51 protein-coding genes, 3 tRNA genes and 3 pseudogenes (2 of these 57 cut by a window edge) are annotated in these 56,104 nt (G+C 71.6%); 35 read left to right on the plus strand and 22 right to left on the minus strand.

Features of this window, described 5'->3' with window-relative positions; genetic code table 11:
• A protein-coding gene (locus OG866_RS22380) for a PP2C family protein-serine/threonine phosphatase (RefSeq protein WP_329337218.1) crosses the window boundary here: on the minus strand, positions 1–1,156 show its 5' portion. 356 nt of this gene lie to the left of the window's left edge; 1,156 of the gene's 1,512 nt are visible here — the first part of the coding sequence; its start codon is at positions 1,154–1,156; the stop codon falls past the left edge of the window.
• Between the two features lie 492 nt (positions 1,157–1,648).
• Here OG866_RS22380 and OG866_RS22385 point away from each other — a divergent pair, with 492 nt between their 5' ends.
• Positions 1,649–2,314: a bifunctional DNA primase/polymerase gene (locus OG866_RS22385; protein WP_329337220.1), complete on the plus strand. Its 666-nt coding sequence runs from the start codon at positions 1,649–1,651 to the stop codon at positions 2,312–2,314.
• 57 nt (positions 2,315–2,371) lie between these two features.
• On the plus strand, positions 2,372–2,914 hold the full coding sequence (locus OG866_RS22390; protein WP_329337222.1) for a hypothetical protein: 543 nt from the start codon (positions 2,372–2,374) through the stop codon (positions 2,912–2,914).
• A 255-nt stretch (positions 2,915–3,169) separates the two neighbouring features.
• Here OG866_RS22390 and OG866_RS22395 read toward each other — a convergent pair whose 3' ends face one another.
• The 3 genes from OG866_RS22395 to OG866_RS22405 form a co-directional block, all read right to left on the minus strand.
• Positions 3,170–4,135 carry a DUF5926 family protein gene (locus OG866_RS22395; protein WP_329337224.1) on the minus strand — a complete coding sequence of 322 codons (966 nt, stop codon included), beginning with the start codon at positions 4,133–4,135 and terminating at the stop codon, positions 3,170–3,172.
• A 126-nt stretch (positions 4,136–4,261) separates the two neighbouring features.
• Positions 4,262–4,900, minus strand: coding sequence for an ATP-binding protein (locus tag OG866_RS22400; RefSeq protein ID WP_329337225.1), 639 nt, complete (start codon positions 4,898–4,900; stop codon positions 4,262–4,264).
• Positions 4,901–5,062: 162 nt separating this feature from the next.
• Complete coding sequence (locus OG866_RS22405; RefSeq protein WP_329337227.1) at positions 5,063–5,872, minus strand: glycerophosphodiester phosphodiesterase; 810 nt, start codon at positions 5,870–5,872, stop codon at positions 5,063–5,065.
• Between the two features lie 281 nt (positions 5,873–6,153).
• Here OG866_RS22405 and OG866_RS22410 point away from each other — a divergent pair, with 281 nt between their 5' ends.
• The gene (locus tag OG866_RS22410; RefSeq protein WP_329337229.1) at positions 6,154–7,770 is read left to right on the plus strand and encodes a S1C family serine protease; all 1,617 of its coding nucleotides are present in this window, start codon (positions 6,154–6,156) and stop codon (positions 7,768–7,770) included.
• 93 nt (positions 7,771–7,863) lie between these two features.
• Positions 7,864–7,950: transfer RNA gene (locus OG866_RS22415), tRNA-Ser, on the plus strand.
• Positions 7,951–8,030: 80 nt separating this feature from the next.
• On the opposite strand, the gene OG866_RS22420 is transcribed toward OG866_RS22415, so the two are convergent.
• The gene (locus tag OG866_RS22420) at positions 8,031–8,492 is read right to left on the minus strand and encodes a hypothetical protein (RefSeq protein ID WP_329337231.1); all 462 of its coding nucleotides are present in this window, start codon (positions 8,490–8,492) and stop codon (positions 8,031–8,033) included.
• Between the two features lie 73 nt (positions 8,493–8,565).
• The gene (locus OG866_RS22425) at positions 8,566–9,510 is read right to left on the minus strand and encodes a bifunctional DNA primase/polymerase (protein WP_329337232.1); all 945 of its coding nucleotides are present in this window, start codon (positions 9,508–9,510) and stop codon (positions 8,566–8,568) included.
• 348 nt (positions 9,511–9,858) lie between these two features.
• Here OG866_RS22425 and OG866_RS22430 point away from each other — a divergent pair, with 348 nt between their 5' ends.
• The 6 genes and pseudogenes from OG866_RS22430 (at position 9,859) to OG866_RS22455 (ending at position 16,082) form a co-directional block, all read left to right on the plus strand.
• Positions 9,859–10,173 carry a hypothetical protein gene (locus OG866_RS22430; RefSeq protein ID WP_329337234.1) on the plus strand — a complete coding sequence of 105 codons (315 nt, stop codon included), beginning with the start codon at positions 9,859–9,861 and terminating at the stop codon, positions 10,171–10,173.
• A gap of 407 nt (positions 10,174–10,580) precedes the next feature.
• Positions 10,581–11,639 (plus strand): bifunctional MaoC family dehydratase N-terminal/OB-fold nucleic acid binding domain-containing protein, encoded by a 1,059-nt coding sequence (locus tag OG866_RS22435; protein ID WP_329337236.1) that lies wholly within the window; start codon positions 10,581–10,583, stop codon positions 11,637–11,639.
• Positions 11,626–12,016, plus strand: a pseudogene (locus tag OG866_RS22440) (MaoC/PaaZ C-terminal domain-containing protein); the annotation flags it as partial. The gene OG866_RS22435 and the pseudogene OG866_RS22440, both read left to right, overlap by 14 nt.
• A 175-nt stretch (positions 12,017–12,191) precedes the next feature.
• Positions 12,192–13,358, plus strand: a complete 1,167-nt coding sequence (locus OG866_RS22445; RefSeq protein ID WP_329337238.1) for a lipid-transfer protein — start codon at positions 12,192–12,194, stop codon at positions 13,356–13,358.
• A 327-nt stretch (positions 13,359–13,685) separates the two neighbouring features.
• Entirely contained in the window at positions 13,686–14,252 is a 567-nt protein-coding gene (locus tag OG866_RS22450) for a SigE family RNA polymerase sigma factor (RefSeq protein WP_329337240.1), read from the plus strand.
• Between the two features lie 153 nt (positions 14,253–14,405).
• The gene (locus OG866_RS22455; protein ID WP_329337241.1) at positions 14,406–16,082 is read left to right on the plus strand and encodes a long-chain fatty acid--CoA ligase; all 1,677 of its coding nucleotides are present in this window, start codon (positions 14,406–14,408) and stop codon (positions 16,080–16,082) included.
• Between the two features lie 36 nt (positions 16,083–16,118).
• Here the strand turns inward: OG866_RS22455 and OG866_RS22460 are convergent, their stop codons facing one another.
• Positions 16,119–20,486, minus strand: a complete 4,368-nt coding sequence (locus tag OG866_RS22460) for a response regulator (protein WP_329337242.1) — start codon at positions 20,484–20,486, stop codon at positions 16,119–16,121.
• A gap of 305 nt (positions 20,487–20,791) precedes the next feature.
• Positions 20,792–21,265, minus strand: a complete 474-nt coding sequence (locus OG866_RS22465) for an SSI family serine proteinase inhibitor (RefSeq protein WP_329337243.1) — start codon at positions 21,263–21,265, stop codon at positions 20,792–20,794.
• A gap of 171 nt (positions 21,266–21,436) precedes the next feature.
• Between OG866_RS22465 and OG866_RS22470 the strand changes: the two genes are divergently transcribed.
• From OG866_RS22470 to OG866_RS22480, 3 genes are all read left to right on the plus strand, one after another.
• Positions 21,437–21,527 (plus strand) — tRNA-Ser (locus OG866_RS22470).
• A 188-nt stretch (positions 21,528–21,715) separates the two neighbouring features.
• Positions 21,716–21,788, plus strand: a tRNA-Arg gene (locus OG866_RS22475).
• 68 nt (positions 21,789–21,856) lie between these two features.
• Positions 21,857–22,531, plus strand: coding sequence for a signal protein (locus tag OG866_RS22480; RefSeq protein WP_329337244.1), 675 nt, complete (start codon positions 21,857–21,859; stop codon positions 22,529–22,531).
• Positions 22,532–22,551: 20 nt separating this feature from the next.
• Here the strand turns inward: OG866_RS22480 and OG866_RS22485 are convergent, their stop codons facing one another.
• On the minus strand, positions 22,552–22,731 hold the full coding sequence (locus tag OG866_RS22485) for a hypothetical protein (protein WP_329337245.1): 180 nt from the start codon (positions 22,729–22,731) through the stop codon (positions 22,552–22,554).
• Positions 22,732–23,005: 274 nt separating this feature from the next.
• Between OG866_RS22485 and OG866_RS22490 the strand changes: the two genes are divergently transcribed.
• Entirely contained in the window at positions 23,006–24,289 is a 1,284-nt protein-coding gene (locus tag OG866_RS22490; RefSeq protein WP_329337246.1) for a hypothetical protein, read from the plus strand.
• A gap of 10 nt (positions 24,290–24,299) precedes the next feature.
• On the opposite strand, the gene OG866_RS22495 is transcribed toward OG866_RS22490, so the two are convergent.
• On the minus strand, positions 24,300–24,818 hold the full coding sequence (locus OG866_RS22495; protein WP_329337248.1) for a hypothetical protein: 519 nt from the start codon (positions 24,816–24,818) through the stop codon (positions 24,300–24,302).
• A gap of 132 nt (positions 24,819–24,950) precedes the next feature.
• Positions 24,951–25,359: pseudogene (locus OG866_RS22500) on the minus strand (MarR family transcriptional regulator).
• Positions 25,360–25,424: 65 nt separating this feature from the next.
• On the opposite strand from OG866_RS22500, the pseudogene OG866_RS22505 reads away from it, so the two are divergent.
• From OG866_RS22505 to OG866_RS22545, 9 genes and pseudogenes are all read left to right on the plus strand, one after another.
• Positions 25,425–25,789, plus strand: a pseudogene (locus tag OG866_RS22505) (HGxxPAAW family protein).
• Positions 25,790–25,828: 39 nt separating this feature from the next.
• On the plus strand, positions 25,829–26,713 hold the full coding sequence (locus OG866_RS22510) for a DUF2797 domain-containing protein (protein ID WP_329337250.1): 885 nt from the start codon (positions 25,829–25,831) through the stop codon (positions 26,711–26,713).
• Positions 26,714–26,906: 193 nt separating this feature from the next.
• Positions 26,907–27,242 (plus strand): antibiotic biosynthesis monooxygenase family protein, encoded by a 336-nt coding sequence (locus OG866_RS22515; protein ID WP_329337251.1) that lies wholly within the window; start codon positions 26,907–26,909, stop codon positions 27,240–27,242.
• 162 nt (positions 27,243–27,404) lie between these two features.
• Positions 27,405–28,145 (plus strand): response regulator transcription factor, encoded by a 741-nt coding sequence (locus OG866_RS22520; RefSeq protein ID WP_026179246.1) that lies wholly within the window; start codon positions 27,405–27,407, stop codon positions 28,143–28,145.
• On the plus strand, positions 28,142–29,743 hold the full coding sequence (locus tag OG866_RS22525; RefSeq protein WP_329337254.1) for a HAMP domain-containing sensor histidine kinase: 1,602 nt from the start codon (positions 28,142–28,144) through the stop codon (positions 29,741–29,743). Before OG866_RS22520 ends, OG866_RS22525 begins: the two co-directional genes overlap by 4 nt.
• 14 nt (positions 29,744–29,757) lie before the next feature.
• Positions 29,758–31,200 carry a bifunctional glycosyltransferase family 2/GtrA family protein gene (locus OG866_RS22530; RefSeq protein ID WP_329337256.1) on the plus strand — a complete coding sequence of 481 codons (1,443 nt, stop codon included), beginning with the start codon at positions 29,758–29,760 and terminating at the stop codon, positions 31,198–31,200.
• Complete coding sequence (locus tag OG866_RS22535) at positions 31,197–33,356, plus strand: ArnT family glycosyltransferase (protein ID WP_329337257.1); 2,160 nt, start codon at positions 31,197–31,199, stop codon at positions 33,354–33,356. Before OG866_RS22530 ends, OG866_RS22535 begins: the two co-directional genes overlap by 4 nt.
• A gap of 139 nt (positions 33,357–33,495) precedes the next feature.
• Positions 33,496–34,980: an MFS transporter gene (locus OG866_RS22540; RefSeq protein ID WP_329337259.1), complete on the plus strand. Its 1,485-nt coding sequence runs from the start codon at positions 33,496–33,498 to the stop codon at positions 34,978–34,980.
• Positions 34,981–35,097: 117 nt separating this feature from the next.
• Positions 35,098–35,862, plus strand: coding sequence for a TetR/AcrR family transcriptional regulator (locus OG866_RS22545; protein ID WP_329337261.1), 765 nt, complete (start codon positions 35,098–35,100; stop codon positions 35,860–35,862).
• Here the strand turns inward: OG866_RS22545 and OG866_RS22550 are convergent.
• The 4 genes from OG866_RS22550 to OG866_RS22565 all read right to left on the minus strand — a co-directional run bounded on the left by OG866_RS22550 (position 35,859) and on the right by OG866_RS22565 (position 40,280).
• Positions 35,859–36,332, minus strand: a complete 474-nt coding sequence (locus OG866_RS22550) for a PPOX class F420-dependent oxidoreductase (protein ID WP_329337262.1) — start codon at positions 36,330–36,332, stop codon at positions 35,859–35,861. The genes OG866_RS22545 and OG866_RS22550 overlap by 4 nt on opposite strands.
• 9 nt (positions 36,333–36,341) lie before the next feature.
• Positions 36,342–37,166, minus strand: a complete 825-nt coding sequence (locus OG866_RS22555) for a YceI family protein (protein WP_329337264.1) — start codon at positions 37,164–37,166, stop codon at positions 36,342–36,344.
• A gap of 83 nt (positions 37,167–37,249) precedes the next feature.
• Complete coding sequence (locus OG866_RS22560; protein ID WP_329337265.1) at positions 37,250–39,787, minus strand: MFS transporter; 2,538 nt, start codon at positions 39,785–39,787, stop codon at positions 37,250–37,252.
• Positions 39,788–39,800: 13 nt separating this feature from the next.
• On the minus strand, positions 39,801–40,280 hold the full coding sequence (locus OG866_RS22565; RefSeq protein WP_329337266.1) for a MarR family winged helix-turn-helix transcriptional regulator: 480 nt from the start codon (positions 40,278–40,280) through the stop codon (positions 39,801–39,803).
• Between the two features lie 194 nt (positions 40,281–40,474).
• On the opposite strand from OG866_RS22565, the gene OG866_RS22570 reads away from it, so the two are divergent.
• Positions 40,475–40,681 (plus strand): hypothetical protein, encoded by a 207-nt coding sequence (locus OG866_RS22570; RefSeq protein WP_329337267.1) that lies wholly within the window; start codon positions 40,475–40,477, stop codon positions 40,679–40,681.
• 18 nt (positions 40,682–40,699) lie between these two features.
• On the opposite strand, the gene OG866_RS22575 is transcribed toward OG866_RS22570, so the two are convergent.
• From OG866_RS22575 to OG866_RS22600, 6 genes are all read right to left on the minus strand, one after another.
• On the minus strand, positions 40,700–41,389 hold the full coding sequence (locus tag OG866_RS22575) for a hypothetical protein (protein WP_329337268.1): 690 nt from the start codon (positions 41,387–41,389) through the stop codon (positions 40,700–40,702).
• A gap of 39 nt (positions 41,390–41,428) precedes the next feature.
• A complete protein-coding gene (locus tag OG866_RS22580; protein ID WP_329337269.1) occupies positions 41,429–42,322 on the minus strand; it encodes an RNA polymerase sigma factor SigF in 894 nt (297 codons plus the stop codon).
• Between the two features lie 315 nt (positions 42,323–42,637).
• Positions 42,638–43,504 (minus strand): RNA polymerase sigma factor SigF, encoded by an 867-nt coding sequence (locus tag OG866_RS22585; RefSeq protein WP_329337270.1) that lies wholly within the window; start codon positions 43,502–43,504, stop codon positions 42,638–42,640.
• A gap of 185 nt (positions 43,505–43,689) precedes the next feature.
• Positions 43,690–43,983, minus strand: a complete 294-nt coding sequence (locus tag OG866_RS22590; protein WP_329337272.1) for a Dabb family protein — start codon at positions 43,981–43,983, stop codon at positions 43,690–43,692.
• Positions 43,984–44,002: 19 nt separating this feature from the next.
• Positions 44,003–44,179: a hypothetical protein gene (locus OG866_RS22595; RefSeq protein ID WP_329337273.1), complete on the minus strand. Its 177-nt coding sequence runs from the start codon at positions 44,177–44,179 to the stop codon at positions 44,003–44,005.
• 433 nt (positions 44,180–44,612) lie between these two features.
• Entirely contained in the window at positions 44,613–45,212 is a 600-nt protein-coding gene (locus OG866_RS22600; RefSeq protein WP_329337275.1) for a class I SAM-dependent methyltransferase, read from the minus strand.
• Between the two features lie 248 nt (positions 45,213–45,460).
• Between OG866_RS22600 and OG866_RS22605 the strand changes: the two genes are divergently transcribed.
• Genes OG866_RS22605 through OG866_RS22640 form a run of 8 tightly spaced genes read left to right on the plus strand, consistent with a single transcriptional unit; the run spans position 45,461 to position 52,247 of the window.
• Positions 45,461–45,718 (plus strand): acyl carrier protein, encoded by a 258-nt coding sequence (locus tag OG866_RS22605; protein ID WP_329337276.1) that lies wholly within the window; start codon positions 45,461–45,463, stop codon positions 45,716–45,718.
• A 28-nt stretch (positions 45,719–45,746) separates the two neighbouring features.
• Positions 45,747–47,027 carry a beta-ketoacyl-[acyl-carrier-protein] synthase family protein gene (locus tag OG866_RS22610; RefSeq protein WP_329337277.1) on the plus strand — a complete coding sequence of 427 codons (1,281 nt, stop codon included), beginning with the start codon at positions 45,747–45,749 and terminating at the stop codon, positions 47,025–47,027.
• Entirely contained in the window at positions 47,024–48,421 is a 1,398-nt protein-coding gene (locus OG866_RS22615) for a ketosynthase chain-length factor (RefSeq protein WP_329337279.1), read from the plus strand. The genes OG866_RS22610 and OG866_RS22615 overlap by 4 nt, the downstream gene beginning before the upstream one ends.
• Positions 48,422–48,477: 56 nt before the next feature.
• The gene (locus OG866_RS22620) at positions 48,478–48,741 is read left to right on the plus strand and encodes an acyl carrier protein (RefSeq protein WP_329344240.1); all 264 of its coding nucleotides are present in this window, start codon (positions 48,478–48,480) and stop codon (positions 48,739–48,741) included.
• Positions 48,738–49,532 (plus strand): SDR family NAD(P)-dependent oxidoreductase, encoded by a 795-nt coding sequence (locus tag OG866_RS22625; protein WP_329337280.1) that lies wholly within the window; start codon positions 48,738–48,740, stop codon positions 49,530–49,532. The genes OG866_RS22620 and OG866_RS22625 overlap by 4 nt, the downstream gene beginning before the upstream one ends.
• Before the next feature lie 18 nt (positions 49,533–49,550).
• Positions 49,551–50,579, plus strand: a complete 1,029-nt coding sequence (locus OG866_RS22630) for an aromatase/cyclase (RefSeq protein WP_329337281.1) — start codon at positions 49,551–49,553, stop codon at positions 50,577–50,579.
• Positions 50,576–51,520: an MBL fold metallo-hydrolase gene (locus OG866_RS22635; RefSeq protein WP_329337282.1), complete on the plus strand. Its 945-nt coding sequence runs from the start codon at positions 50,576–50,578 to the stop codon at positions 51,518–51,520. The genes OG866_RS22630 and OG866_RS22635 overlap by 4 nt, the downstream gene beginning before the upstream one ends.
• A gap of 34 nt (positions 51,521–51,554) precedes the next feature.
• Entirely contained in the window at positions 51,555–52,247 is a 693-nt protein-coding gene (locus tag OG866_RS22640) for a 4'-phosphopantetheinyl transferase family protein (protein WP_329337283.1), read from the plus strand.
• A 41-nt stretch (positions 52,248–52,288) separates the two neighbouring features.
• On the opposite strand, the gene OG866_RS22645 is transcribed toward OG866_RS22640, so the two are convergent.
• Positions 52,289–53,314, minus strand: coding sequence for an acyltransferase domain-containing protein (locus OG866_RS22645; RefSeq protein WP_329337284.1), 1,026 nt, complete (start codon positions 53,312–53,314; stop codon positions 52,289–52,291).
• Positions 53,315–53,429: 115 nt separating this feature from the next.
• Between OG866_RS22645 and OG866_RS22650 the strand changes: the two genes are divergently transcribed.
• The 3 genes from OG866_RS22650 to OG866_RS22660 all read left to right on the plus strand — a co-directional run.
• Positions 53,430–54,407, plus strand: coding sequence for a DUF6081 family protein (locus OG866_RS22650; protein WP_329337285.1), 978 nt, complete (start codon positions 53,430–53,432; stop codon positions 54,405–54,407).
• Positions 54,408–54,490: 83 nt separating this feature from the next.
• Positions 54,491–55,396: a nitroreductase/quinone reductase family protein gene (locus tag OG866_RS22655; RefSeq protein WP_329337287.1), complete on the plus strand. Its 906-nt coding sequence runs from the start codon at positions 54,491–54,493 to the stop codon at positions 55,394–55,396.
• A gap of 12 nt (positions 55,397–55,408) precedes the next feature.
• On the plus strand, positions 55,409–56,104 hold the 5' portion of the coding sequence (locus tag OG866_RS22660) for an aldo/keto reductase (RefSeq protein WP_329344241.1). It continues 369 nt past the right edge of the window; 696 of the gene's 1,065 nt are visible here — the first part of the coding sequence; its start codon is at positions 55,409–55,411; its stop codon lies off the right edge, out of view.

Here is a 56,104-nt window from a genome sequence, read left to right on the forward strand (position 1 = left end):
CCAGCGTGATCTTGCGCAGTGCGGGCTCGCAGTAGGCGAACAGGGCGGTGGCGGAGCGGGCGGGCTCGGTCAGGCGCAGCAGCAGCTCCAGGTCGGACAGGACCGCGACCGGGTCCTCGCCCTCCATGACGGCGTACGCCCGCAGCGACGCTCTGAGCCGGCCCATCGCGGCGACCGCGCTGGGGCCCGAGCCGGTCACCGAGCCGACGGCCAGGCCGAGGGCCGCGTCGGGCAGCGGCAGTGCGTCGTACCAGTCGCCGCCGCCGCGCGGGCCGGTGCGGTGCCGGGCGGCGAGCTGGACACCGGCGACGCGGGGGAGGCGGGACGGCAGCAGCTCCTCGGCCATCGTCGCCATGCACGCGCGCGTGCGCTCGACCTCGACGACGCGGGCCAGGTGCTCGGTGGCGTAGCGGGCGTACAGGCCGACGAGGTGGCGCTGGCGCTCGGAGGGCTCGGCCGGTTCGTCGTAGAGCCATACGGCGGCGCCCAGCCGGCCTGCCGCGTCCGACGACAGGGGCAGCGCGTAGCTCGCGGCGTAGCCGAGGCGGGCGGCGACCTCGCGGTGGCGGGGGTCGAGGCCGTCCTCGGCGAAGAGGTCCGGTTCGGCGATCTCGCCGTCGCCGTCGGGCAGTCCCTCCAGGATGCGGCCGTACGACATGACGCTGCGCGGCACCGTCTCGATGTGACCGAGGTCGGCTCGGGCGAGGCCCAGGCCGATGGTGGTGTCGGGGCCGAGTCCGTCGCCGGGTTCCAGGACGACGAGACCGCGCCGGGCGCCCACCAGGGCGGCTCCGGCGCGCAGCAGTTCGGTCAGGGCGTCCGCGAGTGTGTCCGTGCGGGCCAGCCGTTCCGTGAGCTCATGGAGGGTCGTGAGGTCGGAGACCCAGCCGGCGAGCCGGTCCTGGAGCAGGGCTCCCGGGGCGCCCGGTGGAGAGGCCGGTGAGGTGTCCGGGGCTACGGGCGCGGGCGCGACAGTGTGTGCGGGCGAGGGAACCGTTGAATCGATTCCGGCCACTTTCGGAGGGTGAGGGGCGTTCATGGCGTCCGGCTTTCCGACCGGTGCGTATTGCTCAAAAGCATCGCAAACCCCCATGTCATTCTGCGCCGCTAGCAGTGTCTCCACATGTACACGCACTCGTGAGGGGATGTCCAGCATTGTCCTGCCGGGATTCCTGGTGTCCGTGGGTCACCGGTGCACCCCTTGCCGAAAAGCGAAGTTGGCTTGAAACTGACTCAGGTAACGCCTTATTGCGGTCGACTGGCCTTGCTCCACAGAGCGTCACAGCGGTCGTGATGGGTACGTACTCGGAGAAGACCAGGGGTGGTTGACAACCACCCGGAACCTGGTGACGGACCCGGGCGTCTTAGCCACCGACGACCGAGCCCCATCCTCCCGTGGCGGAGGCGAAGAGATACACGCGGGACGGCAAACGCCAGACTTCGCCACCCCCACGCCACGCCCATGCTTTTGATAGATGCAGTGTGGGCCCGGCTGCCGCAGACGCAGCCGACGTTCGGCCCATAGGGGTTCCCCTTGTCTCGGACAGGGGTGTGATGCGCCAACAGGTACGCACAGTGCAGTGATCGACACATGGTGTGATGTGGCCCACGGTGTTGCCAGCGGTGCAACGGAAAGGAACGAGCGCTCATGCGCGAGATCCTCGGAAAGGCACGCAGGCTCCTGTCCAAGCGGAACGACGGGGGGCCTGAGTTGATCAGCGCGGCCCTGACCTTCGCGACGGAATGGCAGTGGCCCGTACTCCCGGGTGCGGCCCCGGACCCGCAGGGCCGGGCCCGGTGCTCCTGCCCCGACCCCGAGTGCACGGTGCCCGGGGCGCACCCCTTCGATCCCGGCCTTCTCGCGGCCACGACCGACGAGCGCATGGTGCGCTGGTGGTGGACCAACCGGCCCGCCGCCCCGATCGTCCTGGCCACCGGTGGGCCCGCCCCTTGTGCGGTCTCCCTGCCGGCCCTCGCGGCCTCCCGGGCGCTCACCGCCCTCGACCGCCAGGGCATGCGCCTGGGCCCGGTGATCGCCTCGCACCACCGCTGGGCGATCCTCGTCAAGCCGTACTCCATGGAACAGTTGGGCGAACTGCTGTACGCCAAGGACTTCGTCCCCGGCTCGCTGCGGTTCCACGGCGAGGGCGGCTACCTCGCCCTGCCCCCGTCCGAGACGGGCCACGGCGCCATCCGCTGGGAGCGCGCCCCGCTGCCCGGTTCGGCCTCCCCGTGGGTGCCCGACGTCGAGGCCGTGGTCGACGCGGTGGTCGACGCCCTCACTCGTACGGGTGTGAGCGCGCCCGAGTTGTAAGGGTGTCGGGCGCGCGCGGAACCAGCCGTGCGCGCCCGGTCGTTATCGTCCCCTTTCATGAACCTTCGTCTCCTCGCCCTCTCGGGCGTCGTGGCATGCGCGGTCGCGCTGCCGCTGGCCGTGGCGTCCGCGGGGCAGGTGGGAGACGACGTCCGTGCAGCCGTACGGCCGTCCGGGCAGGAACGGTCTTCTGATGACAAGGCGCAGTCCGCCGCGCCCTCCCGTTCCCCCCTGCTGCTGGGCCTGGGACTGGCCACCGCCGCGCGCTGCGGGCCCGAACTCACCTCCGCGGACGGCATCGAGGCGCAGACCTGTGTGCTGACGCAGGGCGAGGAGACCTGGGCGCGGACCTACTACCGCAATGTCACCGGCGGCGCGCTGGACTCCGTGCTGAGCCTCATGGGCCCGGACGACCGGAGCGTGCAGATTCGCTGTGCCGTGGGCGCGGGGGACGAACCGGGGACCTGTGAGACGCCCCGGGAGCGCAGCCGGGGCGGACCGGACGCCTACACGGCGGTCGCGGAGTTCGCCGGGGAGGCGGGGAGCGGGCCGCTGCTGCTGCGATCCGGAAGCAACTCGTCGGCGCCTGACGGCAGTTGACGTGCCTCGACGGTCCGTGAACGGAGGCGGGCAGACAAAGACCCGGTTGCTGGCGACGGGGGATGCACCAGCAACCGGGCTACTCGAACGGTAACAAGAGATCGGCTGTTCGCAAATTCGATCTCGGAAGTTCGTCGGCTTTCCGGACACCGACTCACTTGTTCCGGACGGGAGTTGTGATCCGTTCCAAGCGCGCCTCGAGTGCCGGAGCAGCTGACCGACCGGTCAGCCGCGTCCCGGACTCGAACCTGTGTGTCAGCTGAGAGTCACCTGTCGGTTGGTCAGGCCGCCACGCGCGCGACGCTCGTCCGCGGTGAGCGGCGCGTCCGAGGCCAGGGCGGCGGTGAGCCGCTCGGCGAACTCGGCCGCCGGCTTCTCCACGTCGTCCGCGGAGACCTCGCTCGGCAGGTCCCAGACCGGCACGGTCAGGCCGTGGGCGCGGAAGGAACCCACCAGCCGGGTGCCCTCGCCGAGGCTGGACCTCCCGGCCGCGTGCAGCCGCGCGAGCGCGTCCAGAAGCTGCTCCTCGCCGTACGGCATGACCCAGCGCAGGTGGTTCTTCTCCGGCGTCTCGCACCAGTAGGCGGCGTCCACACCCTGGAGCTTCGCGGTCGGGATGGCCGCGGCGTTGGCCCGCTCCAGGGAGGCGGTCACCTCCGGGGTGGCGTTCTCCGCGTCCGGGACCCAGAACTCGAAGCCCTCGTGCACGACTGGCTCGAACACGCCTTCGGGGTCGAGGAGATCCTGCAACCGGGGACCGTCGGCGGGGGCGCGGCGGCCCTGGACCGGGGTGCCCGGGTCGGCGGTGAGCGCGCGTTGCAGGGTGTCGGCGAGGTCGCGGCTGATGTCGCCGGACGCCGTGTCGTTCTGGAGGCCCAGCAGGACCGAGCCGTCGTCGCGGCGCAGCGCCGGCCACGCCATCGGCAGCACCGTGGCCAGGGTGACCGACGGGACGCCCTCCGGGAGGCCGCCCTTCAGGGACAGCTCGACCGTCGCGGCCGGCACCAGCTCGCGCAGCGCCACCCAGTCGCCCTCGCCCGCCAGGCCCTCGAACGGGCGCTGCACCAGCTCGGTCACCGCGTGCGCGGCGGCCCGGCCGTGACACGCCTTGTAGCGGCGGCCGCTGCCGCAGGGGCAGGGCTCACGGGCACCGACGACCGGGACCTCCCCGTCGGCGATCTGAGGGCGCTGGGCCTTCGTCTGGGGTCGCTTCTTGGCCATCGTGGGGTCTCCCGGTTACGACTCGTCTCGTACGGCGGGAGCCTAGCCGTTCACGCCATGCGCGACGGGAGCCTGTGGACAACGTGCCGATGCGTCGGGTCGGCCCGGTGCGGCGAGCCCCGGCCCTCAGTCCAGGTCGGTGAAGGCGTCGGCGAAGTCCAGGTCGGGCATGGACGCCACCGAGGGGGCCGTGACGCGCGTAGCGAAATCGTCCCGGCGGTGACCTGCGTCCGGATCATGAACGTCGTCGTGCACGACCACCCACACCGTGACCTCGCCGCGGGCGTCGTCCCGGACGCCCCAGTCGTCGGAGAGCGCGGTGATGATGTTGAGCCCGCGGCCGCCGTGCGCGGTGACCGAGGGCGTGGCCGGAGCGGGGCGGGTGGGCCCACCGCCGTCCGTCACCTCGACCGTGAGTCTGCCGCCCGGCTCCACGCGCCACGCGGCACGGACGTCGCCGTCCCCGGCCAGGGCGTCGCCCAGGGGCCGGCCGTGTTTGCACGCATTGCTCAAGAGTTCGGAAAGGATCAGTACGGCGTCGTCGATGACCGTCTCCGACACACCGCCCGTCCGCAGCTGAGAACGCATCCGGTGTCTTGCTTCCCCCACGCCCGCAGGGCCATGGGGTACGGCCATGCTCGACGACGTGGGCACCTCCTGTGCCACCACCAACGCCACCCCCGAGACCTCCTTTGCCCCACGCCACGGTGTGGATGCCCCATTGGCCTGTACCGGAAACCGGCCAATCCAGGTCCGCCGACGCATTCACAACGATCGAATACGGACCGAACGCGCCGGTGCACTCCCTGTAATCGGATGGCCGGATTTCGGTGATTTGGCCGAGACCGAAGATGCTTCAGTCGACTCGTGGGGTCAAGGTTTCTTCACAGGTCTTTACCAGTGAGTCACCGTCAGGGACCGCACCGGTCATCGGCCCAGTCGGCCCAGCACCGCGCGGGGCCGGTTGGTGATGATGGCGTCGACGCCCAGCTCGACGCAGAGATCGACGTCCTCGGGCTCGTTCACCGTCCACACGTGCACCTGGTGGCCGGCTCGCTTGAGCCGCTCGATGTACGCCGGGTGATTGCGCACGATCCGGATCGAGGGGCCCGCGATCCGCACACCCGCCGGAAGCCGGCCGTCCCTCAGCCGGGGCGAGACGAACTGCATCAGGTAGACCGTCGGCAGCGCCGGCGAGGCGGCACGCACGCGTGCCAGCGACCGGGCGGAGAAGCTCATGATCCGCACCGGGGACTCGGCTGCCGTGGCGGGGGCCTCAAGGCCGAACCGCTTCAGCAGCACCAGCAGCCGCTCCTCCACCTGACCGGCCCACCGGGTGGGGTGCTTGGTCTCGATGGCCAGTTCCACCCGCCTGCCCGCGTCCGCGACGAGTTCGAGGAGCCGCTCCAGGGTGAGTACGGACGTGTCCTCGCGGTCCTCGGGGCGATGCTCCCAGTCCGGCTCCTCGTCCCGGTTCTTCCAGGAGCCGAAGTCTAGGGCGGCCAGCTCGGCCAGCTCCAGGGCGGAGACCGCCCCGCGCCCGTTGGACGTACGGTTGACGCGTCGGTCGTGGACACAGACGAGATGGCCGTCGGCCGTCAGGCGCACATCGCACTCGAGGGCGTCGGCGCCGTCCTCGATCGCCTTCCTGTACGCGGCCAGAGTGTGCTCGGGGGCCTCTTCGGAGGCTCCGCGGTGGGCGACGACCTGAATGCCGTGCTGTCGTGCGTGGGTCACCGCGTCATGGTGCCACCGCTGCGGGGTACGCGTCGCACGAGGTGGGCGACGATCGGACGAGGAGCGAGCGCCGAGATGCGACCGTTTCGTCCAACAGGTCCCATATAAAGGATGGTCGCAGACCCACAGGCACCGCTTATGGTGCTCTGACGTCCTGTGGGAAAAGCTGACGGCATACAAAAGCACATGCACAGCTGCATCGCGCCGGACCGTCGGCAAGCGTGAACGAGTGTGACCGAGTGCGACCTTAGGACAACAGCCGTGGATCGAGGAGAGAAGCTGTGAGCACCGAGAACGAGGGCACTGCCGTACCCCCGGCCCCGTCCGCACCTCCCGTGCCGGTGGATTCCCCCGCAGCCTCCCCGGCCTCCCCGCAGGCGAGCGCGCCGGACAGCGGCGCCCCGACGACCCCGCTCCCCACGACGCCTCCGCACGCCCCCGGCGCGCCGGAGCAGGAGCTGGTGCACGCGGGCCAGACACCGGCCTACGCGTCGGCGGGATCGAGCGGCCCGCAGGGGGCGCCGGGTTCGCAGGCCTCGCCGGGCTCGTCGGGCTCGCCGGGTGAGGGCTCTCCGGGCCAGGCCCCCGGGTACGGCGCGCAGGGCGAGGGCGTTCCGGGCGGGCAGGCGCCCGGCTACGGCGCCCAGAGCCAGGCTCCCCAGGCCGCGGACGGCTCCTGGCCGCCTCCGCCGCCCGCCACCCCGGCGTACGCCGACAGCGGCTCGGGCGGCGCGGGCGCCGGTGGCTGGGGCGCCTCCTACCAGCAGCCCGCCCCCAAGTCGCGCGGACGCGGCGGTCTGATGGCGGCCGTCCTGATCGCGGCCCTGGTCGCGGGCGGCCTGGGCGGCGGCCTCGGCTACACCCTGGCCAAGAACGACGACAACACCTCGTCGACGACCGTCGCCGCCTCCGACAGCGGCGGAGACGTCAAGCGCGACGCGGGCACGGTCGCGGGCGTGGCCGCCTCGGCCCTGCCGAGCACGGTGACCATCGAGGCCGAGTCGAGCAGCGGCGAGGGCGGCACCGGCACCGGCTTCGTCTTCGACCGCGAGGGCCACATCCTCACCAACAACCACGTGGTGGCGGACGCGGTGGACGGCGGCAAGCTGACCGCGACCTTCCCGAACGGCAAGAAGTACGACGCCGAGGTCGTCGGCCACGCACAGGGCTACGACGTCGCGGTGATCAAGCTCAAGAACGCGCCGGGCGACCTGAAGCCGTTGACCCTCGGCGACTCCGACAAGGTGGCGGTCGGCGACTCGACCATCGCGATCGGCGCCCCCTTCGGCCTGTCCAACACGGTCACCACGGGCATCATCAGCGCCAAGAACCGCCCGGTTGCCTCCAGCGACGGGACGGGCTCGAACGCCTCCTACATGAGCGCCCTCCAGACGGACGCCTCGATCAACCCCGGCAACTCGGGCGGCCCGCTGCTGGACGCCCAGGGCAACGTGATCGGCATCAACTCGGCGATCCAGTCGACGAGCAGCGGCGGCCTCGGCGGCAGCAGCCAGTCCGGCTCGATCGGCCTCGGCTTCGCCATCCCGATCAACCAGGCCAAGTACGTCGCCCAGCAGCTCATCAAGACCGGCAAGCCGGTCTACGCCAAGATCGGCGCGTCGGTCTCCCTGGAGGACTCCAGCGGCGGCGCGAAGATCACGGAGCAGGGCGCCAGCGGCGCCGACCCCGTCGAGTCCGGCGGCCCGGCCGCCAAGGCCGGTCTGAAGCCCGGCGACGTCATCACCAAGCTCGACGACAGGGTGATCGACTCCGGTCCGACCCTCATCGGCGAGATCTGGACCCACCAGCCCGGTGACAAGGTCAAGATCACCTACGAGCGGGGCGGCAAGACCAACACCGTGGAGCTCACCCTGGGCTCCCGCGAGGGCGACAGCTGACCTCACGCGCGCGGTCGTAGCGCCGAACCCCACGCGCGCGTGGGCACCGGTTACTCTTGTCCCCGCGCCGCCGGTCGACGAGCGGCGGCGCGGGGTGGGTTGCCCGAGCGGCCTAAGGGAACGGTCTTGAAAACCGTCGTGGCAGCGATGTCACCGTGGGTTCAAATCCCACACCCACCGCACGTGTTCGAAGGGGTGTCTCTCCAGGAGAGGCACCCCTTCGGCGCGCGTGTAGGGGCAGCGTCATGGCCGCGCGTCCGTCACCTTCGTCCTGGCGTGAGCGGCGGGTCCTGGAGCTCGTGGTCCTGGGCCAGTTCGTCCCAGGCCACATCCCTGAGGGCCGCCTCGGCGTCGCAGCCCGAGGGCACGAAGGTCGTCGACTGGAACCAGACGATGGTGAGACGGGAGCGGTACAGGACCGGGTCGCGGGACGGGTCCAGGGCCGTGGAGCGGAAGGCGCCGACACAGGCCACCGACGGGAGGATCTCGACGGGGCCGTGGGCGCCCGCGTACTGGTCGGGGTACTCGCGCGGCGGCGGGACGAGGTGGACGGGAGCGGTCGGGTAGGCGTGCGCGGCCGAGCGCAACAGGCCCTGGATCCTCACCTCGTTGACCGGTCGGCACGGATAGCCCTCGGGCAGTTCGCCGTACGTCGAGGAGAGCCGCAGCTCGGCGAGGACGACACTGCGGCCCGAGGCGAGGGTGAGGCGTGCCAGGGCCATGGTCGGCACTCCGGGACGGTGGCGCATCGTGCTCCCGTGGATGGTGCTGTACGTGGTGCCGCGGCATCCGCCCTCACGGCCGGTGCCCCGTCATGCGTGCCGCCGACGCGATCGTGGCGCGGGCCTCGCGTTCGGACAGGCCGGTGTTGAGGGCCGCCTCGACGAGGGGGTCCACGAGGGCGGGTCCGATGCCGTCCTCGTAAGCACGGCAGGCCGCCCAGAACAGGCGGGTGTTGCGCTGGCCCTCGTGCGCGGCGAGGACGAACTGGACCAGGCCCTGCCCGTGGTCGCCGGTCGACGCGGGCGTGGGGTGGTGGGTGGTGCGGGGCGGCGGGAGCAGGAGGCGCAGCAGAGCCGGCGGACAGGCCGCGGGCGCGAGGTGCGCCGTACCGGGGGCCGTCGCGTACACGCCGTGGTCGGTGCGGGAACCGGGGCCGACGAGATAGCCGCCGGCGCCGCGGATGTCGATGCCGGGCGCCAGCCGCCCCGCGGAGTTGGGGACGACGACGTCCGGCGGGCCGCTCAGCCACAGATGGCGGCCGCCGCTCGGGGTCAGGACGACCACCGTGGCCGGGATCGTGAAGAGGTGACGCAGGGCCAGTTCGCGCAGGGCCGTCGAGGAGTCCGTACCGGACTTCGTGTCGAGGTCGACGCCGATCAGATGGTGGGGCGGGAGGCCGCAGGCGATGCCGTAGCCGGTCGCCCAGGGGGCCGCGGCGAACAGTTCGCGGATGCGGGAGGGGTCGGTGGCGGCGTCGTAGACCCCGTGTCCGAAGCGGCCGCACTCGCCGTGGCAGGGCGGGCCCGACACGGCCTCGGGGGGTGCGGGGGGCGCGGGGGCCGGGGTCTGGGGGGTCGTGGGGGCTGGAGTTTCGGGGCTCGCTGTGCCGTCGCGGTGCGGGGAGCGCAGCGCCGGGAGCTTCGTCCGGGACAGGGGGATGACAGCCAGTCCGCGCTCGGCGGCGGACAGGGCGTGTGCGAGGGCCAGCGTCGTGGCCTGCCGGTCTGTGGTGGCCATGACTCCATTTTCGTACGAGTGTTCGAAAAAGGGAAGGGAGTTCGGGGGCGACTCGCCGGGCGGTGCGGATTGGCCGGAAAGGCGACGGAACGCTTCACCTCTTGCGGCGCTTGGGGCGGAGATGCCCGGAGCAGGGTGATCCGATGCCTTACATCGCGAAAGGGGTTTATCGACTTGTCCTCACGCTTCAGGGGGAATGGTGGCTTCCGGGGTGGTTCGCCGGGGATTCGGTGGGCAACTCTGGTCCTGCGACGTCGTGAACGACACCGGGGTGGTCGGCCAACTGCCTTGGACACAGCCTTACTTGACGTATTTCCGGCTCAAGCAGCCGGGTTCTGGAGGAAGAACATGGCAAGCATCCGTACCGCCCGCGTCATCGCCGCCGTCTCCGCCCTTCCGCTCGCCGCGGCTCTGTTCACCGGCGTCGCGACGGCGGACAACGGCGGCTTCGCGGACGACGGATCGAACGCGGGTGTCGCGAGCGTCGTCGGCAGCGGGGTCGGTGGCGCCAACAACGGCAACTCGTCCACCACGCAGCAGAACGCGGTCGGCTCCGGCGCCTCGAACCAGAGCAACACCGCGCAGGTCAACGGCTCCGCGTTCACGGCCATCAATCAGGGCAACGACAACACGTCCATCAATTTCACGCCGCTGTGGTGGTGAGCCGGGGGTGAACTGAGGGGGTGCGCCGGGGGGTGGCCTGAGGGGTGAGGTGAGGGGGTGAACTGAGGGGAGGGCCGGCGGACCGGGGGGTCGGCCGGCCTGATCCGTCGGGTGTGCTCAGAGGGGTGGTCGTACGGCTGCGCGGTGGTGCTTCGGCGCCGCCGCGCAGCCGTTTTCGCATGACCCTCGACAGCTCGACCCTCGCAGCTTCGGCCCCCACGGCTTCGACCTTGACAGCTCCCACTATCTGACGGACAGTCAGAAATCTTCTCGAAGTTCGTGGGCGGTTGGCGGGAACCCGGGCGGCGGCTGCGGTGTACCAGAAATGACAGAACGCGACGGGCGGGACGACGGGGACGCGGAAGACAGAGCGAGACAGAGGAAGACAGAGGGGGAGGTTGAGGTCCATGGCGCACGAGCCGCAGGTGAGCGACGGGCTGAGCGACGTGTTGGCCGACGAGTTGGGCAGGCGACTGAAGGCGTACGAGGGCCGGACCGCCGCCGTTTCCGCCGTCGGCAAGGACCCTGTCAACGCGCCCATGATCCGGCACTGGTGCGAGGCCATGGGCGACACCAACCCGGCGTACACCGGCCCCGACGCCATAGCGCCCCCCACCATGCTCCAGGCGTGGACGATGGGCGGCCTCTCAGGCCATACCTCCCGCTCCTCGGCGTACGACGAACTGCTCACCCTCCTCGACGAGTCGGGCTGCACCTCGGTCGTCGCCACCGACTGCGAGCAGGAGTACGTCCGCCCCCTGCGCCCAGGTGACGAGATCACGTTCGACGCGGTCATCGAGTCCGTGTCGGACCGCAAGACGACAAAACTCGGCACGGGCTACTTCGTCACGACCCGCATGGACATCCACGTCGGCCCCGACCTGGCCGGCACCCACCGCTTCCGCATCCTCAAGTACGCACCGGCACATCGGAGGGAGGGCCCACCGCGGCAGGAATCCGAGCGGCAGAAACCCGAGCGGCAGGAACCCGAGCGTGCGGCGCCTCGGCAGGAGAAGCCTCCTCACGAGAAGCCCCCGCGTCCACGCCCCGTCGTCAACCGTGACAACGTCGGCTTCTGGGAGGGCGTCCGCGAGCGCCGTCTGCTGATACAGCGCTGCACCGGCTGCTCCACGCTGCGCCACCCCTGGCTGCCCGGTTGCGCCGCGTGCGGACACCCGGGGTGGGACACGGTCGAGGCGAGCGGTACGGGCCAGGTCCACTCGTACGTGGTCATGCATCACCCGCCCTTCCCGGCCTTCGACCCTCCCTACGCGGTCGCGTTGATAGAGCTCACGGAAGGCGTGCGAATGATCAGCAACGTGATCGGGGTGGCGTACGACAAGGTGCGGATCGGTATGCCGGTACGGCTCGAATTCAAGGCGTACGACGAGGAGTTGGTGCTGCCGGTCTTCCGGGCCGAGGAAAGTCGCGCCGCCGTCGGGGGAGGTTCCCGTGCGGCCCGGTGAGCAACTACCGCCGTTGGAGATCCCGGTGACCCGCACTCTCGTCGTCGCCGGGGCCATCGCCTCCCGCGACTACCAGGACGTGCACCACGACGCCGAGCTGGCCCGGCAGAAGGGCTCCCCCGACATCTTCATGAACATCCTGACCACCAACGGCCTGGTCGGCCGCTACATCACCGACCACTTCGGACCGACGGCCGTCCTGCGCCGTGTGGCCATCCGGCTGGGCGCCCCCAACTACCCCGGGGACACGATGGTGTTGAGAGGCACGGTCGAGGAGATCACCGAGGGGGCGGACGGCGACACGGCGACGGTCCGCGTGACCGGGGACAACGCCATCGGCAGACACGTCACGGGGACGGTGACGGTCACGGTCCCTCCGACAGCCGACGTGCCTGTGACGTCCGCGGCGCCCTCGACGGCCGACGTGCCGGTGACGTCCGTGGTGCCCTCGACAGCCGACGTCCCTTCAACAGCCGACGTGTCCTCGGCGGCCCCGGCGCCCTCGGCAACCGCCGTGCCCTCGGAAGTGACCGCCCCCGCAGGAGGTGCCGGATGAGTGTGCGTACGCGGGACTCCCTCGGTGGGCGGGCGGCGATCGTCGGTATCGGGGCCACGGAGTTCTCCAAGGAATCCGGGCGCAGCGAGCTGAGCCTGGCCGCCGAAGCGGTGCGGGCGGCGTTGGAGGACGCCGGGCTGACGCCCGCCGACGTGGACGGGATGGTGACGTTCACGATGGACACCAGCCCTGAGATCACCGTCGCCCAGGCCTGCGGCATCGGTGAGCTGTCGTTCTTCTCCCGCGTCCACTACGGCGGCGGCGCGGCCTGCGCGACCGTGCAGCAGGCGGCGCTGGCGGTGGCGGCGGGTGTCGCGGAGGTGGTGGTCTGCTACCGCGCCTTCAACGAGCGTTCGGGGCGTCGCTTCGGCTCCGGGGTGCAGCACCGGGAGCCGTCGGCGGAGGGGGTGGCGCTCGGCTGGTCCCTGCCGTTCGGGCTGCTCACCCCGGCGTCCTGGGTGGCGATGGCGGCCCAGCGCTATCTGCACACGTACGGCCTGACACCGGGGGCCTTCGGACAGGTGGCCGTCACCGCCCGCAGACACGCGGCGACCAACCCGGCGGCCTACTTCCACGGCCGCCCCATCACCCTCGCCGACCACGCCGCCTCGCGCTGGATCGTGGAGCCGCTCCGCCTCCTCGACTGCTGCCAGGAGACGGACGGCGGCCAGGCCCTGGTCGTTACCTCGCTGGAGCGGGCGCGGGACCTCATGAACCCGCCCGCCGTCGTGGCCGCCGCCGCTCAGGGGGCGGGCCGGGCCCAGGAGCAGATGACCAGCTTCTACCGCGACGACCTGGCCGGCCTGCCGGAGATGGGCGTGGTGGCCCGCCAGCTGTGGCGGACGTCGGGGCTCACCCCGGCCGACATCGACGTGGGGATCCTGTACGACCACTTCACGCCGTTCGTGCTGATGCAGCTGGAGGAGTTCGGGTTCTGCGGGAAGGGGGAGGCGGCGGACTTCGTGGCCGAGGGGCGACTGCCGCTGAACACGCACGGAGGACAACTGGGGGAGGCGTATCTGCACGGGATGAACGGAATGGCGGAGGGCGTGCGTCAGATAAGAGGGACGGCCGTGAACCCCATACCCTCGGCCCGCCGGGTCCTGGTGACGGCGGGGACGGGAGTGCCGACGTCGGGGCTGGTGCTCACGGCGGACGGATGACATCCGAGGAGTCGCCCAGGGAGGCCGTCGAGGAGACAACCAACGGGGCCGCCGAGGAGACCTGCAACGGGCCGCTGAGGAGACCGCCGAGGGACCGTCGCGGAGAGCTTCATGGATGTCACGATGGAGGCCCCCCAGGACGGCCCCCCAGGACGGCCCCCAGGACGGCCCCCAGGACGACCCCCCAGGGGTCATCCCGCAGTAGTTCCCGGGCTCTCGTCCACCCTCAGGAGGTGGAGCCACCCCTACCCCTACAACCTGAGGCGGAGTCGTCTTCGGGACCTGCGGCCGATGAGCGGGAGGCACCCTCGCTCCTAGCGTGGAGCCATGACCACACCCGTCTGCACCAGCGCTTCGGACGCCGCAGTACCGGCGAGGCAGACCCGCCCGCATGCGACGTACCCCTCCTTCTCGTCGTACGTGAAGGCACGCCAGCCGGTGCTGCTGCGTACCGCCCGGTCGCTGACCGCGAACCCGAGCGACGCGGAGGACCTGTTGCAGACCGCGCTCACCAAGACGTACGTCGCCTGGGAGCGGATCGAGGACCACCGGGCGCTGGACGGCTATGTGCGCCGGGCGCTGCTGAACACACGCACCTCTCAGTGGCGCAAGCGCAAGGTGGATGAGTTCGCGACGGACGAGATCCCGGAGCCCGAGCCGCTGCCCGGCGGGGACGACCCGGCCGAACAGCAGGCGCTGCACGACGCGATGTGGCGGGCGATCATGAAGCTGCCGGCCCGGCAGCGGGCGATGGTCGTCCTCAGGTACTACGAGGATCTGAGCGAGGTACAGACGGCGGAGGTGCTCGGGGTGTCGGTGGGCACCGTGAAGTCGGCGGTGTCGCGGGCACTGGGCAAGCTGCGCGAGGACCCGGAACTGGGCCTGGTGCGTTAGGCCGCCCGGCGGGCCTGCGGCGGGCAGTACCGTTCCTCCCCGGTACCCCCCGCCCGCTGTGAACGCAACGTGACGTGATCGATCACCGCGGCCTAGTGACATACCAAGCGGTATGTGAGCAGAATCAGCCCAACCCTTACTACCGCGTAGGCAATGTCGCCCCGGGAGGACGCCGTGCTGAGCACGATGCAGGACGTACCGCTGCTGATCTCGAGGATCCTGACCCACGGGTCGACGATCCACGGCGCATCACAGGTGACCACCTGGACCGGCGAGAGCGAGCCGCACCGTCGCTCGTTCGCCGAGATCGGCACCCGTGCGGCCCAGCTGGCGCATGCTCTCCGTGACGACCTGGGCGTCGCCGCCGACGAGCGGGTCGCGACGCTCGCCTGGAACAACGCCGAGCATGTCGAGGCCTACTTCGCGATCCCCTCCATGGGCGCGATCCTGCACACGCTGAACCTCCGGCTCCCGGCCGAGCAGCTGGTGTGGATCGTCAACCACGCGGCCGACCGGGTGGTGATCGCCAACGGTTCGCTGCTGCCGCTGCTCGCCCCGCTGCTTCCGCACCTGAAGACGGTGGAGCACGTGGTCGTGACCGGCCCCGGCGACCGTTCCCTCCTCGACGGCTCCCACGTGCGCGTGCACGAGTACGAGGAGCTGATCGCCGCCAAGCCGACGGCCTACGACTGGCCGGAGCTGGACGAGCGGCAGGCCGCCGCCATGTGCTACACCTCCGGCACCACGGGCGACCCCAAGGGCGTGGTGTACAGCCACCGTTCGATCTACCTGCACTCCATGCAGGTCAACATGGCCCAGTCGATGGGACTGACGGACCAGGACACCTCGCTCGTCGTGGTGCCCCAGTTCCACGTCAACGCCTGGGGCCTGCCGCACGCCACCTTCATGACCGGCGTGAACATGCTGATGCCGGACCGTTTCCTTCAGCCCGCGCCGCTCGCCGAGATGATCGAGCGAGAGAAGCCGACCCACGCGGCCGCCGTGCCCACCATCTGGCAGGGACTGCTCGCCGAGCTGACCGCCAAGCCGCGGGACGTGTCCTCCCTCGGGCAGGTCACCATCGGCGGCTCCGCCTGTCCGCCCTCCCTCATGGAGGCCTTCGACAAGCTGGGTATGCGGGTCTGCCACGCCTGGGGCATGACGGAGACCTCCCCGCTCGGCACCGTCGCCCGCCCGCCGGCCCAGGCGGTGGGCACACCGGAGGAGTTCGCCTACCGGCTCACCCAGGGCCGTTTCCCGGCCGGCGTCGAGGCCCGCCTCTCCGGCCCCGGCGGCGAGCGCCTGCCCTGGGACGGCGAGTCGGCCGGTGAGCTGGAGGTCCGCGGCAACTGGATCGCGGGCGCGTACTACAACGGCCCGGCCGCCGAACCGCTGCGCCCCGCCGACAAGTTCAGCGAGGACGGCTGGCTGAAGACCGGCGACGTCGGCACCATCTCCCCCGACGGCTTCCTCACCCTCACCGACCGCGCCAAGGACGTCATCAAGTCCGGCGGCGAGTGGATCTCCTCGGTGGAGCTGGAGAACGCGCTGATGTCCCACCCGGACGTCACCGAGGCCGCCGTGGTCGCCGTCCCCGACGAGAAGTGGGGCGAGCGCCCCCTGGCCACCGTCGTCCTGCGCGAGGGCTCCGCCGCGACCTTCGAGACACTGCGCGCCTTCCTCGCCGACGAGGGCCACATCGCCAAGTGGCAGCTCCCGGAGCGCTGGACGATCATCGAGTCGGTCCCGAAGACGAGCGTGGGCAAGTTCGACAAGAAGGTGATCCGCAAGCAGTACGCGGAGGGCACCCTGGACGTCACCAAGCTCTAGCAGACCCCCGTCGGCACCAACTGGCCCGCGAAAGGCTCAGTTGGTGCCGATCCGTGCGAGCAGGTCCACGATCCGCGCCTGCACCTCGGCACTGGTCGACCGCTCCGCCAGGAACAGCACCGTCTCCCCGGACGCCAGCCGCGGCAGGTCCGCCTGGTCGACGGCGGCGGTGTAGACGACGAGCGGGGTGCGGTTGAGCTGCCCGTTCGCCCGCAGCCAGTCCACGATCCCGGCCTGCCGCCGATGCACCTGCAACAGGTCCATCACCACCAGGTTCGGCCGGAACTGCCCCGCCAGCGCCACCGCGTCCGCGTCGCTCGCGGCCCGCGCCACCTGCATCCCGCGCCGCTCCAGCGTCGCCGTCAGCGCCAGCGCGATCTCCGCGTGCTCCTCGATCAGCAGCACCCGCGGCGGATGCTGCTCACTGTCCCGCGGCGCGAGCGCCTTCAGGAGTACGGCGGGATCGGCGCCGTACGCCGCCTCGCGCGTCGCCTGTCCGAGCCCCGCGGTCACCATCACCGGTACCTGCGCCGTGACGGCGGCCTCCCGCAGCGACTGGAGCGCGGTCCGCGTGATCGGCCCCGTCAGCGGGTCCACGAACAGCGCGGCCGGGAAGGCGGCGATCTGCGCGTCGACCTCCTCGCGCGAGTGCACGATGACCGGCCGGTACCCGCGGTCGCTCAGCGCCTGCTGGGTCGTCACGTCCGGCGCGGGCCACACCAGCAGCCGACGCGGATTGTCCAGCGGCTCCGGCGGCAGTTCGTCGTCCATCGGCTGTGGCCGCGGCGGATCGGCGACCTCCACGGCCCCGCCCGGGCCGTCCAGCGGCTCGGGCCCCTCGGCGGCGTTCTCGTCCGGCGCTCCTATGGCGTACGACCGTCCGGTGCCCTCGGTCATCTGCGTCAGCCGTGACTGGCCGGCGAGCGACGGCTGCGGTGCGGCAGCGGCGGGCGCGGGGGCCTCCGCGGTGGGGTGCGGACGGCCCGTGGCCGGGTCGGGCGGCGTACCGAGCTTGCGGCGCCGGCCGGACCCCCCCGGCTGATGCGGCGCGGGCGTCGCCGACGTCTGCGGCTGCTGCACCTGGGCCGCCTGCCGGGTGAACGGCACGCCCTGCCCCAGCGTCCGCACGCTGATCGCCCGCCCCTGCGTGGAGTTCGGGTCGACGGGAGCGGCGGGAGCGGCGGGCGCCACCGCCTCGGCGGGCAACGGCTGAGCAGCACGCGCCGGCGCCTGAGCCGGTGCCGTACTGGCGACGGCCTCGGGCGGCAACGGTGTGCCGGGCGCAGGAGTACCGGCGGACTGCGCGGCGGCCCCGGCACCAGCCGTGCCGTCGGCGCCGCCGGGGCCGACGGTGCCGTCAGCCGTGGCCCAGGGCTGCGATGCGGCCTCGGCCGGAAGCGGCTGCGCGGGAGCGACGGCCGCGTTCGGAGCCTGAGCCTGAGCCTGAACCGGAGACAGAGCCTGGGCGGGCGACGCGGTCTGGCCGGTGGCGTTCTGGGCCGGCACGGACACGCCAGGAGCGACGCCCTGCGCCGGCACCGGCTGAGCGGGCACTGGCTGAGCGGGCACCGGCTGGTCCGGAGCCGCCGTCACCTGGACGCCCTGCCCCGAGGCCGCCTGCTGCGGTACCGGAACCCCCGGCGCGGGCGCCCCGGCGGCCTCAGCGGGCTGACCCACGGCCCGGCGACGCCGACCCGTCGGCGCGCTCGCGGGGTGCGGCTGCGGCGGAGTGTGGTCCTCGGCCTGGTCGTGCGGCACCGCGTCGTGCCGCCCGTCGTCGACGAGCCCGGCGGGCATGGCGGCGGGCACAGCAGCGGGCGCGGCCTGCCCGGGAACGTGTACGGCGACCTGGGCGCCGGACGCCTGCGGTGGCACGGCGGCCTGGGCCTGAGCCGGAACGGGAACCGCAGCCGCAGCCGGAGCCGGGGCCTGCTGCGCAGGGACCTGCGAAGCCACAGCGGCCCCCTGCCCCTGCCCCTGCCCCGGCGGCACCTCTGCACCGGCACCCTCGGGACCACGGTCCGCCTCCGCGGGCGGCAGGGCGAACACCGCACGCGGCCCCGCCTCCTGCGCGGCCGCACGCTCGTTCGCGGCGGCCAGCGCACGCCGTCGACGCCCGGTCGGCTGAGTCTCCCCGCCGGCCCCGGCCCCGTCCCCGGACGCCACCGCGGGCAACGCGGGCGGCAACGCATGCTGCGCAGGTGCGGGCACCCCCTGCGCCGACACCCCCTGTGCCGACACCCCCTGTGCCGACACCCCCTGCGGCGGCACTCCCTGCGGCGGTACGGTCCCGCCCAGCCCGCTGCCCATGGCCGCGGTACCCGCGGCATGCTCGGCGGCGGTCATGACGGCACCCTCGGAGACACCGGCACCTATGGCGACATCAGCGGCGGCGCCGGCGGCAGCACCCGCGGCCCCGTCACCCCCGGCGATCTCGGCAGGCCGCCCCCGCCGCCGACCGGTACCGCCGGCCGCGTCCCCGGACTCCACGCCCGTCTGCGCCGCGACCTGCGCCGCCTCCTCCGCCGTACGCCTCCTGCGGCGCCCGGTCGGAGCGGTACCGCCGCCGCCCTCACCCGGGCCCTCGGCGGAGCTGTCGGAGTCGGCGGCCAGGTCCTCGCTCTCCAGGAACGCGTCGACGGACGACCGCCGCGCCCGGCGTCGTCCACCCGCGTCGGTCGTCTCCGGAGCGGCCTCGATCGCGGCCGGACCGGAGGCGGAGGGGTCGGCCGGAACAGCGCCCGCGCCACCCCCGATCGGCACTTCGAGGACGTAGGCGCTGCCGCTCATCCCCGGCACTTCATGCGTCTGGAGCACACCGCCGTGCGCCCGCACGATCCCGCGCACGATCGGCTCGTGCACCGGGTCTCCCCCGGCGTACGGGCCGCGCACCTCGATCCGTACGACCTCGCCGCGCTGGGCGGCGGCGACCACGACCGTGTTGTCCATGTAACCGCCCGCCGAGACGGGCGCGTTGCCGGTCGCGTCGACACCGGCGACATCGGCCACGAGGTGGGCGAGGGCGCGGGCGAGCAGCGAGTGGTCGACCTTGGCCTCGATGGGCGGCGCGTGCACGGCGAACTGCACGCGTCCGGGCCCGACGAGTTCGACCGCACCTTCCACACCCGCCGCGACGACGGCGTCGAGCATCACCTTCGTCCGGGTGATGCCGTCGCTGCCCGCGTCGAGCCGCTGGTAGGCGAGGACGTTGTCGATGAGCTGGGTGATCCGCGAGTACCCGGCGGACAGATGATGGAGGACCTGGTTGGCCTCGGGCCACAACTGCCCGGCGTCGTCCGCCGCGAGGGCGGCCAGCTCGCGGCGGAGTTCGTCGAGGGGGCCGCGCAGCGAGGCGCCGAGCAGCGTCAGCAGCTGCTCGTGCCGCCCGGCGAGAGCCTCGTAGCGGTCCTTCTCCCGTTCGCCCAGGGCGGCGTACCGCTCCTCGCCGGCGGCGAGTTCCTCCGCGTGCCGCTCCTGGAGCTCCTCGACCTCGGTGACGTGCTTCTGGCGCAGCGCGGTGAGTTCGGAGGCGTGCTCCTCGGAGAGCCGCTCCAACTCGTCCGCGTGCTGCTTCTCGACGGTGGCCTTCTCCTCGGCGAGGGTGTCGTACGGCCGCCGATCGGCGAAGGTCATGACGGCGCCGACGAGCTGGTCGCCGTCGCGTACCGGCGCGGTCGTCAGGTCGACGGAGACCTTCTCGCCCTTCTTCGACCACACCACCTGCCCGCGCACCCGGTGCTTGCGCCCGGAGCGCAGGGTGTCGGCGAGCGGGGACTCCTCGTAGGGGAAGGGCGTGCCGTCGGCGCGGGAGTGCAGCATCAGCTCGTGCAGCTCGCGCCCGCCGAGGTCGCTGGCCCGGTAGCCCAGTATCTGCGCGGCGGCCGGGTTGACGAGGACGATCCGCCCATCGGTGTCGGTCCCGACGACGCCTTCCGACGCGGCCCGCAGGATCATCTCGGTCTGCCGCTGCGACCGGGCCAGCTCGGCCTCGGTGTCGACGGTGCCGGTGAGGTCCCGTACGACGAGCATCAGCAGTTCGTCGCCGCTGTAGCCGTAGCTGTCGTAGGCCTGCTGGCCGTTCTCCAGATTGGCGCTGGTGACCTCGACGGGGAACTCGACCCCGTCGGTCCGGCGCGCGATCATCCGGGTCGGCTTGGTCCGCCCCGCCGGATCCATGTGATCGGGCCGCCGCATGGAGCCCGGGATCAGCTTGGAGTCGAACTCGGGCAGCAGATCGAGCAGCCCGCGCCCGACCAATGCCGTACCCGGCGTCTCGAATGCCTCGAGCGCGATGGTGTTGGCGTTCACGACGGTCCCATTGGCGTTGACCAGCACCAACGCATCGGGCAGCGCGTCGAGTATGGCTGCGAGGCGAGCAGCGCCTCGGGATGGCCTGCTGCTCACGAGACGCTTCCTCCCTGTTACCGCATCTTGCCGACCGCTCGGGCCATCTTGCCAACCGGTCCGCAGCGTGTCACGCGAGGGAGTCTAAGGGCTGCGGTTGCGCGCGCGGCCCCGGATGAGAGGGAGGTCGCACGACGAAGTGACGCAGAACGTGTGCCCGACTCCCGCGACCTCTTCCTTCGTCTCCCCTGGACCTTCGCGGTTCGTTTACGCCCTCGCTGAATCCGCCATGAAATGCCTGTGCGGACACGGCGGGTGTACGGCGTCGCCGGACCGCCGCAGGACCTGCGGGGCCGCCGGACGCGTCAGGACCGCAGGTCGGGCAGTACCGGAACCATCCGGTCCCACCGCCCGATCTCGCATCCGTTGCTGCGGTCGTACGTCGCCTCGACGGGCCGCCCGGCCCAGGTCCCGGTGACGTGCGCGGTGGCCGGGCCGCCGTACTGCATGGTGCAGACGCTGTCGTCGGGTACGGGGGCGAAGGCGTCCTTCCCCCAGCGGGTGCCGCGGTCGAGCGCGGCGCAGGCCCGGCCGGCGTCGGGGTGGGTGCCGCCACCGGGATGGCAGTACAGCTCGAAGGTCCCGTTCCCGCCGTGGCCGGCGTTCCTGACGGTGACGGTGAGGTGGTCGCCGGTGCCGAGGTCGTCGCGGGCGGGCGGCGGCATCAGGTCGAGGGCGGCGGCGGGCGCGGCGGCGAGGGAGCCTACGGCGACGAGGGAGGAGGCGCCGGCGACGAGCAGCCGGGCGAGCGGGGCGCGGGACTTCCGGAACAGGGACATGACCTGACTAACGCCGCCCGCCCCGACCGGTTGCGCCACGGCCCGTCGACCGCGAGAAGAGCTTTGCTCTGCGGCCCGCCTGCCTAGTACCGTGGGAGGCGATTGGTGACACCACGCTCGACTGTGTCATCATCTGCACGCACCACTCGCGCTCGCGCGGGCGGCTGTGCTGGAGGCGTCGCCTAGTCCGGTCTATGGCGCCGCACTGCTAATGCGGTTTGGGACTTCAATCCCATCGAGGGTTCAAATCCCTCCGCCTCCGCGCTTGATCACGAAGCCCCGGTCGTCCGACCGGGGCTTCGTCGTTGTCAGTACGGGCCTCTGATGCCGTTTTCGCAGGTCACAAGGGGTGCGGCAAACGGATTTCACATGGCGGCGGCAGTCATGTAATGTTCTTCCTGTCGCCGCGAGCGGCCCGAAAGGGCAAAGAACGGCGGGAAAACAGAACAAGCACTCGTAGCTTAACGGATAGAGCATCTGACTACGGATCAGAAGGTTGCAGGTTCGAATCCTGCCGAGTGCACATCGAGAGAGGCCCCGGAGAGATCCGGGGCCTTTCGCGTGTCGTGATGTTGGGGGAGGGAGAGCGCGATGAAGGTCAGGGGCGGCGGCAGAGCGGGGCTCGTGGGTGTGGGGCTGGCGGTCGTGCTGGTGGGGTGCGGTCGCGGTGACGGAGGCGAGGACGCCGGACGGGCGCCGGAGTCCGCGTCCGCGTCCGCTTCCGTATCTGCGTCCGGGTCCGCGTCCTCGGCCGAGCAGGGGCGGCTCGCTCCCGATGTCTTGCAGAGTCGCTGGTGGTCCTGGGCGGCTTCGGAGCCCGAGTCGACCAACCCGGTCGCCGACGAGGACGGCGGTGACTGCGCGCGGAACCAGCCGAAGGACGTGTGGTTCCTGGCCGGCACCTTCGGTACGCGGGCCGAGCGCAGCTGCCCGGTGCCCGCGGGCGTGCCGGTCGCCTTTCCCCTCGTGAACCGGATCGGCGGGCTCGACGACTGTGCGCTGTTCATGGACGGTGTCGAGGGATCGGCGGTCCTGGACGGCAAGAAGGTCGAGGCGGACGTCTACCGCGACGAGGCCGTGACCGTGGAGGGCGTCGCGGGCAATCCCGTCACCGGCACCGACCAGACGTTCGAGGGCACGGGCTGCGGGCTGTGGGTCCAACTGCCCGCTCTCAAGAGCGGTCCGCACACGCTGAAGATCCGTGGCACTGCCGGGGACTTCGCGACGGGGGTCGACTACACGCTGACCGTGGCCGCCGCCTCGTAGCGGGGGCCGGGTACGGGAGTTCAGGCCGCCGCCCCGGCCAGCCGGTGGAAGGCCTCGATCGTGTGCGGGTGGGCGAGTTCGTCCAGCAGGTGGCGCCACTCGGGGTCGGCGGCGGCCGGGTGGGCCTGGTCCCAGGCGGTGAGCAGCGGGGCGAGTTCGCTGTCGTCGGCGGGGACCGGGGTGTGGGGCTGGGTGTTCATGGGAGCTTCCTTCCGGTGAGGGTCGAGCCTCTGGGGCGGGACGCGTTCCTCTGAAGGCCGTGGAGAACCTCTGACGTCCACCATGCCGCGAGCCCCCTCGCGGAACCATGGAGTCGCCTACCGGGCCGGGGGTGTGGCCAGCCCCACCCGCCGGGTGCGGCTGCCCCGTGTCGGGGCGGCGCCGGCCCAAGTGCCGTGGCACGCGCATCCGTTGAGGCGAACATACACGCTTGTGCCACATGTTCGAATGCGCCTAGTTTTTCGCGTCATGACCATGACGAGAAGAACGATCCTGCGCGGCATCGCCGCCGCACCCCTCGCCGGCGCGGCGGCGAACGTCCTCTCCGTCGCTCCCGCCCACGCGGCGACCGTCGCCGCGAACCAGTACTCCCTGGCCGGCCGCACCTCCAACGAGTACGGCGAATTCGCCGCGCTGGCGGCCGGGTTGGCGGCGCGGCTGACCAAGGTGGACGCCACCACCGTCATCGCCACCACCAACCGTGACGCCGACGCGCTGAGCAGCGCCCCCAGCACCGCCGAGGCCTTCCAGACCGGCTTCGCCTGGGACCCCGCCGACCAGGACGTCCTGTACTGGATACCCCAGGGCGTCACCACCAGCGCCGACGCCTACGGCAACGGCCGCTACCCGGACAGCGGCGGCGACAAGGTCGTCCTCGTCTCCTGGTACTTCGAGACCGACACCGACCCCGACACCCCGGGCGACGAGTACGCCATCGACAAGGGCATGCGCCTGACCTTCGTCGACTACAACGCCCCCGCCGCGCCCACCTATCGGCACGTACTGCTCGTCGAGCCGGTGCGCACGGCCTCGGGTGCCTACTCCTTCGCGCCCGTCCAGAAGCACGCCGGCGGCATCATGTGGTACGGCAACCTGCTCTACGTCGTCGACACCTACAAGGGTCTGCGGATCTTCGACCTCAACACCCTGTTCACCGTCGAGACCGCGGAGAAGGACGTCTGCGGTCTGCACACCGACGGCAAGTACTACGGGTACGGCTACCAGTACGTCCTTCCGCAGAGCTACGCCTACGACAACGCCGGAACGTATCTGCGCTACTCGACGATCGGCCTCGACCGTGCCAGCACCCCCGACAGCCTGGTGATCGGCGAGTACTCGCTGGACGGCGTGGTCTCCTACAACGACCCCGGCCACACCTTCAACGGCACCGGCGCGCCCGCCGAGACGACACCCCACGTCGTCCGCTGGCAGCTCGACTACACCGACCGGCACCCGGGTTCGCTCACCGCGACCGAGGCCGTCACCGTCGCCCAGAAGAAGATCCAGGGCATCGTCTCCCGCAACACCAAGCACTACCTCTCGGTGAGCGCCGGCCCGTCCGCCAAGGGCGCTCTGCGCACCTTCACCTCCGGCGCGTCCACCGCCACCACCGTCGCCGACCTCGCCGTCGGCTGCGAGGACCTGAGCTTCCACAGCAGCGGGGCGTCCGGCTGGTCGTACAGCGAGTCGGTGATCTGGAACGTCAGCGAGTACGACGGTCTGCGGTACGTGTACGCGGTGCGGGCGGACGGTTCGTAGCCGCCGTCTGCTAACCGGCGAGCTGGAGGTCGCCGTGGTGGAGGCGGCCGGCGGCCGGCAGGGGCCGTACGGTTGCCGTCTCCCCGCGGGTGCCCGCGAAGACGCACAGCCGCAGCACCAGGAAGCGGCCGATGCCGGCGAGGCCGGAGGCGCCCAGGTAGACGGCCTGCTCCCAGACCAGGCCCGGCGAGGACTGCACGGTGTGCAGAACGAACATCGCGGCGCAGGTCACCACGTAGGCCGCCGTCGCCGAGCCAGCCGACTGCACATGGCGGCGCAGTCCGGCGCGGCGGCCGGTGCCGAAGGTGAACAGGGCGTGCAGCTCGGTGCACAGGATCGTGGACGCGATCGTGATCACGGCGTTGGCCGCCGCCCAGGGCGTCAGCAGCGCCAGCAGCGGGACCGCCGCGCTCGACAGCAGCCCCACGCCTCCGCCGCACACCACGAACCGGACGAAGGAGGCGAGCGGGCCCACCTCGGGCTTCACCTCCGGCTGCACGTCCGTGCTCTCCGCGCGGTGCGTCTGCATGGCGGTGTCCTTCCGAGGTGATCGAGGAGTTGCTGACGTGCTCCACGATCTCCCGGTCCGCCGCGCGAAACGATGGTGTGCCCTCCCGGAACGGGGGTGGGGCCAGCTCCACCATCTCCCCTCCGCCGCGCCCTACTTGCCCTGCTCGGCGGCCTCCGCGTCGGCGCTCCGCAGCTCCTCGATGGACTCCAGGGCGAGCCCTGTCGTCCGCGTGAACCAGTCGTTCAGTACGGCGACCTCGGCCGCGGAGCGGTCGGCGAAGAGGGTGTCGAGGCGGGCGTAGTAGGGGCCGTAGAGGGCCGTGAGGCGGGTGACCGCGGACGGGACGGCGGCGACACGGACGCGGCGACGGTCGTTCGGGTCGGGGCGGCGGGTGATGAAGCCGCCGCGTTCAAGGCGGTTGAGGATGCCGGTCATCGCGCCCGTCGTGACATGGGCGTGCTCCGCGAGGTCGCCCGCGGTGAAGCAGGTTCTCGCCAGCCTTCAGGACACAGGCGAAGCAAAGCAGGTCGGTGACCTTCAGACCCAGCCGCTGGGCCATTTCCTGCTGGCCGAGCAGGTGCGTCGCGATGAGGCGCGGATCTGTTGTGGGCGGGAGGCTGGAACGTGAGTGCGCCCCAGTATGACGAGGGGCACACCGTCGCGGGGTGGACCGGGTGCGCCGTGGCCACGGTCGGGTGTGTCGTCCTGGGTCTCGGGGTGGTCAGGGCGTCGGCCCCGGTGCTGGCGGGCGGGGCGCCGTGGTGGTGCTGGGGGTGCTGGTCACCTGGGCCCTGCATCTCGCGGGCTGGGGCAAGCCGCCGGGGCGTCGGCCGCGGGAGCGGTGGGGGATGCGGACGCGGGACCTGTCGGCGCGGGCCGGGCATCCGGGGTGTGTGGGGTGCCGGCCGGCGGGGCGGGGGCGGCGTGGCGTTGTGCCGGTGGTCGCCGCCGCCGGGCCGGAGGTCGTCACCGCGGACGCCGGTGGCTGATCGGGCCGTTGTCAGTGGTGCCCCCTACTCTCGATCGGGATGGCACAGGCATGGAAGTGCGCGGGGCTGCGTTGGTCGGCGGACGGTCCCGTGCTGGCGTGGGACGGGGGCCGGCGCTCCGCGCTGAGCTGGGGGAAACGAGTGGCCTTCGGGGTCGCGGACGGGGGTGGACGGACCTGCGTGGGGGCGCGGGGGCACGCGTGTCCGGTGCGGGCGCCCGTGCCGGGGCGGAGCACGGGGGCGCGGTGCGAGGAGTGTGCGCGCCTCGACCGGGCGCACTCGGTGGCCGCCGACACGATCGCGGACGATCCGCGCCCGTACCACGTGTATCTGGCGTGGTTCGGGCCCGGCATGGCCAAGGTCGGGATCACGGCTGAGGAACGGGGTTCCGCGCGGTTGCTGGAGCAGGGGGCCGTCTGTTTCAGCTGGCTGGGCGTCGGTCCGCTGATGGCGGCGCGGCGGAGTGAGGAGCTGCTGCGGGCCGCGTTGCGGGTCCCGGACCGGATTCCGTACGTCGCCAAGCGCGCGGTGCGGTCCGCGTTGCCGGGGACCGAGGGGGAGCGGGCGGCCGAGATCGCGGAACTGCACGCACGGGCGGTGGCGTTGGGCGGCTGGCCGGAGTCGCTGCGGGCCGAGCCGTTCCGACCCGTGGACCACGTGGCGGTGTTCGGCCTCGCCGGGGCGCCGGCCGCCGTCGGTGCGGTCACCGAGCTGGTCGCGGGCGGCGTGGTGGGCGGACGGCTGGTCGCCGCGGCCGGGCCGGATCTGCATCTGGACACCGGGGGCGGGGTGGTCGTACTGGACACGCGGTTGATGACGGGGTGGGGGCTGGTGCCGGTGGACGTGACATCAGGGGCGGCGGAAGTCTCGGTGCCGGTACGGGAGTTCAGGAAGGAGACAGGGGTGCAGGACGGGCTGTTCTGAGGCCGGACCACCGGAAGGAGACTTGAAGGAGGCGCAAAGTAAAGACTCGGATCCCTCCCGGATCCCTTTCGGCAAGGAGCCTGGACGCGATGCCGGGCAGGGATCGATCGTGGCTGACATGAGCGATCACCGTATTGCCCCTGACGCACCCGTCCCTCCCGTCGCGGCTCACGAACCCCCTTACCACGCCGTCGTGTTCACCTCCCTGCGCACCGAGGAGGACCACGGAGAAGGCCCCGGATACGGCCCCACCGCACAGCGCATGGGCGAGCTGGTCCAGGAGATCCCCGGGTTCCTCGGCGAGGACTCGGCGCACACGCCGGGCGGGCTGTCGGTCACCGTGGCCTACTTCCGGGACCTGGCCGGTATCGAGGAGTGGCGGCAGAACGCGGAGCACCGGGAGGCCAAGGCGTACGGACGGGCGCACTGGTACGAGCGGTACTCGCTGCACATCGCCCGGGTCGAGCACAGTAACGGCTTCCGGCGGGCGGAGAGGGCGGTGACAGGTTCCCGAAAGGGTTTCCTTTGAAAGACGAGGCCGGTGGCGGGGTGCAGAACATCACAAAACGGGGCTGATTCCCTGGCCTGACCTCGTACGACCGGCGCTGCCTTGGTGTTCCCTGTGAGTTTCTCAGGGAAATCACAGGAAGCCGAAAGCCTGCTCTCAGAGCCTCCCGACAGTGTGTCCACCATGACCACGACCTCGCCCCAGGGGCGCACCGAACTGCTGAGGCCGGACGGGAGCCCCGTCCGAGTGCTTGTGGTGGACGACGAGCTGTCGATCACCGAACTGCTGTCCATGGCCCTGCGTTATGAGGGCTGGCAGATCCGGAGTGCGGGGGACGGCACCGGTGCCATCCAGACCGCCCGGGAGTTCCGGCCCGACGCCGTCGTTCTCGACATGATGCTGCCCGACATGGACGGGCTGACCGTCCTGGGACGCCTGCGGCGTGAGCTGCCGGACGTGCCGGTGCTGTTCCTGACGGCCAAGGACGCCGTCGAGGACCGTATCGCCGGGCTCACCGCCGGTGGGGACGACTACGTCACCAAGCCGTTCAGCCTCGAAGAGGTCGTCGCCCGGCTGCGCGGCCTCATCCGGCGCTCAGGCGCGGCCGACCGGCGGTCCGACTCCGTGCTTGTCGTCGGTGACCTCACCCTCGACGAGGACAGCCACGAGGTCTCGCGGGCCGGGGAGGGCATCCACCTCACCGCGACCGAGTTCGAACTGCTCCGCTTCCTGATGCGTAACCCCCGGCGTGTGCTCAGCAAGGCGCAGATCCTCGACCGCGTGTGGTCCTACGACTTCGGGGGGCAGGCCAATGTCGTCGAGCTCTACATCTCGTACCTGCGCCGCAAGATCGATGCCGGTCGCGAGCCGATGATCCACACCCGGCGTGGCGCCGGTTACCTGATCAAGCCCGCGGCGTCATGAGCGGGCGACGACGGGAGCGTCCGCAGAAGAAGCGACTGGGCAAGCCGCGTACCCTGCGGGCGCGGCTCGTCGTCGCGTCGGTTGTGCTGATCGCCGTGGTGTGTGCGGTGATCGGGACCGTGACGACGTTGGCGTTGCGGTCGCATCTGTATGAGCAGTTGGGTACCAAGGTCGGAGAGGCCGCGATGCGGGCCTCCGGTATGGGCGTTCCTCCCGGACAGCAGACCAAGGGCACGGGTAACAACGGCCCTGGGAGCACCCCGAGCACGCTCGCAGATCTGGTCAGCAAGGGGCCGCAGCAGAGCAGTATTGCCGCCACCGTCCAGAAGAGCGTCATCACTGATGCCAAGGTGGGCGAGGACGACAACTACAGCCGGACCGCTGTGGACCTGAGTGATGATGCGATCGAGGCGCTCAACGAGGTCCCCCAGGACGAGAAGCTGCACACCGTGGACCTTCCCGGCCTCGGTGAATACCTCGTCAGGTACACCTCCGGTGACAAGGGCGACTACTACGTGGGCCTCCCCACCAAGGAAGTCGACAACACCCTCAACACCCTCATAGCCGTAGAAGCCAGCGTCACCGCCGCCGGTCTCATCGCCGCCGGTATCGCCGGTACCGTCATCGTCGGCGTGGCCACCCGCCCCCTCCGTCGTGTCGCCGCGACCGCGACCCGGGTCTCCGAACTCCCCCTCCACACCGGCGAGGTGAACCTCAGTGAGCGGGTGCCGGAGTCGGAGTGTGATCCGAACACCGAGGTCGGCAAGGTGGGCGTCGCGCTCAACCGGATGCTGGACCATGTCCACGCCGCCCTGCACTCGCGTCAGCAGAGCGAGATGCGGGTACGGCAGTTCGTCGCGGACGCCAGCCACGAACTGCGCACCCCCCTCGCCTCCATCCGCGGATACGCCGAGCTGACCAGACGCGGCAGGGAGCAGATCGGCCCCGACACCCGGCACGCACTCGGACGTATCGAGTCCGAGGCGGGCCGTATGACGTTGCTCGTCGAGGACCTTCTCCTCCTCGCGCGGCTCGACGCCGGCCGGCCGCTCCAGTTCGAGCAGACCGACCTCATCCCCCTCGTCGTGGACACCATCAGCGACACCCGCGCCGCCGGCATGGAGCACAACTGGCGGCTCGATCTGCCCGATGAACCCGCGCTCGTCTCCGGCGACGCCGCACGCCTCCAGCAGGTGCTCATCAACCTGCTCGGCAACGCCCGTAAGCACACGGAGCCAGGGACGACGATCACCGCCCGTATCCAGCGGCGTGGGCCCTGGATGTGTGTGGACGTCGAGGACAACGGCCAGGGCATCCCGCCGGATCTGCTGCCGCATGTCTTCGAGCGGTTCGCGCGCGGGGACTCGTCGCGGTCCCGGGCCTCCGGGTCGACGGGGCTGGGGCTCGCCATCGTGCAGGCCGTGGCGACCGCGCACGGCGGTGCCGTGACCGTGGACAGCGCGCCGGGGCGGACCGTGTTCACGGTTCACCTGCCCGCGCTCGCGCCCGCGACGCCCCGCCCGGCGCCCGAAACGAATTGGCAATCGCACTCACAGGCACAGCACAGTGCCAGCACATGGGTGCAACAGGGCACTTGACCAAAGTCGGTGTCATGCGAACCGACTCTTCTCCCGGCAATCTGCCGGCGCGGGAGCACCTCCCGGCCACAGATGCCGGTACGCCTGTCCTGGACGTAGTGATCCCCGTCTACAACGAGGAGAAGGACCTCCAGCCGTGTGTGCGCAGACTGCACGAGCACCTCACGCGCACCTTCCCGTACGCGTTCCGCATCACGATCGCGGACAACGCGTCGACGGACACCACCCCGCAGGTGTCCCAGCGGCTGGAGGCGGAGATCGCCGAGGTCCGGGCCTTCCGACTGGAGCAGAAGGGCCGCGGTCGCGCCCTGCGCACCGTGTGGTCCGCCTCGGACGCGCCGATCCTCGCCTACATGGACGTGGATCTGTCCACCGACCTCAACGCCCTGCTCCCGCTGGTGGCCCCGCTGATCTCGGGCCACTCCGACCTGGCGATCGGATCCCGGCTCGCCCGCTCCTCACGCGTGGTGCGTGGCCCCAAGCGGGAGTTCATCAGCCGCTCGTACAACCTCATCCTGCGCGGCTCGCTCCAAGCCCGCTTCTCGGACGCGCAGTGCGGCTTCAAGGCCATCCGGCGTGATGTGGCGCAGGTGCTGCTGCCGATGGTCGAGGACACCGGCTGGTTCTTCGACACCGAGATGCTCGTCATCGCCGAGCGCGCGGGACTCCGGATCCATGAGGTCCCTGTCGACTGGGTCGACGACCCGGACTCCACCGTCCACATCGTGAAGACCGCGACCGAGGACCTGAAGGGGGTGTGGCGGGTGGGCAAGGCGCTGGCCTCCGGCTCCCTCCCGCTGGACCGGATCGCGCGTCCCTTCGGTGACGACCCGCGCGACCGCGAGATCAAGGACGTACCGAAGGGGCTGGCCCGCCAGCTCGTCGGGTTCTGTGTCGTCGGCGGACTGTCGACGCTCTTCTATCTGCTGCTCTACAGCGCCTTCCGGCAGTTCGGCGGCTCGCAGGTGGCCAACGCGCTCGCGCTGCTGGTCTCCGCCGTCGCCAACACGGCGGCCAACCGCCGGCTGACCTTCGGGGTGCGCGGCAGCGGTGGCGCCGTCCGCCACCAGGCGCAGGGCCTCGTCGTCTTCGGCATCGGCCTCGCCCTGACCAGCGGTTCGCTCGCCGCCCTCGACGCGGCCAGCAGCAACCCCGCGCACTCCACCGAACTGGCGGTCCTGATCGCCGCCAACCTCGCCGCGACCGTGCTGCGCTTCCTGCTCTTCCGGGCCTGGGTGTTCCCCGACCGCCGCGAGTCGACGGTGGTCGCGAGCCACACCCCCGCCCCCACCGCACCACCGCTCCACCCGCCGCTGCCGGTGCGCGCGGGCGGCAACCACTTCTCGTACGACGACCAGTTCCGCGCCGGTGAAGCCGCGGACCGCACCTGGGGGGACGCCACCGTGCAGTTGCAGCCGGTGCGTCCGACCGACACCGACCCGAGGGACGCCCGATGACCATCACCAGTACGGCCGTTCAGGAGCCCTCGGCTCCCGCGGCCCCACCCGCCCCCGAGGCCGGTGAGCCCAAGCAGCCGTTCGTCAGGAGACTGTGGCGCGGCCGCCCCGAGGACCCCCGCTGGGCCCGCCCCGCCTTCTGGGGCCTGCTCCTGGCCACCGCGGTGCTCTACTTCTACAACCTGAGCTCCTCCGGCTACGCCAACTCCTTCTACTCCGCGGCCGTCCAGGCCGGCAGCCAGTCCTGGAAGGCGTTCTTCTTCGGCTCGCTCGACGCGTCCAACGCGATCACCGTCGACAAGCCCCCGGCCTCCCTGTGGCCGATGGCCCTGTCGGTGCGGATCTTCGGCCTCAGCTCCTGGGCGATCCTGATGCCCGAGGTCCTCATGGGCATCGGCTCGGTCGCCGTCGTCCACGCCTCCGTGCGCCGCCGCTTCAGCCCTGCGGCCGGTCTGATCGCGGGCGCCTCGCTCGCGCTCACCCCCGTCGCGGCGCTGATGTTCCGGTTCAACAACCCGGACGCGATGCTGGCCCTGCTGATGGCCGTGGCCTGCTACTTCGTGGTCCGGGCCGTGGAGGACGGCCGCACGAAGTGGCTGGTGTGGGCCGGTGTGGCGATCGGCTTCGCCTTCCTCGCCAAGACGCTCCAGGCCTTCCTGATCCTGCCGCCGCTCGCGATCGTGTACGCGGTCTGCGCGCCGGTGTCACTGAAGAAGCGAGCCGGTCAACTGGCTGCCGCGACGGGCGCGTTGATCCTCTCCGGCGGCTGGTGGGTCGCGATCGTCGAACTGTGGCCGGCCTCCTCCCGCCCCTACATCGGCGGCTCCCAGAACAACTCCTTCCTTGAACTGACCTTCGGCTACAACGGACTCGGCCGTCTCAACGGCGAGGAGACCGGCAGTGTCGGCGGCGGTGGCGGCAACAGCGGCGGCCAGTGGGGCGAGACCGGCTGGGACCGGATGTTCAACTCCGAGATCGGCGGCCAGATCTCCTGGCTGCTCCCGGCGGCCCTGATCCTGCTGGCCGCGGGCCTGTGGGCGACCCGCAAGGCCCGCAGGACGTCCGTCACCCGCGCTTCGTTCCTGGTCTGGGGCGGCTCGCTGGTCATCACCATGGTCGTCTTCAGCTACATGGCGGGCATCTTCCACCAGTACTACACGGTGGCCCTCGCCCCCTACATGGCGGCCGTGATCGGCATGGGCGCCGGGCTCCTGTGGGAGAAGCGCACCGAGATGTGGGCGTCGATCACGCTCGCGGCGGCGGTGGTGGCGAGCGCCGCCTGGGGGTACGTCCTCCTCAACCGCACCTCCGATTACCTGCCCTGGCTGAAGTGGCTGGTCCTCGTCGGCGGTCTGGTCGCCGCGCTCGGCCTGATCTTCGCGGGCCGGATCAACCGCCAACTCGCCCTCGCGGCGGCGTCCTTGGGCCTGGCGGCCTCCCTCGCCGGTCCGACCGCGTACACCATCAGCACCCTTCAGGAGGGCCACACCGGCTCCATCGTGACGGCCGGTCCGGCCGGCGCGAGCATGATGGGCGGCGGTGGCGGCCGGGGCGGTGGCCCCGGTGGCGGCGGTGGCGGTTTCCCGGGCGGCGGCCAGAACCAGCAGAACGGCAACGGCAGCACCCAGAACCAACAGGGCGGCGGCACCGGCTTCCCCGGCGGCGGCATGCCCGGCCAGAACGGCAACAGCAACAGCAACTCCCAGAGCCAGCAGGGCAACGGCTTCCCGGGTGGCGGTCAGACGGGCGAAGGCGGCGGTATGGGCGGCGGCGGTGGCGTCGGCGGTCTGCTGAACGGCGCGACCGTCTCCGACGAGGCCAAGAAGCTGCTGGAGACGGACTCCGGCGACTACACCTGGGTCGCGGCGGCCATCGGCGCCCAGAACGCGGCGAGCTACCAGCTCTCCACCGGCGACCCGGTGATGGCGATCGGCGGCTTCAACGGCACCGACCCGTCCCCGACGCTGGCCCAGTTCAAGCAGTACGTCGAGGACGGCAAGATCCACTACTTCATCTCGTCCGGCTCCGGCGGCGGCATGGGCGGCAGCAGCAGCGGCACGTCCTCGCAGATCACCTCCTGGGTCGAGGCCAACTTCAAGAAGGTGACGGTGGGTTCGTCCACCTTCTACGACCTGACGCAGAAGGCGAGCAGCTGACGTAAGGAACGAGAGAGGGCGGCGACCGTGGAGGTCGCCGCCCTCTTCGTCGTACGACAGGAGGGCGACGGAAGGGCGACTGAAGGGCGACGGAAAATCGCGTTGTACGCCGTATAGGGACTGTTCTACGGTGTACAGCATGTCCGCCCCCACATCAGTCACCGTCTCCCAAGGCCACCCCCAGCGCTGGCTCATCCTCGGTGTCATCTGTCTCGCCCAGCTCACCGTGGTCCTCGACAACACCGTGCTGAACGTCGCGATCCCCTCGCTCACCCGTGAGTTGGGCGCGGCGACCTCGGACATCCAGTGGATGATCAACGCGTACTCGCTCGTGCAGTCCGGGCTGCTGCTCACCGCGGGCAGCGCCGCCGACCGCTACGGCCGCAAAAAGATGCTGATCGCCGGTCTGAGCCTGTTCGGGATCGGCTCGCTGGTCGCCGGACTGGCCGACAGCACGGGCCAGTTGATCGCCGCGCGCGCCGGGATGGGCGTCGGCGGGGCGCTGTTGCTGACGACGACACTCGCCGTCGTGATGCAGATCTTCACGCCCGAGGAGCACGCGAAGGCGATCGGCATCTGGGCCGCGGTCAACGCGCTCGGCTTCGCCTGCGGCCCGCTGCTGGGCGGGTTCATGCTGGACCACTTCTGGTGGGGCGCGATCTTCCTGGTCAACCTGCCGGTCGCGGCGGTGGGGCTGGTGGCGGCCGTGACGCTCGTCCCCGAGTCGAAGAACCCGCGCGGGGACCGTCCCGACCTGCTGGGCGCGTTGCTGTCGACGATCGGTATGGCGTCCCTCGTCTTCGCGATCATCTCCGGTCCCGAGCACGGCTGGACGTCGGGGCGGGTGCTGCTGACGGCGGCCGTCGCGGTGGGTGTGCTGGGCGGGTTCGCGTACTGGGAGAGCCGGATCGAACACCCCATGCTCGACCCGCACTTCTTCCGCGACCGCCGCTTCACGGGCGCCATCGCGGGCGCCGTGCTCATCACCTTCGGCATGGGCGGCTCGCTCTTCCTGCTCACCCAGCACATGCAGTTCGTCCTCGGCTACGGCCCCCTGGAGGCGGGCCTGCGCACCGCGCCGCTCGCCCTGTCGATCGTCGTCCTCAACTTCTCGGGGGTGGCGGCGAAGTGGGCGAAGCGGCTGGGCAACCCGGCCGCCATCGGACTCGGCATGGCGTTGATGGCGGGCGGACTGGTGTCCATCGCCACGGTGGCCTCTGGCGGTTATGCCGGGACCCTGGTGGGGTTGCTGCTCATCGGGGCGGGGGCGGCGGTCGCCAACCCGGCCATGGCGCACGCGATCATGAGCTCGATACCGCCGGAGAAGGCCGGGATCGGGGCCGGGATCAACGGGACCGTGGCGGAGTTCGGGCAGGGGCTGGGGGTGGCGGTGCTGGGGGCTGTGTTGAGTTCGCGGTTCGCCGCGCTGGTTTCTGTGGCGGCGTCCTCGTTGCCGGCGGCGTTGGCCGAGGCGGGGTCGGCTGGGGAGAGGGCGCGTATTACGGAGGCGTTCTCTTCTGGGCTGGAGAGCAGTTTGCTGGTGGGGGCGGTTGCGGTGTTGGCCGGAGGGTTGGTTGCCGCTGCGCTGTTGCGGCGGGCTGAGCGGGGTGAGGGCGCCTGGTAGCTCGGGGGTCCTGTGTGGGGGCGGCTGCCGGTCTGTTGTGGTTGATCGCGCAGTTCCCCGCGCCCCCAAGGGGGGCGCTTAAGGTGATCGGTGTTTGTACAGCTAGGAAGGTGCGCCATGGTGGAGGCTGGGCAGCGGGCTGCGCGTACCAGTGTGTGGCTGGAGGGCGGTAAGGCGCGGCGGGGTGGGCAGCCCACCGGGCTCGATCGTGAGCGGATCACCGACGCCACCGTCCGGCTTCTCGACCGGGAAGGGCTGGCCAAGTTCTCCATGCGGCGGCTCGCCGGTGAGCTGAACGTCACCGCGATGTCCGTCTACTGGTACGTCGACACCAAGGACGACCTCCTCGAACTCGCCCTCGACGCCATCTACGGCGAGCTCGACCTCCCCGACCCGGAGGCGGACGGCGAGGACTGGCGGGACCAACTCCGGGCACTGGCCCGGGGTTACCGTGCCCTGCTGGTCCGGCACCCGTGGATCTCCCCGCTGGTCGGCACCTTTCTCAACATCGGCCCGAACAGCCTGGCCTTCTCCCGGGTCATCCACGGTGTGATCCGCCGCACCGGGCTGCCTGCGTACGGGGTGGCGGCGGCCATCTCCTCGGTCTTCCAGTTCGTGTACGGCTTCGGCACGATCGAGGGGCAGTTCAACGCCCGTTCCGCCCAGGTCGGCATGACCCCGGACGAGTACTTCCGTGACGCGATGAGCGCGGTGAGCCAGGCCCCGCAGACCGCCGACCTCGTCAAGGAAGCCGAGGACATCATGGCGGCGCGGGGCGGCGACACGGTCGAGGAGATGTGGGAGCGGGACTTCGACTTCGCCCTCGATCTGCTGATCGCGGGGATCGAGGCGATGGTGCAGAGGGCTGAGCGGAACGGCTAGGCGTCCGGCGAAGCCAGCCGTGCCGGGAAACCGCCCGTCGCCACCGGCCCCCACTTCTCCGGTGTGATCCGGATGATCGACTTGCCCTGCTTGACCATGGCCGCCCGGTACTCGTCCCAGTCGGGGTGCTCCCCGGAGATGTTCCGGAAGTACTCCACGAGCGGTTCGACGGAGTCGGGCGAGTCGATGACCTCGGCCGTTCCGTCGATCTGGACCCACGGTCCGTTCCAGTCGTCGCTCAGCACGACGACGCTCACCCGCTCGTCCCGCTTGGCGTTGCGCGTCTTGGCCCGGTCCGGGTAGGTGGACACCACGATCCGCCCGGAGTCGTCGACCCCGCAGGTCAGCGGTGAGGCCTGCGGGCTGCCGTCGGCCCGGCGGGTCAGCAGGAGGGCGCGGTGCCGGGGGCGTACGAAGTCCAGCAACTCGTCGAGGGAGACACGGGTGTTGGTCGCGATGTTCGGTGCCATGGCCCCACCCTAGGCCTGCGGAGGCAGCGACTCCCCTTGCACGGCCTGAATGTCGAGCTCCACCTTCAGCGTCGTGCCGATCGCCGCGATGCCCGCCTGCACGACCTGGTTGTAGTTCATGGCGAAGTCCTCGCGTCGCAGCTCGGTCGTCGCCCGGAACGCCGCCCGGGTCCCGCCCCAGGGGTCGGCGCCGGTGCCGAGGTAGGCGAGGTCCAGGTCGACGGGGCGTACGACCCCGTGCATGCCCAGTTCGCCGTGGACCGTCCAGCGGTCGGCCCCCGCGAGCGAGATGCCCGTCGACCGGTAGGTGATCTCGGGGTGCACCTCGACGTCCAGGAAGTCCGCCGACTTGAGGTGGCCGTCGCGCATCGCGTTGCCGGTGTCGATGGACGCGGCCCGGATCACCGCCTCCACCCGGGACTTGGTGACGTCGTCCGGTGCGATCTCGATGGTGGCGGCGAACTCCGTGAAGCGGCCGTGGACGCTGGAGATGCCCAGGTGCTGGGCGACCGCGCCGACGCTGGAGTGCGCGGGGTCGACGGTCCAGGGTCCCGGCGGCGGGAGTTCGGTGCCGCCCTGCCGGGCCAGGGTGACCGTGCCGACCTCGGCCCGGCCGCTCGCGGTGACGATCGCGCTCGACGCCGCGGGCGCGTAGCCGACGGCGGTGACGATGACGGTGTACGCGCCGGGCGCCAGCGGCTCGGGGTCGCGGACCGCGCCCTCGTCGTCGGCCTCGGCCCGCAGCACCTGCGTGCCGGTCATGTCCGTCACCGTGACGACCGCGTGCGACACGGCCCATCCGTCCCGGGTGCGGATCCTCGCGGTCAGTCCCATCTCAGCTCTCTCCTCACACAGGTCCGGCCCGCGGAACGCGCCTCCGCTCGAAACGCGCTCCACGGGCCGGGGTATTCAGTGACTCACTCGCCGGGGTGCGCGAGCTCTATGTCGTGGCCGTCGGCTCCCCGGCCGGCCACCGTCAGGGCCGTCGCGACCGGCGGATAGCCCGTCGCGATGACCGTGTAGTCGCCGCCGTCCAGATCGGTGAAGGCGTACGCCCCGTCCGACCCGGTGGTGGCGGTGCCGACGACGTTGCCCGCCGCGTCCACGAGGGTCACTCGTGCGTCGGCCAGCGGACCGTGCGGCGCTCGTACGACGCCCTGGACCTGGGCGCCCGACTCCAGCTCGACCTCGACACGGGTGACGCCCGTGCCGCCGACCTCGACGGGCAGCGCGCGCGGCCGGTACCCGGCGGCGTTCACCGCGACGGTCACGGCACCCGGCACCAGCTCGGCGAAGCCGAACTCGCCCTGCTCACCGGTGGTCCCGGTGGCCAGCAGATCGCCGCGGACGTCGGTCACGATGACCATGGCGTCCTTCACCGGCAGCGCGCTGTCCGAGGCCCGCACGACCCCGGTCAGCCCGCTCGTGCCGCTGAGCAGGATGTCGTACGCCACCGGCTCGCCGCCCACCACGACGGTGGACGCCTGCGGCTGGAAGCCGTCCGCGGAGGCGATCAGGACGTACGACCCGACACTCGGCGCCTCCACGCCGTACGAACCGTCGGCCTGGGTCACCGACCGGCCCAGCTGCCGTCCCGCGAGGGAGATCAGCGTGACCGCGGCCTGCGGGACGGGCGCGCTCTCGGCGCCGCGGACGAAGCCGCGGACCGGGATGCCGCCGCCGGTGGAGGCGGTGGGGGCGTCGAGAGTGGCGACGGCGGCGAGCCGCTGTGTGCCGTCGGCCGGGGCGGGCCGCGTCTCGGAGGTGGCGGCGGCCCAGCTCGGGACGCGCTCCTCGGAGGCCGCCTCGGTGGCCGTCTCCTCGGCCGCGACAGCCGGGGCCTCTTCCGCGGCCGGAGCGGCCTCCTGCGCCATCGCGCCCTTGGTCCGCAGCGGGACCTCCTTGATGAACAGCGTGATCAGGAAGGCGATCGCCGCGAGGGCGGCCGCGATCAGGAACACGTCCGCGATGCCGTGGCCGTACGCGCTCTCCATGACCGTGCGCAGCGGCGCGGGCAGCGCGTCCATGTCCGGGATCTCGCTGGAGCCGCTCGAACCGGAGGCGGCGGAGGCGTACTTGGGGCCGAGGTCGGTCAGGCCGTCCTTGACGTAGTCGGTGATCTTGTTGGCCATCACGGCGCCGAGCACCGAGACGCCCATCGCACCGCCGAGGGACCGGAAGAAGGTGACCGTGGAGGACGCCGAACCGAGGTCCTTGGGCTCGACCTGGTTCTGCGTGCACAGCACCAGGTTCTGCATCATCATGCCGATGCCGAGACCCAGCAGGGCCATGAAGATCGCGGTCTTCCAGTAGTCCGTGTCGTAGCGGATGGTGCTCAGCAGACCGAGGCCCGCCGTGATGAGCACACCGCCGCTGACCAGCCACGCCTTCCAGCGTCCTGTACGGGTGATGAACTGCCCGGAGACCGTGGAGGAGACGAACAGACCGGCGATCATCGGGATCGTCAGCACACCGGACATGGTCGGGGACTCGTCGCGGGCCAGCTGGAAGTACTGGGCGAAGAAGACCGTGCCGGAGAACATCGCCGTACCGACGAACATCGAGGCGATGGACGAGAGGGTGATGGTCCGGTTCTTGAACAGACGCAGCGGGATGAGCGGCTCGGAGGCCTTCGACTCGACGAGCACGAAGATCAGGGCGAGCGCGATCGAACCGCCGACCATGGCGTAGGTCTGCCAGGACAGCCACTCGTACTTGTCACCGGCGAAGGTGACCCAGACCAGCAGCAGCGAGACCGCGGCGGCGACGAAGAATGCGCCGGCCCAGTCGACCTTCACGTTCCGCTTCACGACCGGCAGGTGCAGGGTCTTCTGGAGCACGATCAGCGCGATCACGGCGAAGGGCACACCGACGTAGAAGCACCAGCGCCAGCCCAGCCAGGAGGTGTCGGTGATGACACCGCCGAGCAGCGGGCCGCCGACGGTGGCGACGGCGAAGGTCGCGCCGAGGTAGCCGGAGTAACGGCCGCGCTCACGCGGGGAGATCATCGCCGCCATCACGATCTGCGCGAGGGCGGAGAGACCGCCGACGCCGATGCCCTGGACCACCCGGAAGGTGATGAGCATGCCGGCGTTCTGGGAGAGGCCGGCCGCGGCCGATCCCAGCACGTAGATGATCAGCGCTATCTGGACGAGCGCCTTCTTGCTGTAGAGGTCGGCGAGCTTGCCCCACAGGGGGGTGGAGGCCGTCATCGACAGCAGGGCGGCGGTGACGACCCAGGTGTAGGCGGACTGGCCGCCGCCGAGGTCGCCGATGATCTCCGGGAGGGCGTTCGAGACGATCGTGGACGACAGGATCGCCACGAACATCCCGAGCAGCAGCCCGGAGAGCGCCTCCATGATCTGCCGGTGGGTCATCGGGGTGTCCGCCGGGTGCCCGGCGCCTCCCCCGTGCTTGGCGTGAGCCCGCACACCGGCTGGTGTGGTCGTTGCCATGGGCTTCCTTCTCTTATGCGCTTGCGGGTGTACGGGTGGGATCGTCAGAGGTGGGGTGGGCGGCGCGGCAGTCGTCGAAGCTGGCCCGGAGCCGGGCCATGAGGCCGCTCAGCTGGGCCACCTCGTCGTCGCTCCAGTCACTGAGCCGCTCGGCGAGCATCCGGCAGGTCCGCTCCGACAACTCGTCCAGCTGGACCAGGCCGGCCGGGGTGAGATGCAGGATGCGGCCGCGCTTGTCCGCCGGGTCGAGGGAGCGCCGGATCCAGCCCCGCTCGGCGAGATGCGCCGCATGCCGGCTGGTCACCGACATGTCCACGGCGAGCAGCTCCGAGAGCTTGCTCATGCGCATGTCCCCGTGACGGGCGAGCAGGGTCAGCACGGCGGCGGAACCGCTCGGGCAGTCGGACGGCAGGATCCGTCCCATCTCCCGTTTCACGGCGCCGAAGGCACTGAACTGACGCATCAGCTCCTCGTACTGCGTCTGCCCGGCCATCCCACCTCCCGTATTCGTTGCTTGGGGCAACCATAGGACCGGTTGGTTGCTACAGGCAAATAAAACTGGGGGGTGCGGTATAAAAACTTGGCAAAGGCAAGTATTGCGAGCGTAAACACGCATGTGAGGCGGGCTGCCGCGGTCACCAGCCCCCCACTTGGGCCGTCACGCCGGATTCGCTAGTGTCTCGGGGCATGGCTAACACCCAGGACCCCCAGGGCAACTACGACCCCGCCGGCAGCACCCAGATGTTCCGCGCGTTCGTCGACGAGGGCCCGCAGGGCCGCCAGCAGGCGGCTGCCGCCGCTCCCGCCTCCTCCGGCCCCCGCATCGGCCTGATCATCGGTGTCGTCGTCGCCGTGGCGATCGTCGCGGCGGTGGCCTGGCTGGCGCTCAAGTAACGCGCACGGCCCGAAGGGCTACTTCCAGCGGACGTCGACGTCCCGCGTCTCGATGTGCATACCGAGCGGCACCCGCCATGCCTCGACACACACCGTCCACGTCCGCTCCTTCCGCGCGCCGCCCTCGATCGGCGCCGGAAGCTCCACCTCCGACTCGACGGTCCCCCAGTCGACCCCGAGCGCCCCGATGATGTGCGTACCGAACCCGACGGTCCCCGAACGGACCGCCGCGTCCCCGGAGTTGCGGAAGGCGAGGGTCACGTCCTCGCACCACCGCTGATCGGTGGCGGCCCGTACCGGATCACCCCAGGTGAGCGCGGCGGGGGCGGTCGCACGAGGGGCGGGCGCGGTCGGGGACGGCGAACCGGACGCCGCAGGACCGGACTTGGCGGCGCTCGACGGGCGGGCGCTCGGCGCCCCGAGTTCCCGTGGCGGTGAAGTGGTGGCGCCGACAGGGGAGTTGCCGGCAGGGCTCGGCGTCACGCTCGGCCGGGGGCCGGGCTCCCCGTCGAGTGGCACCACCCGCACACTTCCCGTCGGCCGCACGGACGGGGGCGTACCGCCCGCCGGGCCGACGGCCACATAGCCGTCACCGGAGCTCCCGCAGGCGGCCAGCACCGCACCCAGACAGACGACGGCCGCCGATGCGCCGATCGCGGCGCCTCGACGGCCATGCGTCCATGTCGTACCCGGTGTCGTACGAAGCATCGGGCCATGGTGGCTGACGCTCCGTCATTTATGAAGGGGTCAGTCGGAGATGAGGCCCTCGCGGAGCTGCGCCAGGGTCCGGGTCAGCAGCCGGGAGACGTGCATCTGGGAGATGCCGACCTCCTCGCCGATCTGCGACTGGGTCATGTTGGCGAAGAAGCGCAGCATGATGATCTGCCGCTCGCGGGGCGGCAGTTTGGCGAGCAGGGGCTTGAGGGACTCGCGGTACTCGACGCCCTCCAGGGCGGTGTCCTCGTAGCCGAGGCGGTCCGCGAGGGAGCCCTCGCCGCCGTCGTCCTCCGGGGCCGGGGAGTCGAGCGAGGAGGCCGTGTAGGCGTTGCCGACCGCGAGGCCGTCGACGACGTCCTCCTCGGACACGCCCAGTACGGCGGCGAGTTCGGCGACGGTCGGGGAGCGGTCGAGCTTCTGCGAGAGCTCGTCGCTGGCCTTGGTGAGGGCCAGCCGCAGTTCCTGGAGGCGGCGCGGGACCCGCACCGACCACGAGGTGTCGCGGAAGAACCGCTTGATCTCGCCCACGACCGTCGGCATCGCGAACGTCGGGAACTCCACGCCCCGTTCGCAGTCGAAGCGGTCGATCGCCTTGATCAGGCCGATGGTGCCGACCTGGACGATGTCCTCCATCGGCTCGTTGCGGGAGCGGAAGCGGGCTGCCGCGTACCGCACGAGCGGGAGGTTGAGCTCGATGAGGGTGTCCCGGACGTAGACACGCTCGGGGCTGTTCTCGTCGAGTGCGGCGAGCCGCAGGAAGAGGGAGCGGGACAGGGTGCGGGTGTCGATGGCTCCGGAGACAGCCGGGGGAGCCGGAAGGGCCGGGGCCGGCGCGGCCTCGACAGCGGTTACGTCGTCGAGCGCGGGCGCAGCCTCGCTCTTCGTGAGCGTGAGCACCTTGGAGCTGCCCTGTTCTGCGGACATGCCACCCCCTCTGGGTCGCGGGACGGTCGCGGCGGGCGTTCCGTCGAGGAACGTCAGCCTTCACCTGAATACCGGCGCCGAAGCCCCGGCAAACGCGCTTCCGGCAGAATGTCACATGTCGGCAACACGCTGTAGTGACATGTCGACACGTGAGACGCGAATCCGCCCTGGATAAAGGGGGTCTGACGGTATTTCGGCGCAGAAACGTGGGGATCCGCGCTGGTGAGCGATTCGCTCGCGAAGGTGATCTATCGCTTCTGTATTCGGTTGGGCCTCAGCCGAGCCTGGACCGGCCCTCGATATCGCTTACAGGTCCTAGGCCTCGATACGGTTCGCGGACCGCAATCGCTGGAAGCTACGCGCGAGTAGCCGCGAAACGTGCATCTGGGAGACGCCGAGTTCCGCGCTGATCTGCGACTGGGTGAGATTGCTGTAGTACCGCAGCAGCAGGATCCGCTGTTCCCGCTCGGGCAGTTGCACCAGCAGATGCCGGACGAGATCGCGGTGCTCCACGCCGTCCAGGGCGGGGTCCTCGTAGCCGAGACGGTCGAGGAGGCCCGGCAGTCCGTCGCCCTCCTGGGCGGCCTCCAGCGAGGTCGCGTGGTACGAGCGCCCCGCCTCGATGCAGGACAGCACCTCGTCCTCGCCGATGCGCAGCCGCTCGGCGATCTCGGCGGTGGTGGGGGTGCGGCCGAAGGCCGTCGTCAGGTCCTCCGTCGCGCTGTTGACCTGCACCCACAGCTCGTGGAGCCGGCGCGGTACGTGCACGGTCCGTACGTTGTCCCGGAAGTACCGCTTGATCTCGCCGACGACCGTCGGCATCGCGAAGGTCGGGAACTGCACGCCGCGGTCCGGGTCGAAGCGGTCGATGGCGTTGATGAGCCCGATCGTGCCGACCTGGACGACATCCTCCATCGGCTCGTTGCGGGAGCGGAAGCGGGCGGCCGCGTACCGCACGAGCGGGAGATTGGCCTCGATGAGTGCCCCGCGCACCCGGTTGTGCTCCGGTGTGCCCGGCTGGAGCTCCTTGAGCTGGCCGAAGAGCACCTGGGTGAGCGCCCGGGTGTCGGCGCCGCGGCTGCGCTGGGGGGCGGGTGGTGCCGGGGTCTGGACGGGCGCCGAGGTCTGGACCGGCGCTTCTTCCTGGGGTGGCGCAGTACTGGCCGACACGGTCAACGCCACCTCTTCATAGGTCTACATCGGTCTACATCGGTCAACTCATCCGTCAAAAGCGGTCATAGCATCACAAGACATGTGCACTGTGTGCAAGCACCCCATAACGCCGTGTTGAGGGAAGAGTTGAGGCGCAAGACGCGCGAAAGCCCCCCGCCGTTCCGGCGAGGGGCCATACGGAGACGAGGTTCGGCTCAGTACGCGTAGTCCGCGATCACCCAGGTCGCGAACTCCTTCCAGAGCCCCACCCCCGCCTGGTGCTCCGGGTGCTCCACGTACCGGCGCAGCGCTTCCGCGTCCTCGAACCCCGAGTTGATGGCGAAGTCGTAGGCGATGGGCCGGTCGCTGATGTTCCAGCCCAGTTCCCAGAACCGGATCTCGTCGATCTTCCCCTCCAGCGCCTGGAAGGCCTCGAAGCCCTTCACGACCCGCGGGTCGTCGCGCTCCACACCGTCGTTGAGCTTGAAGAGGACGAGATGGCGGATCATGAGCACTCCTGAATACGGCTTACTGCGCCCCGTCGGCGAGCCAGGTGAAGAAGTCGCCGATGGCCCGGGCGGCGTCCGATATGCCCTCGAACCCTATCTGGACGTAGTCGGCCGCCGTCTTCGGGTCCGTGATGATCACGTACAGCACGAAGACCACGAGTACGTAGACGGCGGCCTTCTTGGAATTCACCGCCATCGCGGCCTCCCCCGTGACTGTGGTGCCTGTGGGACTGGTGTGCCGGCGGCGAGTGTAACTTCACATCATATTTAAGGACCAACGGCCTGCCGTCTCAGGTCCTTTGCCGGGCCCCGGGAGGGAGGCCCGGCCACAGGATGGAAGAGAGCCCGGCGGATCTGGCAGGAATCCCCGGGTGGGACGGGCCCCACTGCGGGGTGCGCGCCTCCGCTTTCCTCGTGGGCGGCGCGTGCTTGCGGGTCCGGACCCTGTCGGGGGAAGCGGCTTGTCCCCCCGTATGCCGCTTCCCCCGTCCATCTTGTCGCGTCTGCTCGCAAAACAGTCGGTGGGTGAGGCCGGGCCCGGCCTCACCCACCGACTTGCTGCCTCACCATGGCTGAGGCAGTGTGCCGCCCGCGGGTCACGCCTGCGGCACACGTTTCAGGGACAGGGGCTAACCCGCCCGGCGGGCGAGGATGCCGACTGCGGCGCGGCCCATGGTGCGGCCCTGGATGTCGAGGGTGACGTCCTCGAAACCGGCCTTCACCAGCTCGTCGTGGAGCTGTTCGGGCGTGGTGTTCATGGTGTGCCGGTGGTGCACGATCACCAGGCGGCCACCGGGGCGCAGCACGCGTTGCAGCTCGGCGTAGGCCGCCGGGCGGTCCCACAGGGTCACGTTGTTCACCGAGAGCGCCGCCGACACGGACGCGTCCGGCAGGCCGGTGGCATCGGCGGTGCCCTCCTTGATCGACGCGTGCCCGGTGGCGAGGTGCAGGGCGCAGTGCTGCCGGGCCATGGAGCGCATCGTGGCCGACGGGTCCACCCCGATCGCCCGGCCGCCCGGCGCGACCGCCTCGGCGGCCAGCGCGAGCCCGATGCCGGGACCCGGGCCCACCTCAAGGACCTGGTCCCCGGGCTTGAGGTCGGCCTGTTCGACCGCCCAGGCCTCCTGTTCGGCGTTTCCGCGCTGCATGATCGCGCCTCCGATGAGCCCCGGAATGCCGCTGGGGCGTCCGAAGATCGGGCCGAGGACCGCCAGTAGGAGCGAGTTCATTCGGTCGGCATTCCCGTCTCTGTGAGTGACGTCCCCGGCACCTGCCTGGCGTCCGGGGCCGTCCTGGGTCGGCAAAGGCCCTGCTGCGAGGGCCGGGACCAGAGCGTCGGAGGCGGGACTCGAGGATCACTGGAGAACTCTGGGTGACGAGGGCGCCGTCGCCGTGTCCGTCGTGGCGTCCAGTGAGGCTCGACCGTTCGTCTAGCACCCCCGCCGACCTTGGCGGCCCGTCGAACGGAAGGGGAGTCATGAGCGGGTTCACCCTCACCGAGTTCCGGAAGGTCGTGGAGGCGTGTCTGGAGGGGGCGGATGCCGCCGCCCTCGACGAGTCCGCCATGGACACCGACTTCGGCGACCTGGGATACGACTCCCTGGTCGTCTACGAGATCGCCATGCGGGTGCAGGACGAGTACCGGGTCACCATCCCGGACGAGGCCTTCGACGACCTGCGCACGCCGGCCGCCTTCATCGCCTACGTGGACGCCGGGCTCCCGGCGGACCGATGACGGCCCTGCCCTGCGAGGAGCTGTTCCAGTGAGCCGAACCGTCGCCATCACCGGCATCGGCGTGATGGCCCCCAGCGGAGTGGGCCGCAAGGCGTTCTGGGATCTGCTGATCTCCGGACGCACCGCGACCCGCACCATCACCAGTTTCGACCCCGCCCGATTCCGCTCCCGGATGGCGGCGGAGGTCGACTTCACCGCCGAGCAGAGCACCCTCACCCCCCGCGAGCTGCGGCGCCTTGACCGGGCCGCGCAGCTCGCGGTGCTGAGCACCCGGGAGTGCCTGGAGGACAGCGGGCTCGATCTCGACACCCTCGACCCCGGGCGGATCGGCGTCAGCGTCGGCACCGCGGTCGGCGGGACGACCAGCCTGGAGCGCGAGTACCTGGTGCTCAGCGACAGCGGCCGGCTGTGGGAGGTCGACGGGAGCTATCTGTCGCCCCATCTCTACGACGCCTTCGTGCCCAGCTCGTTCGCCGCCGAGATCGCCACGATGACGGGGGCGGAGGGGCCCGCGGCCGTCGTCTCGACGGGGTGCACCTCCGGCATCGACGCCGTCGGCCATGCGCGCGACCTCATCGTCGAGGGCACCGTCGACGTGATGATCGCCGGTGGCACGGACGCGCCGGTCTCCCCGATCGCGGTGGCCTGCTTCGACGCGATCAAGGCCACGTCACCGCGGAACGACGACCCGGAGCACGCCTCCCGCCCCTTCGACCGCACCCGGGACGGCTTCGTCATCGCCGAGGGCGCCGCCATGCTCGTACTGGAGGAGCTGGAGCACGCGCGGGCCAGGGGCGCCCATGTGTACGCGGTCATCGACGGACACGCCTCCCGGTGCAACGCCTTCCACATGACCGGGCTGAAGCCCGACGGACGGGAGATGGCCGACGCGATCACCAGCGCGCTCGACGAGGCGCGGCTGGCGCCGGAGGCCGTCGACTACGTCAACGCGCACGGCTCCGGCACCAAGCAGAACGACCGGCACGAGACGGCGGCCTTCAAGCTGGCGCTCGGCGAGCACGCGTACCGGACGCCGGTGAGCTCCATCAAGTCGATGGTGGGGCACTCGCTCGGCGCCATCGGCTCCATCGAGATCGCCGCCTGCGCCCTGGCGATCGAGTTCGGGGCCGTGCCGCCCACGGCGAACCTGCACGAGGCCGACCCCGAGTGCGACCTGGACTACGTGCCGCTCGAAGCCCGTCCGCGTGACCTCGGGACCGTCCTGACGGTGGGGAGCGGCTTCGGCGGGTTCCAGAGCGCCCTGGTGCTGTCGCGCGAGCCGCGGGGCGGACGGGGGGTGAGGGTGTGACCGCGACCTCCGTGACCGCGACCTCCGCGACCGGCGCCTCCATGACCGAGTTCGCTGCGACCGAGTCCGCTGCGACCGGGGCCCCCGTGGCCGGGCTCTCCCCCGGCACCGCCCCTCCGGTCGTCACCGGTATCGGTGTCGTCGCGCCGAACGGGCTCGGCGTCCAGGAGTGGTGGGACGCGACCCTGCGCGGCGAGTCCGGCATCCGGCTCGTCCCGGGCTACGACGCCGCCCGCTATCCCTCGCCGCTGGCCGGCGTGGTCACCGGCTTCGACGCGGCCGCGATGCTGCCGGGGCGGCTGCTGCCGCAGACGGACCGGGTCACACGGCTCGCGCTTGTCGCCGCGCAGTGGGCGATCGAGGACTCGGGGGTCGATCCGGCGGCGCTGCCCGAGTACACGACCGGGGTCGCCACCTCGAACGCGACCGGCGGCTTCGAGTTCACCCACCGCGAGGTCCGCAAGCTGTGGACCGAGGGGCCGGGACGGGTCAGCGTCTACGAGTCGTTCGCCTGGTTCTACGCCGTGAACACCGGCCAGATATCCATCCGGCACGGTCTGCGCGGCCCCGGCAGTGTGATCGTCGCCGACCAGGCGGGCGGTCTGGACACCTTCGGCCAGGCCCGGCGGATGCTGGGCAAGGGCGCGGCCCTGGTGGTGTCGGGCGGGGTCGAATCCGCCCTCGATCCCTGGGGGCTGCTCTCGCACCACTCCGGGGGACGGCTCTCGGGGGTGCGCGATCCGGCCCGGGCGTATCTGCCGTTCGACGAGGCCGCCGCCGGGCATGTGCCCGGGGAGGGCGGCGCGCTGCTCGTCGTGGAGAGCGCGAGCGGCGCCGCCGAGCGGGGCGCCCGACAGGTGTACGGGCAGCTGGCCGGGCACGCCTCGACCTTCGATCCGCCGCCGGGCTCCGGCCGGCCGCCGGGGCTGGCCCGGGCCGCACGGCTCGCGCTGGCCCAGGCGGGGGTGGCACCGGCGGACGTCGACGTGGTCTTCGCCGACGCTGCGGCGCGGCCGGCCCTCGACGACGCCGAGGCCGCCGCCCTGGCGGAGCTGTTCGGCCCCTACGGCGTGCCCGTCACCGCGCCCAAGACCCTGACCGGACGGCTGACCGCGGGGGGTCCGCCGCTGGACGTCGTCGCCGCGCTGCTCACCCTGCGGCACGGACTCATCCCCCCGACCGCTCATGTGGAGCGCCCCGTTCCACGGCATCGGCTCGACCTCGTACGCGGCGAGCCCCGCCCCGCCCGGGTGCGCACGGCACTCGTGCTGGCCCGTGGCCAGGGGGGCTTCAACTCGGCCCTGGTCGTCACCGCCCCGCCCGTCACGCCCGGCACGTCCGCCGCGACGGACGCGGACCACGGCCCCCGAACAGAAGAGGAAGGCACAGCGTGAACGACATCGTTCTGCCGGAGCACTCCGGCCCCGAACTCCAGCTCGACGGTCCTCAATTGCAGTTCGCCGACCTGCGCAGCGTCCTCGTCGAGTGCGCCGGCGACCTGGAGGACACCGACCTCACCGAAGCGGCGCTCGACCGGCTCTTCACCGACCTGGGCTACGACTCGCTCGCGATCCTGGAGACCGCCGCGGCGGTCGGGCAGCGCTACGGCGTCGAGCTGCGCGACGAGGACGTGGCCGAGGCGGTGACACCGCGGGCGTTTCTGCTGCTGGTCAACCGGAGCCTGGCGACCGCGGCCCAGGGGACGCCGTCATGACCGGCACCCGGGCCGCCGAGCCCGGCCCCGCCCTGGTCACCGGTGCGACCCGGGGCATCGGCCGCTCCGTGGCGCTGACGCTCGCCCGCCGGGGGCACCCGGTGTTCCTGTGCGCGCGCGACGCGGATGCCGTCGCCGCGGAGGTCAAGCGGCTCACCGACCTCGGCCACACGGCCGCGGGCGCCGCCTGCGACGTCACCGACGCGGCGCAGGTGCGCGCCTGGGTCGGGGCCGCCGTGGACCGCTTCGGTCCGGTGCGAGTCCTGGTCAACAACGCGGGCCGCAGCGGTGGCGGGCCGACGGCACAGCTGTCCGAGGACCTCTGGGACGACGTGATCGCCACCAATCTGAAGAGCGTCTTCCTGGTCACCCGCGAGGTGCTGACCACGGGCGGCATGACCGGCCTGGACAGCGGACGCGTCATCAGCATCGCCTCGACCGGCGGCAAGCAGGGGGTCGTCCTCGGCGCCCCGTACTCCGCCTCCAAGCACGGCGTGGTCGGGTTCACCAAGGCCCTCGGCCTCGAACTGGCCAAGACCGGCATCACCGTGAACGCCGTCTGCCCCGGCTATGTGGAGACGGAGATGGCGGCGGAGGTGCGCAAGGGCTACGCCGGTCTGTGGGAGACCGACGAGCAGACGGTCCTGGAGCGGTTCCAGGCGAAGATCCCGATCGGCCGCTACACGGAGCCCGAGGAGGTGGCCGCGTTCGTCGGCTTCCTCGTGGGCGACGAGGCGGCCGCCATCACCGCGCAGGCGCTCAACGTCTGCGGCGGGCTCGGAAACTACTGACACGGGGAGGGGTCGGCCGTGCCGATCGAATCGACCACCACGACGACCACTGCGACCACGGCTGAGACGAGGGCTGAGAGGACGGCTGAGACTACGGCCGCCGAGCACAGTGCCCGGTACGCCGGGCCGGCCCGGCGCGGCTACGGGCTGATCGCCGACGTGACCCGCTGGCCGGTGCTCTTCCCGCCGTGCCTGGCGGCCGAGGTGCTGGAGAGCGACCGGGACTCGGAGCGGATCCGGCTGTGGGCCGTCGCCGGTTCCGAGATCCGCACCTGGACGTCCCTGCGCAAACTGGACGAGGAGCGGCTGCGGATCGACTTCCGGCAGGAGGCGCCAGGGCCGCCGCTGGAGTGGATGAGCGGGCACTGGCGGTTCGAGGAGCGGGACGGGCGCACGGAGCTGGTCCTCGGGCACGAGTGGATCCTGGAGGCCGGGTCGGAGAGCGCGCGGACGACCGTCGCCGAGGCGCTCGGCCGCAACAGCGAGGCGGAGGTCGCGGCCGTGGCCCGCTGGGCGGGGCGGGACGCGGGCCCGGAGGAGCTGCTGTTCACCGTCCACGACGAGTACGTCGTACCGGGACCGCCGGCCGCGGTGTACGACTTCCTGTACCGGGCCGACCTGTGGCCGCAGCGTGTCGCGCACGTCGCCGAGCTCGACCTCCAGGAGGACGAGACGGCGCTGGTCGGCGGTGCCCGGGTGCAGACGCTCGACATGCGCACCCGCGGCGCCGACGGCTCCGTGCACGGCACGCAGTCGGTGCGGCTCTGCTTTCCCGGCGAACGGCTCGTCTACAAGCAGACGACCGTGCCGCGCGGGCTGCTGGGGCACAGCGGTGCCTGGCTGCTGACGGCGGCGGAGTCGGGGGACGCCACCCGGGTGGTCAGCGTCCATCAGGCCGCCCTCGACCCGGACGCGCTCGACACCGTCTTCGGCGCCGGCACCACGCTCGCCGGGGCCCGGGACCGGGCGGCGGCGCTGCTGGCCGGCAACAGCCGCCGCACCCTGGAGAGCTGCGGTGCGCATCTCCTGGCGCAGGCGCGCCGGTGAGCGCGTCCCGTACGGCGGCCGGGGCGTCGTACGCGCCCGCCGTCCTGGAGGAGATCGCGGACGGGGTCCACGCGTATGTGCAGGAGACCGGCGGCTGGTGCGTCAACAACGCGGGCGTGCTGCTCGACGAGGGCCGGGCGCCGGTCGTCGTGGACACCGTCGCGACCGAGGCGCGGGCCCGCCGGTTCGGCGAAGCGGTGCGCCGGCTCGGCGGGGCGGCGCCCCGGGTGCTGGTCAACACGCACTTCCACGGGGACCACACCTTCGGCAACGCGCTGGTCGGCGGCCCCGACACGGTGATCGTGGCGCATGAGCGGGCCCGCCGGGAGATGGCGGCGGCGGGCCTCGGGCTCACCGGTCTGTGGCCGGGGGTGGAGTGGGGCACGATCGAGCTCAGGCTCCCGGACACGACGTACGACCGCCGGATGGAACTGCACGTGGGCGGGCGTGCGGTCCAGCTGCTGCACCCCGGACCGGCGCACACCACCGGGGACACCCTTGTCTGGCTCCCCGCCGAGGGGGTGCTGTTCGCGGGGGACGTCGTCCTGCCGGGGTGCACGCCCTTCCTCCTCATGGGATCGCTGAGCGGCTCCCTGCGGGCCCTCGCCGAGCTGCGCGCGCTGGCACCGCGCGTCGTGGTCGGCGGGCACGGGCCCCTCGCCGGGCCCGAGGCGATCGACGAGACGGAGCGGTATCTGCGCTGGCTGCTGCGGACGGCCGAGGACGCCCGGGCGGCCGGGCTCGCACCGCTGGAGGCGGCACGCCAGCTCGGCACCCATCCGTTCCAGGACTGGACGGACCCCGAACGCCTGGTGGGAAACCTGCACCGCGCCTACGCGGAGGCGGACGGCGGCCCGGAGGGCGAACCCCTGGACGTGGTGCGGATCTTCGGCGAGATGGTCGAGTTCAACGACGGCAGACTGCCGGCGTGCCACGCGTGAGGCGGGGGCGTTCCCGGCGGTCCGCGTGCCGGTCATGACGGCGTCCCCCGGGCCGTGGCTGAGTGATGGGCTGCTTCCCGGCTGGGTCCGGGTGGTGGAGATGTGTGTGGACGCGTCGGTCACGGCGTTGCATCGCGAGGAGCGTGAGCTGCTCGGCCCGGCGGCGGTGGAGCGGCGGTGGCGTGAGTTCGCCACCGGGCGGGTCTGCGCCCGGCAGGCCCTCACCGCCCTCGGGGTGCCGCTGTCCGGTCCGCTGCTGCGTGGGCCGGACGGCGCCCCGTGCTGGCCCGACGGCGTTCGGGGCAGCATCACGCACTGTCCCGGGTACCGCGCCGCCGCGGTCGCCTTCGCCGCCGACGCCCGGGCGTTGGGGATCGACGCGGAGCCGCCCGGACCGCTGTCGCCCGCCGCGACGGCGGCACTGACCACGGCCGCGGAACGCGGGTCGCTCCCGCCGCCGCACGCCCATGTCCCCTGGGAGACGGTGCTGTTCAGCGCGAAGGAAGCGGCGTACAAGGCGTGGGCCCCGACGCTCGGACCGGGCCGCTCCCTCGCTCTGCGGGACGCGCGTGTGCGCCTGGTCCCGGTCGCCGCGGACACCGGCCGTCTGGAAGTCCGGCACGGGCGCGGGGAGTTGCCCCGGCTGGAGGGTGCCTACCGGCTGACGTCGGACCTGATCGTGACGGCCGCCTACCTGCCGGCCGGTGCCGCCGCCGACGACGACTGAGCGCCGTCGGGCCGTCGGGCCTGCCGGTGGTGCGTGACGACTCATCGGCCGCCGTCGTGCGCGGGCGAGCGGGGTGCCGCGTACGTCCTGACGGTCGCCATCGCCCGGTCGAACGCCTCGGCGTCCGCCGGGCCGCCGGTGTGGGCGGCCGGGGCGAGCAGGGGCAGTACCTGGGAGGCGCCGCCGCGGACGGCGGGGTGGCGGCGGGCCGCGGCGCCGAGGGAGCGGTCGGGTGACGCGTCGAGCAGCAGCAGCCCAGGATCGGTGCCCGAGGCGTCGAGCAGCGACATGAGCGCGGGCCAGTACCGCACGGGCAGCGCGATCTGGTCGCCCCAGAACGCCGGGTCGACGGCCTCGCTGTCGCGCAGGGGCCGTGCCGTACGGCAGGACACCAGCGCCGTGCGGGCGGGTGCCGGGCGCAGGGCCGCCACCTCCCGGGTGAAGCGCCGGGCCGTGGCCGACACCGACGGGCTGTGGAAGGCGTGCCCGGAGCGCAGCGGCAGCACCGTGCGGCCCGCGGCCGTCAGTGTCGCGCGCACCCGCTCCAGCGCGTCGGAGGGACCGGCGAGCACCGTCTGGCGGGGGCCGTTGACCGCGGCGACCGTCACCGGGCCGAGGTCGGCGGGCAGTTCGTCCTCGGCCGCCGCCACCGCGAGCATCCCGCCCCGGCCGTCGTCCCCGACGACCCGGGCCCGCGCCGCCGCGAGCCGGCCCAGATCGGCGGCGCGGAACACCCCGGCCAGCACGGCGGCGGCCAGCTCACCGGCGCTGTGTCCGAGCAGCACCCCGGGCGGGCCCACGGTGGCGGCGACCGCCCGACCGAGCGCGTACCCGACGCCGAGCAGGAGCGGCTGGGCGATCCGGGCGTCGTCGAGGTCCGGGTGGGGCGCGGCCCGCAGCCAGTGCCGGGCGAGCTGGTCACCCTGCCCGCCCTGTGCATCGAGCGCGTCGAAGAATCCGTCCATGGTCGCGGTGAACCGCCGGTGCGCCCCGTACAGTCCCGCGGCCATGCGCTCGCGCTGGCTGCCCTGTCCGGGGAGCAGCAGCACGGTCATCGGGTGACTCACCCGCGGCCTCCTTTCTGTTCTTTCTGCGGACACGGCCCGGTCGGCCGGAGCCGCGACCTTGCCCCCGGTTTCTCGATCCGGAGTGGACGCGGGCTCGAGCGGATCTCGTGTCCGGGTGCCGACACTCGCGGCCCGCGACCACGTCTCCGGAGGAACCATGGAGCTGTTCGACGACAATTTCCGCGCCGGCCTCGACGGCGCCTGGGACGTTCCGCCGCTGCAACCGGTGACCGTGCGGACCGCGGCCGAGGGCCTGACGGTCACGCCGGCCGACACCGACCCGCTCACCGGCGAGCCCGCGTTCGCGCCGCCGGCCGAGGGGCGCGGGGGCGGACCCGGCCCCGGTGATCATCTCGCGTGGGTGGCGCTGGCCCGTGGACCGGGCGGCGCCCGGGGGTTCGAGGTGCCGGCCGACGGGACCGTGGAGTGCGCGGCGACCCTGTCGGCGCGCGGTCTGGGCGGGGCCCGGCATCCCTTCGGCGCGGCGGTGCCCGACCCGGACGGTGACGTCCGGCTGGCGACCGCGGCTCTGATCACGATGGACCCCCTCTCCCATGTGGTCTGCGACTTCCTGCTGACCAACACCCGCGTGCACGCCCTCTACGAGCGGGTGCCGTTCCCCGGCGAGCGGTACGCCGCGTTCTCGTACGCCGTCCCGGTGGCCTCCCGCACTCCCGGCGCGTGGCACCGGCTCTCGGTCCGGTACGAGGCGGGCGGCACCCGTGTGGTGTGGCGCGTCGAGGGCGTGGAGGTCTTCCGGGTGGACCGGCCGGGGCTGCGGCCCGCGGACCGCGGCGGGCTGCTGCTGGACCACGGCGGGGAGGAGGGCGAGCCGGTGCGGCTGGGCCGGATGGTTCCGGCGCTCGGGCTGCTCACCCTGCTGGACGGCGCGGGCCCCGACGGCCGGGGTCTGGTCCGGCCGGCCGCGGGGAGCGGGACCTGGTTCGACCCGCGCGTCGGGGCGCCCCGGGAGCAGGAGTTCGTGGGCGACGACGACCTGCTGAAGCAGTCGGCGTGGCGGCCCGGAGCCGTGCTCGGGGCACGTCGGGTGACGGTGCGGGCCGAGGTTGACAGCGGGGTGCGGGGATCCTAGATTCAGCGTTAGATTTGCTTTCAAAGCAAATAAAAAGTCACTGTGCCGACGGCCGACAGCCGACAGTTTCGACGGAGACTCTCATGAGCGAAGAGCAGGCAGCCAGCGGTCTGAGCTGGAACGAGCGGGTCATCCAGGAGTTCCGGGCGAACAACGGCCGGGTGGGCGGGATGTTCGAGGGCGCCCCCATGGTGGTGCTGACCACGATGGGCCGGAAGACCGGGAAACCCCATGTGAACCCCGCGATCTACTACAAGGACGGCGACCGCTACCTGGTCTTCGCCTCCAACGCCGGCCGCGGGAAGAACCCCGACTGGTACCACAACCTGCTGGACAGCCCGCAGGTGACGATGGAGATCGGCACGGACGAGGGCGCCGTACGGCCCTACGCCACCCGCGCCCAGGTCCTGGAGGGCGAGGAGCGCGACCGGTACTGGGAGTTGCAGTGCTCCCTCGACCCGGCGTTCCGGGAGTACGAGGAGAAGGCGGGCCGTGCCATTCCCGTGGTCGCCCTGCACCCGCTCGACCTCGGTGTGATCACCGAGCGCAGCCGGATGATCGGCACCCAGCTGCTCAAGCACCACGCCGACCTGAGGGCCGAGCTCGCGCGGGTGCGCGCGGCCGTCGACGAGACGCTCACCGCCGGCGGCGCCGACCCCCGGTCCATGGCGGACCTCTCGGAACAACTGCGCAAGCACTGCCTGACGTACTGCTACGGGCTCCAGATGCACCACATCCGGGAGGACGGCTCGTTCTCCGCCTTCGAGAAGCGCTTCCCGCACCTAGTCCCGGCGATCACCCGGCTGCGCGAGGAACACAAGGTGGTGGAGGCGGCGCTGGCCGAGTTCGAGGAGCTGCTCGACAAGGGCGGTTTCCAGAACCCGGACGACGTGGCCCGGCTCCGCGTGGAGCTGGACCGGGTGGTCGGCGGCCTGGAGGATCACTTCCGCTACGAGGAAGAGACCCTGCTGCCGGCGCTGGAGGTCTGAGCGATGACCGAGATGCGCTACCGCGTGCTCGGCAAGACGGGCTTACGTGTCTCCGAACTCGCCCTGGGCACCATGACGTTCGGCGACGACTGGGCGCTGCCCGAGGGCCGCGCCGGCCGGCTCCTCGACCTGTTCGCCGAGGCCGGCGGCAATGTGATCGACACCTCCAACGAGTACGGGCGCGGCAGCGCCGAGTCCACGCTGGGCGAGCTGCTGAGCGGCCGCCGCGACTCCTTCCTGCTCACCACGAAGTACACCCTCCAGATCCGCCCCGGCGATGTGAACGCCGCGGGCAACCACCGCAAGAACCTCGTGGTCTCGCTGGAGGACAGCCTGCGCCGGCTGCGCACCGACCACCTCGACATCCTCTGGGTGCACGCCCGGGACACCCTCACCCCGGTCGCCGAGGTCATGCGGGCCCTGGACGACCAGGTGCGGGCGGGCAAGGTGCTCTACGTCGGTGTCTCCAACTGGCCGGCCTGGGAGATCGCGCAGGCCAACACCCTGGCGGAGGCGCGGGGTTGGACCCCCTTCGCGGCCATGCAGGTGCACTACAACCTGCTGGACCGCGCCGTCGAGAACGAGTTCCTGCCGATGGCGCACGCCTTCGACCTCCCCGCGTTCGTCTGGGGACCGCTCGCCGACGGCCGCCTCACCGGCAAGTACCTCAGGGGCGAGGAGGGGCGCCTGGACAAGGTCGCGTGGGGC

Source organism: Streptomyces sp. NBC_00663 (assembly GCF_036226885.1).
Taxonomy (GTDB): Bacteria; Actinomycetota; Actinomycetes; order Streptomycetales; family Streptomycetaceae; genus Streptomyces.

Excerpts from the sequence above, each read along its gene's own strand:
- OG866_RS22385 (WP_329337220.1), top strand. The coding sequence starts at position 1,649 with ATGCGCGAGATCCTCGGAAAGGCACGCAGGCTCCTGTCCAAGCGGAAC.
- OG866_RS22390 (WP_329337222.1), top strand. The coding sequence starts at position 2,372 with ATGAACCTTCGTCTCCTCGCCCTCTCGGGCGTCGTGGCATGCGCGGTC.
- OG866_RS22395 (WP_329337224.1), bottom strand. The coding sequence starts at position 4,135 with ATGGCCAAGAAGCGACCCCAGACGAAGGCCCAGCGCCCTCAGATCGCC.
- OG866_RS22400 (WP_329337225.1), bottom strand. The coding sequence starts at position 4,900 with ATGCGTCGGCGGACCTGGATTGGCCGGTTTCCGGTACAGGCCAATGGG.
- OG866_RS22420 (WP_329337231.1), bottom strand. The coding sequence starts at position 8,492 with ATGGCCCTGGCACGCCTCACCCTCGCCTCGGGCCGCAGTGTCGTCCTC.
- OG866_RS22425 (WP_329337232.1), bottom strand. The coding sequence starts at position 9,510 with ATGGCCACCACAGACCGGCAGGCCACGACGCTGGCCCTCGCACACGCC.
- OG866_RS22430 (WP_329337234.1), top strand. The coding sequence starts at position 9,859 with ATGGCAAGCATCCGTACCGCCCGCGTCATCGCCGCCGTCTCCGCCCTT.
- OG866_RS22435 (WP_329337236.1), top strand. The coding sequence starts at position 10,581 with ATGGCGCACGAGCCGCAGGTGAGCGACGGGCTGAGCGACGTGTTGGCC.
- OG866_RS22445 (WP_329337238.1), top strand. The coding sequence starts at position 12,192 with ATGAGTGTGCGTACGCGGGACTCCCTCGGTGGGCGGGCGGCGATCGTC.
- OG866_RS22450 (WP_329337240.1), top strand. The coding sequence starts at position 13,686 with ATGACCACACCCGTCTGCACCAGCGCTTCGGACGCCGCAGTACCGGCG.
- OG866_RS22455 (WP_329337241.1), top strand. The coding sequence starts at position 14,406 with ATGTCGCCCCGGGAGGACGCCGTGCTGAGCACGATGCAGGACGTACCG.
- OG866_RS22465 (WP_329337243.1), bottom strand. The coding sequence starts at position 21,265 with ATGTCCCTGTTCCGGAAGTCCCGCGCCCCGCTCGCCCGGCTGCTCGTC.
- OG866_RS22480 (WP_329337244.1), top strand. The coding sequence starts at position 21,857 with ATGAAGGTCAGGGGCGGCGGCAGAGCGGGGCTCGTGGGTGTGGGGCTG.
- OG866_RS22485 (WP_329337245.1), bottom strand. The coding sequence starts at position 22,731 with ATGAACACCCAGCCCCACACCCCGGTCCCCGCCGACGACAGCGAACTC.
- OG866_RS22490 (WP_329337246.1), top strand. The coding sequence starts at position 23,006 with ATGACGAGAAGAACGATCCTGCGCGGCATCGCCGCCGCACCCCTCGCC.
- OG866_RS22495 (WP_329337248.1), bottom strand. The coding sequence starts at position 24,818 with ATGCAGACGCACCGCGCGGAGAGCACGGACGTGCAGCCGGAGGTGAAG.
- OG866_RS22510 (WP_329337250.1), top strand. The coding sequence starts at position 25,829 with ATGGCACAGGCATGGAAGTGCGCGGGGCTGCGTTGGTCGGCGGACGGT.
- OG866_RS22520 (WP_026179246.1), top strand. The coding sequence starts at position 27,405 with ATGACCACGACCTCGCCCCAGGGGCGCACCGAACTGCTGAGGCCGGAC.
- OG866_RS22525 (WP_329337254.1), top strand. The coding sequence starts at position 28,142 with ATGAGCGGGCGACGACGGGAGCGTCCGCAGAAGAAGCGACTGGGCAAG.
- OG866_RS22530 (WP_329337256.1), top strand. The coding sequence starts at position 29,758 with ATGCGAACCGACTCTTCTCCCGGCAATCTGCCGGCGCGGGAGCACCTC.
- OG866_RS22535 (WP_329337257.1), top strand. The coding sequence starts at position 31,197 with ATGACCATCACCAGTACGGCCGTTCAGGAGCCCTCGGCTCCCGCGGCC.
- OG866_RS22540 (WP_329337259.1), top strand. The coding sequence starts at position 33,496 with ATGTCCGCCCCCACATCAGTCACCGTCTCCCAAGGCCACCCCCAGCGC.
- OG866_RS22545 (WP_329337261.1), top strand. The coding sequence starts at position 35,098 with ATGGTGGAGGCTGGGCAGCGGGCTGCGCGTACCAGTGTGTGGCTGGAG.
- OG866_RS22550 (WP_329337262.1), bottom strand. The coding sequence starts at position 36,332 with ATGGCACCGAACATCGCGACCAACACCCGTGTCTCCCTCGACGAGTTG.
- OG866_RS22555 (WP_329337264.1), bottom strand. The coding sequence starts at position 37,166 with ATGGGACTGACCGCGAGGATCCGCACCCGGGACGGATGGGCCGTGTCG.
- OG866_RS22560 (WP_329337265.1), bottom strand. The coding sequence starts at position 39,787 with ATGGCAACGACCACACCAGCCGGTGTGCGGGCTCACGCCAAGCACGGG.
- OG866_RS22565 (WP_329337266.1), bottom strand. The coding sequence starts at position 40,280 with ATGGCCGGGCAGACGCAGTACGAGGAGCTGATGCGTCAGTTCAGTGCC.
- OG866_RS22570 (WP_329337267.1), top strand. The coding sequence starts at position 40,475 with ATGGCTAACACCCAGGACCCCCAGGGCAACTACGACCCCGCCGGCAGC.
- OG866_RS22575 (WP_329337268.1), bottom strand. The coding sequence starts at position 41,389 with ATGCTTCGTACGACACCGGGTACGACATGGACGCATGGCCGTCGAGGC.
- OG866_RS22580 (WP_329337269.1), bottom strand. The coding sequence starts at position 42,322 with ATGTCCGCAGAACAGGGCAGCTCCAAGGTGCTCACGCTCACGAAGAGC.
- OG866_RS22590 (WP_329337272.1), bottom strand. The coding sequence starts at position 43,983 with ATGATCCGCCATCTCGTCCTCTTCAAGCTCAACGACGGTGTGGAGCGC.
- OG866_RS22595 (WP_329337273.1), bottom strand. The coding sequence starts at position 44,179 with ATGGCGGTGAATTCCAAGAAGGCCGCCGTCTACGTACTCGTGGTCTTC.
- OG866_RS22600 (WP_329337275.1), bottom strand. The coding sequence starts at position 45,212 with ATGAACTCGCTCCTACTGGCGGTCCTCGGCCCGATCTTCGGACGCCCC.
- OG866_RS22605 (WP_329337276.1), top strand. The coding sequence starts at position 45,461 with ATGAGCGGGTTCACCCTCACCGAGTTCCGGAAGGTCGTGGAGGCGTGT.
- OG866_RS22625 (WP_329337280.1), top strand. The coding sequence starts at position 48,738 with ATGACCGGCACCCGGGCCGCCGAGCCCGGCCCCGCCCTGGTCACCGGT.
- OG866_RS22640 (WP_329337283.1), top strand. The coding sequence starts at position 51,555 with ATGACGGCGTCCCCCGGGCCGTGGCTGAGTGATGGGCTGCTTCCCGGC.
- OG866_RS22655 (WP_329337287.1), top strand. The coding sequence starts at position 54,491 with ATGAGCGAAGAGCAGGCAGCCAGCGGTCTGAGCTGGAACGAGCGGGTC.